The organism is Lactiplantibacillus xiangfangensis, from assembly GCF_001438845.1.
GTDB lineage: Bacteria > Bacillota > Bacilli > Lactobacillales > Lactobacillaceae > Lactiplantibacillus > Lactiplantibacillus xiangfangensis.
On the sequence record NZ_JQCL01000103.1, the window covers coordinates 115,343 to 165,741 of the forward strand.

53 protein-coding genes and 2 tRNA genes (1 of these 55 cut by a window edge) are annotated in these 50,399 nt (G+C 44.1%); 11 read left to right on the forward strand and 44 right to left on the reverse strand.

Translation table 11 applies throughout. The annotated features are described in order from the left end of the window. The 20 genes from IV64_RS13130 to IV64_RS13225 form a co-directional block, all read right to left on the reverse strand. Positions 1 to 36, reverse strand: partial view of a DUF2969 domain-containing protein gene (locus tag IV64_RS13130; protein ID WP_057707716.1) — the beginning only. It extends 192 nt beyond the left edge of the window; 36 of the gene's 228 nt are visible here — the first part of the coding sequence; it begins with the start codon at positions 34 to 36; its stop codon lies off the left edge, out of view. Further along, the gene (yidD, locus tag IV64_RS13135; RefSeq protein ID WP_057707718.1) at positions 20 to 292 is read right to left on the reverse strand and encodes a membrane protein insertion efficiency factor YidD; all 273 of its coding nucleotides are present in this window, start codon (positions 290 to 292) and stop codon (positions 20 to 22) included. The genes IV64_RS13130 and yidD overlap by 17 nt, the downstream gene beginning before the upstream one ends. Positions 293 to 297: 5 nt before the next feature. Beyond that, entirely contained in the window at positions 298 to 1,299 is a 1,002-nt protein-coding gene (gene mreB, locus IV64_RS13140) for a rod shape-determining protein (protein ID WP_057707720.1), read from the reverse strand. Positions 1,300 to 1,372: 73 nt separating this feature from the next. Then, on the reverse strand, positions 1,373 to 1,927 hold the full coding sequence (locus IV64_RS13145) for a GNAT family N-acetyltransferase (RefSeq protein ID WP_057707722.1): 555 nt from the start codon (positions 1,925 to 1,927) through the stop codon (positions 1,373 to 1,375). A 111-nt stretch (positions 1,928 to 2,038) separates the two neighbouring features. Continuing rightward, complete coding sequence (gene murA, locus IV64_RS13150; protein WP_057707724.1) at positions 2,039 to 3,355, reverse strand: UDP-N-acetylglucosamine 1-carboxyvinyltransferase; 1,317 nt, start codon at positions 3,353 to 3,355, stop codon at positions 2,039 to 2,041. 660 nt (positions 3,356 to 4,015) lie between these two features. Further along, entirely contained in the window at positions 4,016 to 4,444 is a 429-nt protein-coding gene (locus IV64_RS13155) for a F0F1 ATP synthase subunit epsilon (protein ID WP_057707727.1), read from the reverse strand. An 11-nt stretch (positions 4,445 to 4,455) separates the two neighbouring features. After that, the gene (atpD, locus tag IV64_RS13160) at positions 4,456 to 5,859 is read right to left on the reverse strand and encodes a F0F1 ATP synthase subunit beta (RefSeq protein WP_057707729.1); all 1,404 of its coding nucleotides are present in this window, start codon (positions 5,857 to 5,859) and stop codon (positions 4,456 to 4,458) included. A 19-nt stretch (positions 5,860 to 5,878) separates the two neighbouring features. Continuing rightward, positions 5,879 to 6,823 carry a F0F1 ATP synthase subunit gamma gene (locus IV64_RS13165; protein ID WP_057707732.1) on the reverse strand — a complete coding sequence of 315 codons (945 nt, stop codon included), beginning with the start codon at positions 6,821 to 6,823 and terminating at the stop codon, positions 5,879 to 5,881. Between the two features lie 30 nt (positions 6,824 to 6,853). Further along, the gene (atpA, locus tag IV64_RS13170) at positions 6,854 to 8,374 is read right to left on the reverse strand and encodes a F0F1 ATP synthase subunit alpha (protein WP_057707734.1); all 1,521 of its coding nucleotides are present in this window, start codon (positions 8,372 to 8,374) and stop codon (positions 6,854 to 6,856) included. 22 nt (positions 8,375 to 8,396) lie between these two features. After that, complete coding sequence (atpH, locus tag IV64_RS13175) at positions 8,397 to 8,942, reverse strand: ATP synthase F1 subunit delta (protein WP_057707736.1); 546 nt, start codon at positions 8,940 to 8,942, stop codon at positions 8,397 to 8,399. Next, entirely contained in the window at positions 8,932 to 9,450 is a 519-nt protein-coding gene (gene atpF / locus IV64_RS13180; RefSeq protein WP_057707738.1) for a F0F1 ATP synthase subunit B, read from the reverse strand. The genes atpH and atpF overlap by 11 nt, the downstream gene beginning before the upstream one ends. A gap of 53 nt (positions 9,451 to 9,503) precedes the next feature. Continuing rightward, positions 9,504 to 9,716, reverse strand: a complete 213-nt coding sequence (atpE, locus tag IV64_RS13185; RefSeq protein WP_003639224.1) for a F0F1 ATP synthase subunit C — start codon at positions 9,714 to 9,716, stop codon at positions 9,504 to 9,506. Positions 9,717 to 9,757: 41 nt separating this feature from the next. Beyond that, a complete protein-coding gene (gene atpB / locus IV64_RS13190; RefSeq protein WP_057707739.1) occupies positions 9,758 to 10,474 on the reverse strand; it encodes a F0F1 ATP synthase subunit A in 717 nt (238 codons plus the stop codon). A gap of 277 nt (positions 10,475 to 10,751) precedes the next feature. Further along, complete coding sequence (locus IV64_RS13195) at positions 10,752 to 12,032, reverse strand: uracil-xanthine permease family protein (protein ID WP_057708056.1); 1,281 nt, start codon at positions 12,030 to 12,032, stop codon at positions 10,752 to 10,754. Between the two features lie 814 nt (positions 12,033 to 12,846). Beyond that, a complete protein-coding gene (upp, locus tag IV64_RS13200) occupies positions 12,847 to 13,476 on the reverse strand; it encodes a uracil phosphoribosyltransferase (RefSeq protein ID WP_057707741.1) in 630 nt (209 codons plus the stop codon). A gap of 80 nt (positions 13,477 to 13,556) precedes the next feature. Further along, positions 13,557 to 14,795 (reverse strand): serine hydroxymethyltransferase, encoded by a 1,239-nt coding sequence (gene glyA, locus IV64_RS13205; RefSeq protein ID WP_057707743.1) that lies wholly within the window; start codon positions 14,793 to 14,795, stop codon positions 13,557 to 13,559. A 58-nt stretch (positions 14,796 to 14,853) separates the two neighbouring features. Then, a complete protein-coding gene (locus IV64_RS13210) occupies positions 14,854 to 15,873 on the reverse strand; it encodes an L-threonylcarbamoyladenylate synthase (RefSeq protein ID WP_057707745.1) in 1,020 nt (339 codons plus the stop codon). 14 nt (positions 15,874 to 15,887) lie between these two features. Then, positions 15,888 to 16,742: a peptide chain release factor N(5)-glutamine methyltransferase gene (gene prmC / locus IV64_RS13215; RefSeq protein WP_057707747.1), complete on the reverse strand. Its 855-nt coding sequence runs from the start codon at positions 16,740 to 16,742 to the stop codon at positions 15,888 to 15,890. Next, on the reverse strand, positions 16,735 to 17,817 hold the full coding sequence (gene prfA / locus IV64_RS13220) for a peptide chain release factor 1 (protein WP_057707749.1): 1,083 nt from the start codon (positions 17,815 to 17,817) through the stop codon (positions 16,735 to 16,737). Before prfA ends, prmC begins: the two co-directional genes overlap by 8 nt. A 14-nt stretch (positions 17,818 to 17,831) precedes the next feature. Next, complete coding sequence (locus IV64_RS13225; RefSeq protein ID WP_057707750.1) at positions 17,832 to 18,410, reverse strand: thymidine kinase; 579 nt, start codon at positions 18,408 to 18,410, stop codon at positions 17,832 to 17,834. 247 nt (positions 18,411 to 18,657) lie between these two features. Here IV64_RS13225 and IV64_RS13230 point away from each other — a divergent pair, with 247 nt between their 5' ends. Continuing rightward, a complete protein-coding gene (locus IV64_RS13230; RefSeq protein WP_057707752.1) occupies positions 18,658 to 20,004 on the forward strand; it encodes a Mur ligase family protein in 1,347 nt (448 codons plus the stop codon). After that, positions 20,004 to 20,726, forward strand: a complete 723-nt coding sequence (locus tag IV64_RS13235) for a type 1 glutamine amidotransferase (protein WP_057707754.1) — start codon at positions 20,004 to 20,006, stop codon at positions 20,724 to 20,726. The genes IV64_RS13230 and IV64_RS13235 overlap by 1 nt, the downstream gene beginning before the upstream one ends. Before the next feature lie 261 nt (positions 20,727 to 20,987). Here the strand turns inward: IV64_RS13235 and manA are convergent, their stop codons facing one another. The 4 genes from manA to IV64_RS13255 all read right to left on the reverse strand — a co-directional run bounded on the left by manA (position 20,988) and on the right by IV64_RS13255 (position 24,573). Next, on the reverse strand, positions 20,988 to 21,953 hold the full coding sequence (gene manA, locus IV64_RS13240; RefSeq protein ID WP_057707755.1) for a mannose-6-phosphate isomerase, class I: 966 nt from the start codon (positions 21,951 to 21,953) through the stop codon (positions 20,988 to 20,990). Positions 21,954 to 22,056: 103 nt separating this feature from the next. Further along, positions 22,057 to 23,076, reverse strand: coding sequence for a serine hydrolase domain-containing protein (locus IV64_RS13245; protein ID WP_057707757.1), 1,020 nt, complete (start codon positions 23,074 to 23,076; stop codon positions 22,057 to 22,059). 82 nt (positions 23,077 to 23,158) lie between these two features. Beyond that, on the reverse strand, positions 23,159 to 23,344 hold the full coding sequence (locus IV64_RS13250; RefSeq protein WP_057707759.1) for a hypothetical protein: 186 nt from the start codon (positions 23,342 to 23,344) through the stop codon (positions 23,159 to 23,161). Between the two features lie 200 nt (positions 23,345 to 23,544). Further along, positions 23,545 to 24,573, reverse strand: a complete 1,029-nt coding sequence (locus tag IV64_RS13255; RefSeq protein ID WP_057707761.1) for a branched-chain amino acid aminotransferase — start codon at positions 24,571 to 24,573, stop codon at positions 23,545 to 23,547. Positions 24,574 to 24,708: 135 nt separating this feature from the next. Between IV64_RS13255 and IV64_RS13260 the strand changes: the two genes are divergently transcribed. Continuing rightward, on the forward strand, positions 24,709 to 25,071 hold the full coding sequence (locus IV64_RS13260) for a hypothetical protein (protein WP_057707763.1): 363 nt from the start codon (positions 24,709 to 24,711) through the stop codon (positions 25,069 to 25,071). 603 nt (positions 25,072 to 25,674) lie between these two features. On the opposite strand, the gene IV64_RS13265 is transcribed toward IV64_RS13260, so the two are convergent. The 4 genes from IV64_RS13265 to IV64_RS13280 all read right to left on the reverse strand — a co-directional run bounded on the left by IV64_RS13265 (position 25,675) and on the right by IV64_RS13280 (position 30,950). Continuing rightward, the gene (locus tag IV64_RS13265; RefSeq protein ID WP_057707765.1) at positions 25,675 to 26,646 is read right to left on the reverse strand and encodes a hypothetical protein; all 972 of its coding nucleotides are present in this window, start codon (positions 26,644 to 26,646) and stop codon (positions 25,675 to 25,677) included. 14 nt (positions 26,647 to 26,660) lie between these two features. After that, on the reverse strand, positions 26,661 to 28,550 hold the full coding sequence (locus IV64_RS13270) for an ABC transporter ATP-binding protein (RefSeq protein ID WP_057707767.1): 1,890 nt from the start codon (positions 28,548 to 28,550) through the stop codon (positions 26,661 to 26,663). Then, positions 28,550 to 30,280 carry an ABC transporter ATP-binding protein gene (locus IV64_RS13275; RefSeq protein WP_057707769.1) on the reverse strand — a complete coding sequence of 577 codons (1,731 nt, stop codon included), beginning with the start codon at positions 30,278 to 30,280 and terminating at the stop codon, positions 28,550 to 28,552. The genes IV64_RS13270 and IV64_RS13275 overlap by 1 nt, the downstream gene beginning before the upstream one ends. Before the next feature lie 277 nt (positions 30,281 to 30,557). Then, positions 30,558 to 30,950: a YxeA family protein gene (locus IV64_RS13280; protein WP_057707771.1), complete on the reverse strand. Its 393-nt coding sequence runs from the start codon at positions 30,948 to 30,950 to the stop codon at positions 30,558 to 30,560. A 239-nt stretch (positions 30,951 to 31,189) separates the two neighbouring features. Here IV64_RS13280 and IV64_RS13285 point away from each other — a divergent pair, with 239 nt between their 5' ends. Next, on the forward strand, positions 31,190 to 32,029 hold the full coding sequence (locus IV64_RS13285) for a polysaccharide deacetylase family protein (protein WP_057707773.1): 840 nt from the start codon (positions 31,190 to 31,192) through the stop codon (positions 32,027 to 32,029). Positions 32,030 to 32,487: 458 nt separating this feature from the next. After that, complete coding sequence (locus IV64_RS13295; RefSeq protein ID WP_057707775.1) at positions 32,488 to 33,192, forward strand: class I SAM-dependent methyltransferase; 705 nt, start codon at positions 32,488 to 32,490, stop codon at positions 33,190 to 33,192. Positions 33,193 to 34,105: 913 nt separating this feature from the next. On the opposite strand, the gene IV64_RS13300 is transcribed toward IV64_RS13295, so the two are convergent. From IV64_RS13300 to IV64_RS13350, 11 genes are all read right to left on the reverse strand, one after another. Further along, positions 34,106 to 34,435 (reverse strand): hypothetical protein, encoded by a 330-nt coding sequence (locus IV64_RS13300; RefSeq protein WP_057707778.1) that lies wholly within the window; start codon positions 34,433 to 34,435, stop codon positions 34,106 to 34,108. Positions 34,436 to 35,074: 639 nt separating this feature from the next. After that, positions 35,075 to 35,389, reverse strand: a complete 315-nt coding sequence (locus tag IV64_RS13305) for a hypothetical protein (RefSeq protein ID WP_057707780.1) — start codon at positions 35,387 to 35,389, stop codon at positions 35,075 to 35,077. A gap of 23 nt (positions 35,390 to 35,412) precedes the next feature. Continuing rightward, positions 35,413 to 35,811 (reverse strand): hypothetical protein, encoded by a 399-nt coding sequence (locus IV64_RS13310; RefSeq protein WP_057707782.1) that lies wholly within the window; start codon positions 35,809 to 35,811, stop codon positions 35,413 to 35,415. A 498-nt stretch (positions 35,812 to 36,309) separates the two neighbouring features. Continuing rightward, a complete protein-coding gene (locus tag IV64_RS13315; RefSeq protein ID WP_157061182.1) occupies positions 36,310 to 37,809 on the reverse strand; it encodes a DNA primase family protein in 1,500 nt (499 codons plus the stop codon). A 15-nt stretch (positions 37,810 to 37,824) separates the two neighbouring features. Beyond that, on the reverse strand, positions 37,825 to 38,598 hold the full coding sequence (locus tag IV64_RS13320; protein ID WP_057707784.1) for a bifunctional DNA primase/polymerase: 774 nt from the start codon (positions 38,596 to 38,598) through the stop codon (positions 37,825 to 37,827). Between the two features lie 12 nt (positions 38,599 to 38,610). Beyond that, positions 38,611 to 38,832, reverse strand: coding sequence for a hypothetical protein (locus tag IV64_RS13325; protein WP_057707786.1), 222 nt, complete (start codon positions 38,830 to 38,832; stop codon positions 38,611 to 38,613). Further along, positions 38,825 to 39,268, reverse strand: coding sequence for a hypothetical protein (locus IV64_RS13330; RefSeq protein ID WP_057707788.1), 444 nt, complete (start codon positions 39,266 to 39,268; stop codon positions 38,825 to 38,827). The genes IV64_RS13325 and IV64_RS13330 overlap by 8 nt, the downstream gene beginning before the upstream one ends. 139 nt (positions 39,269 to 39,407) lie before the next feature. Further along, on the reverse strand, positions 39,408 to 39,758 hold the full coding sequence (locus tag IV64_RS13335; RefSeq protein WP_057707790.1) for a hypothetical protein: 351 nt from the start codon (positions 39,756 to 39,758) through the stop codon (positions 39,408 to 39,410). An 85-nt stretch (positions 39,759 to 39,843) separates the two neighbouring features. Continuing rightward, a complete protein-coding gene (locus IV64_RS13340; RefSeq protein ID WP_237757351.1) occupies positions 39,844 to 40,128 on the reverse strand; it encodes a MerR family transcriptional regulator in 285 nt (94 codons plus the stop codon). Positions 40,129 to 40,168: 40 nt separating this feature from the next. Then, entirely contained in the window at positions 40,169 to 40,846 is a 678-nt protein-coding gene (locus IV64_RS13345; protein ID WP_057707796.1) for a Rha family transcriptional regulator, read from the reverse strand. A gap of 13 nt (positions 40,847 to 40,859) precedes the next feature. Continuing rightward, positions 40,860 to 41,066, reverse strand: a complete 207-nt coding sequence (locus IV64_RS13350) for a helix-turn-helix domain-containing protein (RefSeq protein ID WP_057707798.1) — start codon at positions 41,064 to 41,066, stop codon at positions 40,860 to 40,862. A 137-nt stretch (positions 41,067 to 41,203) separates the two neighbouring features. On the opposite strand from IV64_RS13350, the gene IV64_RS13355 reads away from it, so the two are divergent. Together IV64_RS13355 and IV64_RS13360 are read left to right on the forward strand one after the other, a co-directional pair. Next, positions 41,204 to 41,941, forward strand: a complete 738-nt coding sequence (locus IV64_RS13355; RefSeq protein WP_057707800.1) for a helix-turn-helix domain-containing protein — start codon at positions 41,204 to 41,206, stop codon at positions 41,939 to 41,941. 52 nt (positions 41,942 to 41,993) lie between these two features. Then, positions 41,994 to 43,139: a site-specific integrase gene (locus tag IV64_RS13360; protein WP_057707802.1), complete on the forward strand. Its 1,146-nt coding sequence runs from the start codon at positions 41,994 to 41,996 to the stop codon at positions 43,137 to 43,139. A 165-nt stretch (positions 43,140 to 43,304) separates the two neighbouring features. On the opposite strand, the gene IV64_RS13365 is transcribed toward IV64_RS13360, so the two are convergent. Then, positions 43,305 to 43,377: transfer RNA gene (locus IV64_RS13365), tRNA-Gln, on the reverse strand. A gap of 140 nt (positions 43,378 to 43,517) precedes the next feature. On the opposite strand from IV64_RS13365, the gene IV64_RS13370 reads away from it, so the two are divergent. The 4 genes from IV64_RS13370 (at position 43,518) to IV64_RS13385 (ending at position 44,602) form a co-directional block, all read left to right on the forward strand. Next, positions 43,518 to 43,721, forward strand: a complete 204-nt coding sequence (locus tag IV64_RS13370) for a hypothetical protein (protein ID WP_057707803.1) — start codon at positions 43,518 to 43,520, stop codon at positions 43,719 to 43,721. 50 nt (positions 43,722 to 43,771) lie between these two features. Next, positions 43,772 to 43,844, forward strand: a tRNA-Glu gene (locus tag IV64_RS13375). Between the two features lie 228 nt (positions 43,845 to 44,072). Beyond that, positions 44,073 to 44,306 (forward strand): hypothetical protein, encoded by a 234-nt coding sequence (locus tag IV64_RS13380; protein WP_057707805.1) that lies wholly within the window; start codon positions 44,073 to 44,075, stop codon positions 44,304 to 44,306. Between the two features lie 23 nt (positions 44,307 to 44,329). After that, entirely contained in the window at positions 44,330 to 44,602 is a 273-nt protein-coding gene (locus tag IV64_RS13385; protein ID WP_057707808.1) for a hypothetical protein, read from the forward strand. 44 nt (positions 44,603 to 44,646) lie between these two features. Here the strand turns inward: IV64_RS13385 and IV64_RS13390 are convergent, their stop codons facing one another. The 4 genes from IV64_RS13390 to IV64_RS14575 form a co-directional block, all read right to left on the reverse strand. Beyond that, positions 44,647 to 45,135, reverse strand: coding sequence for a MarR family winged helix-turn-helix transcriptional regulator (locus IV64_RS13390; protein ID WP_237757352.1), 489 nt, complete (start codon positions 45,133 to 45,135; stop codon positions 44,647 to 44,649). A gap of 57 nt (positions 45,136 to 45,192) precedes the next feature. Continuing rightward, the gene (locus tag IV64_RS13395; protein ID WP_057707812.1) at positions 45,193 to 47,160 is read right to left on the reverse strand and encodes a coiled-coil domain-containing protein; all 1,968 of its coding nucleotides are present in this window, start codon (positions 47,158 to 47,160) and stop codon (positions 45,193 to 45,195) included. Between the two features lie 102 nt (positions 47,161 to 47,262). Next, the gene (locus IV64_RS13400) at positions 47,263 to 49,449 is read right to left on the reverse strand and encodes a MucBP domain-containing protein (RefSeq protein WP_057707814.1); all 2,187 of its coding nucleotides are present in this window, start codon (positions 49,447 to 49,449) and stop codon (positions 47,263 to 47,265) included. Positions 49,450 to 49,933: 484 nt separating this feature from the next. Next, positions 49,934 to 50,071 (reverse strand): hypothetical protein, encoded by a 138-nt coding sequence (locus IV64_RS14575; protein ID WP_157061184.1) that lies wholly within the window; start codon positions 50,069 to 50,071, stop codon positions 49,934 to 49,936. Positions 50,072 to 50,399: the final 328 nt, after the last annotated feature.

The following is a 50,399-nucleotide window of genomic DNA, read 5'->3' on the forward strand; positions in this document are numbered from 1 at the left end:
TAAAGTCACAGAAATTGATTTATCTTTTTTTGACACTCGTTTTATCCTCCCTAAATAGCGGGTTACGGCGCAACGTGAAATTGTCCGGAACCGGGTCTAATCCACCCTTAACTAACGGCTGACACCGTAAAACCCGGGCAATTCCCATGAGACTACCCTTGAACCAGCCAAACTTTTCAACTGCCCCTAACGCGTAGTTAGAACAAGTTGGCTGGTACCGGCAGTGGGCCGGTGAAAACGCAGAAAAGGCCCGTTGATAAAAACGAATGCCTTTCATTAATAGCCGCTTCATGGGTGTTACTTCTTGTTTTTAGCCGTTTTTTGCATGTGCTCGAGTAAAATCCCAGCACCTTGCGCAACGTTGTTGAGTGGGTGTTCCGCAACCACAACCGGCACCTTCAAGTTTTCACTAATAAGCTGGTCTAAGCCGCTGAGTAACGCGCCACCACCAGTTAAGGTGATCCCACGATCAATGATGTCCGCTGCGATTTCTGGTGGCAACGTCTCCATGACGTGGTGCGCGGTACTGACGATTTGCATCAAAGTCTCGTGAATGGCTTCTTCGACCTGATTTGAATCGATATCAAGTGACCGTGGCATTCCAGTAACCGTGTCCCGGCCCCGAACTTGCATGACCTTATCGTCTTCATCGTCTTGTTTGAAGACTTGGGCGATTTGAATCTTAACTTGTTCAGCACTACGTTCACCAATCAACAAGTGATGGTTATCCTTCACATAGTTAACGATATCTTGGTTCATGCGGTCTCCAGCCATCCGTAATGAGCTGCTGGCAACGATATCGCCCAATGATAAGACGGCGATATCACTCGTCCCACCACCAATATCAATAACCATGTTACCGCGTGGTTGGAAGATATCCATGCCGGCACCAATGGCCGCCACTTTTGGTTCCACTTCCAAATAGACCTTGCTACCACCGGATTTTTCGGCAGCTTGCAAAATGGCCTTCCGTTCAATTTCAGTTGTGTTCGTTGGGGTACAGATCATGATGCTAGGACGCGACATGATTCCCCGAACGTTTAATTTTTTAATGAAATACGACAGCATTTCTTCCGTGACGTCAAAATCTGAGATCACACCGTCTTTTAACGGACGAATTGCGCGAATGTTGCTCGGTGTCTTCCCTACCATTTGATAGGCTTCGGACCCTACCGCTAAAACTTGATTCGTGTTGGTATCAATGGCAACTACGGACGGTTCGTTCAATACGATGCCCTTACCCGATACATAAATCAAAACATTGGCAGTACCCAAATCAATACCAATATCTAAAGCCATGTTTTTGCTCCTCTCAAACATCCAATATACAACTTGTCATTATACCATACTCAATAGTTCATGAGAACACGCGCTAGTCGTCACGCCGTTTTGACCATTCATCGACCGTTAACGAATAGATCACTTCATCGTGATACTGTTCATTGACCAAAATGTTTTCGGGCAAGGTTGCATCTAAATGATACTGACGCCGTTCAGCGACCGCACGACTGGCCTTATTGGCTACCATGGCGCCCAATTGAATCTTATGAAGATCTAATTCGGTAAATGCAATTTCTTCTAGGCGTTCGAGTGATTTAGTCATGACACCGCGGCCCGTAAAGGCTTGGCCTAACCAGTACCCGATTTCGCCACGGTGGTTCAGCGCGCTGATATTATGGATGTCAATGACCCCGGCAACTTCACCGTCCACGATAATGGTTGCTAAAAAGACGTCACCTTGCGCTTGTTTAGTTAGCATGCCTTCGATGAATTGACGTTCGTCACTTGCCGTCGCCATTGCATCGACCCATGGTAGCCACGTCTTTAAGTACGCGCGGTTCTGCGCAACTAAGTCAAATAATGGTTCGGCATCGGCAACTTCGGTTGGTTTCAAAGAAATGTGTTTGTCAATAATGTTAATGAACATTGGAGTCCTCCTGAATGAATTAACTGGTTTACGTAGCTTCGTGTCACAAAAAAAGCCCTCAAAAACGAGTTTATCGCATTTTGAAGGTTTTGTAAGCAATTATTATCTTTTTTATTCGGCCGCTTCGTTAGCAAAGTCGGGATTCAACGCGTAAACGGTCTCATCCGGAACGTTGATCCGTTCGATCTCCGCCCCTAGCTTTTCCAACTTACCGTGGAAATTAAAGTAGCCACGGTCAAGGTATTTCAAATTAGTAATCTCGGTGTACCCATGGGCAACCAAGCCGGCAATTACTAAGGCTGCCGCTGCTCGTAAATCACTAGCAGCCACTTGCGCCCCGTTGAAGTCCGTTGGGCCGTATAAAATGACCGAACGTCCGTCAATCTTAAAGTCCGCGTTCATCCGGCGTAATTCCTCAAGGTGCATAAACCGGTTTTCAAAGACCGTTTCCGTCAACAAACTCGTCCCCTGCGCACAGAGCTGCAAGATCGTCATTTGAGGCTGCATATCGGTTGGAAAACCGGGGTGCGGTAACGTTTTAACTGAAGTTGGCTTCAACTTTTTCGGCCCAATGACCCGAATGCCAGCGTCTTCTTCAGTGACTTGAACACCCATTTCACGCATTTTGGAAATCAACGGCTTATTATGCTCAGCAATCGCATCTTCAACTAAGACGTTCCCTTGAGTAACCGCCGCCGCAACCATGAACGTCCCGGCTTCAATTCGGTCTTGCACGACGCTGTGTTCACAGCCATGCATGGCCTTAACCCCTTCGATCCGCAACGTTTCCGTTCCGGCGCCGGTGATCTTGGCACCCATCTGGTTCAAGATATTCGCTAAGTCCACAATTTCTGGTTCACGAGCCACGTTTTCCATCGTCGTGGTCCCGTCAGCTAAAGTCGCTGCCATCATAATATTTTGCGTGGCCCCAACACTTGGAAAGTCTAAGTAAATTTGGGCACCATGTAAATGGTCTGCCTGAGCTTCAACGTAGCCATCATGGCGTTCGATTTTAGCCCCTAAAGCACTTAAACCTTTCAAGTGAAGGTCAATTGGACGTGAACCAATTGCACAACCACCGGGCATCGCCACTTTAGCCCGCCCTAAGCGTGCCAAGAGTGGTCCCATCACAACGATGGAAGCCCGCATCTTTGAAACGTATTGAAACGGTGCTTCAGAAGATAATTTCTGACTGGCATCGATATCAACCGTTTTATTAATTTCATCAAAATCAACTCTGGTATTTAAGAACCGTAAGACGTTATTCATTGTAAAGACATCCGATAAAACGGGGACATTCGTTAAGTGAGTCTGACCGCTACTTGCAAGCAAACCCGCTGCCAAAATTGGTAATACCGCGTTTTTAGCCCCTTCAATATGAACATTTCCTGTCAAACGTTGACCGCCATGAACAACAATTTCTTCCATGGATAACCCTCCATCATCAAGCGATTATAAACAAACAAGTTACGTGAGATTTCGGATTGCGTCAAAAAGAAGTTCGAAGAGCAACCTCATTGAATCGTTACTAAAACAAGTTACGATCATGGTACCGAAACAGTGCTAACACTGTCCAATAAGCAATCCAAATTTAAAGCAACAACCATGGGTGATGACTAACGTTCCTTTACACTAACCGAACGCTAGTCCCCAGCCGGTTCTTAATCATCATAACATAGAACCCTTCTGAATAAATATTACATTTTACATTTCTGTTACAATTTCATCACAAATATTGAAGGCTTATGATTGGTTAATTAATTACGTATCGTTACTCGTTTTTTCGCTTATTTTTACTCATTTCAGGGTGAAATCTTTGCATATCTATCACAATTGTAGCTTTGTCAAATTTAGGCCGCAAAAAAAGAGTTTGGGATAAAGCCCAAACTCTTTTTGTATCTCCGAATGCTAATAGTCGAAACGTGTGATAAAAGACTGCTCCCTCCGCTTAGCTACGAAATACGAACGATTGAAAATGCACAATCATTCGTATTCCTAGGCTATGCTCGGTAGCAAACCGTCTTTTGTCCCACTCTCACAAAAAAAGCATCTGCACGAATGGCAGATGCTTTTGCAGGATATTCACGATTACCGGTGCGCAACGTGGAGTCGGTTCATCGCCCGCCGTAATGCGACTTGCGCCCGCGCTAACTCAGCATCATCATGCTTTTGTTGCGCTTCTTGAATCCGGCTTTCCGCCCGCTTCCGCGCGTTTTCGGCCCGAGCAACGTCAATGTCATTTTGACGTTCAGCACTGTCCGCTACAATGGTTGCAACGTTCTCGCTGAACTCAACAAAACCACCGTTAACGGCAATTTCATCGTCTTCTTGATCACTTTCGATTTGCTTGATTCGGACTTCATCGATTGCTAATGACGCAATCACGGGAATATGGTTCGGTAAAATCCCGAGTTCCCCGTTGATCGTACGTACAATCAACATCGGGGTTTTGTTCTCATAGACCTGACCGTCTGGAGTTACGATGCTAACGGTTAATGATTTTCCATTGTCAGCCATAGAAACCCCTCCTAATCAGTGACCATCGATTTCGCTTTTTCGACGACGTCTTCAATCTTACCAACTTGACGGAATGCGTCTTCTGGTAGGTCATCGTATTTACCTTCAAGGATTTCTTTGAAGCCCTTTACAGTGTCTTTAATTGGTACGTAAGCACCAGGTTGACCCGTAAAGTTTTCGGCAACGAAGAAGTTTTGTGACAAGAAGAATTGAATCCGCCGTGCACGTGCAACGGTCGTCTTTTCTTCGTCAGATAATTCATCCATCCCTAAAATTGAGATGATATCTTGCAATTCACGGTACCGTTGCAAGACCCGTTGAACTTCGGTAGCAACTTCATAATGTTCTTGGCCCACAATTGATGGATCCAAGGCGATTGATGAAGAAGCCAGCGGATCAACGGCTGGATAAATTCCTTGTTCGGTCAAAGAACGTTCCAAGTTGGTCGTTGCATCCAAATGGGCGAACGTCGTTGCAGGTGCCGGGTCGGTATAGTCATCGGCAGGCACATAAACGGCTTGAATTGAAGTAACGGAACCCTTCTTAGTCGAAGTAATCCGTTCCTGCAATTGACCCATTTCAGTTGCTAACGTTGGTTGATACCCAACGGCTGAAGGAATCCGGCCAAGTAAGGCGGAAACTTCAGAACCGGCTTGGGTAAACCGGAAGATATTATCAATAAATAACAACACGTCTTGGCCAGCAACATCACGGAAGTATTCCGCAATCGTTAAACCAGTCAAGGCAACCCGCATACGGGCACCCGGTGGTTCGTTCATTTGTCCATAAACCATGGCGGTGTTCTTAAGAACCCCAGACCCCTTCATTTCGAAGTAAAGGTCATTACCTTCACGAGTCCGTTCACCAACACCGGTGAAGACGGAAATCCCGTTATGTTCTTGGGCAATGTTATGAATTAATTCCTGAATTAAAACGGTTTTACCAACACCGGCACCACCGAACAACCCAATCTTACCACCACGAACATATGGCGCTAAGAGGTCGATAACTTTAATCCCAGTTTCCAGAACTTCCGTACTGGTCGTTAATTCATCATACTTAGGCGCATCCCGATGGATTGGGTTACGTTCAGCATCTGGACCGAATTCTGGACCACCATCAATGGTTTCCCCTAAAACGTTAAATACCCGGCCTAACGTCTCTTTACCAACGGGAACGGTGATTGAAGAACCAGTGTCTTCAACAACCATCCCGCGACGTAAACCGTCCGTACCATCCATTGCGACGGTCCGAACAACCCCGTCACCTAATTCCAACGATACTTCAACCGTTAAGGTTTCGTCGTTGTCTTTTTGGATGATCAAGGCGTTATTAATATCCGGTAACTTGTCGTTTAGAGAGAATTCAACGTCGACAACGGGTCCAATAACTTGTACAACTTTACCTGTACTCATTAGTCGTTAATTCCTCCCACTATTCTTGCGCAACCAAGCCACCAGTGATTTCAGTAATTTCAGTGGTAATAGCAGCTTGACGCGCACGGTTATATTTCAGATTTAAGCGATCGATTAAATCGCCAGCGTTATCTGATGCGGCCTTCATCGCCGTTGACGATGAAGCGTGTTCAGCAGTCTTGGCATCCAAGATTGCCCCATAAACCAGGCTTTCGGCGTATTGTGGCAACACGGCCGACAATATGGCTTCTTCCGATGGTTCCATCTCGTATTCAGGACCAACGTCTACCCGGCTGTCTTTGGCTTTACGGTTATCTTTTTCACTTTGTGCGAAGGTTTCTTCGGAAATCGGCAGCATTTTAACTGACCGGAACCCGGAAGAAAGCCGGTTGATAAAGTGGTTGTAGAAGACGTAAAGTTCATCGAACACTTCGTTATGGTACATCGAGGTGACTGTTTTAACGATTTCCCGCACTTCTTTAAAAGTTGGCACATCGGAGACGCCGCGGTATTCGTACGCCACGTTTAAGCCGTTCTTTTTAAAGAAGTCCGCACCAGTACCACCTACCGCCAAAACAACGGTATTATCAGCATTTAAGTCGTGGTTTTGCATAAAGTCATTCGTCTGTCGTAAGACGTTACTATTATAGCTTCCCACAAGCCCCCGGTCAGAGGTAATCACTAATAACCCGGTCTTTTTAACGGGACGTTGTGCCAACAATTCACTAACCGAAATGGTGTTGGAATTGCTGTTAGGCACACCGGCACTGGATGTCATCAGATGAGCTTTGGCAAGATGTGACACAATGCTTTCAACCTTTGAAGCGTACACTTGATACGTCGACGTATGCTTTTGAATCTGGTTCAACTTTGCAGTTGAGACCATCTGCATCGCGGACGTAATTTGGTGGGTCTTCTTGGTTGAGTCAATGCGGCGCTTAACATCCATTAATGATTCTGCCATGCACTACTCACCATCCTTTTCAGCCATTAATTACTTTGCAGTAGCAGCGGTTGGCTGGAACTGCGCCGCAAATTCATCCAAAGCACTGTTTAACTTGTCAGTGTCTGGTAATTTACCAGTTGAAGTGACAGCGTCAAAGAGTTCTTGGTGATTTGCGTGAAGAGATTCAAATAATTCTGCTTGGTAACGCGCAATGTCTGAAACTGCGACTTTGTCCACGTAACCATTCGTCAATGCGTACAGAATCATGACTTGTTCTTCAACCTTTAATGGTGAATGGACAGGTTGCTTCAATACTTCCACGATCCGTTGCCCACGGTTCAACTTAGCTTGCGTTGCCGCATCCAAGTCAGAACCAAATTGTGAGAAGGATTCGAGTTCATGGTATGATGCCAAGTCCAAACGTAAAGTCCCAGCAACGGACTTCATAGCTTTGATTTGAGCATCCCCACCAACCCGAGAAACTGAAGCCCCAGCATCGATGGCTGGACGAACCCCAGAATAGAAGGAATCGCTATCCAAGAAGATTTGCCCATCGGTGATGGAAATAACGTTAGTTGGAATATAAGCGGAAATATCGCCCGCTTGGGTTTCAATGATTGGTAAGGCCGTCATTGAACCGCCACCCAATTCGTCATTCAACTTTGCAGCCCGTTCAAGTAAACGTGAATGCAAGTAGAAAACATCACCAGGGTAAGCTTCACGACCTGGAGGACGACGTAAGATCAATGAAAGTTCACGATAAGCCGTTGCTTGTTTTGAAAGATCATCGTACACGATCAAAACGTGCTTGCCATTAAACATGAACTCTTCACCGATCGCTGCGCCGGCGTATGGTGCCAAGTAAAGTAACGGTGCTGGTTCAGAAGGACCGGCCGTTACGACGATGGTGTAATCCATCGCGCCTAACTTCTTAAGCGTTTCAACTTGGGCCCGCACCGTTGAGTCTTTTTGACCAATGGCGACGTAGACACAAATCATATCTTGATCTTTTTGATTTAAAATTGCATCGATGGCAACTGATGTTTTACCAGTCTTACGGTCACCGATAATCAATTCACGTTGGCCACGACCGATTGGAACTAAGGCATCAATGGCCTTGATCCCAGTCTGTAATGGTTCGCTAACGGATTGCCGTTGCATGATCCCAGGCGCTTTATGTTCAATTGGCCGCGTATTCGTGGTCTTAATTTCACCTAAACCGTCAATGGGTTGACCTAACGGGTTAACAACCCGACCAATCATGGCGTCCCCAACGGGAACTTCCATGATACGACCTGTCCGTTTGACCGTATCGCCTTCACGAATACCATCAAAATCCCCTAAAACAACGATACCAACATCGTTGCTTTCGAGGTTTTGGACCATTCCATAAACCCCATTACTGAATTCGAGCAATTCGCCTTGTAAGGCGTTGTCGAGTCCATGTGCTCGGGCGATCCCATCACCAACGTAGGTGACAGTACCGGTTTCAGCAACTGAGAGCTCAGTCTGGTAACTTTCTAATTGTTGTTTGATTAGAGCACTGATTTCTTCAGATTTAATGCTCATAAAAGTTTCACCTCTTCGTAAACTAATTGTTGATGAGTGCTCGTCTTAAATTCGTTAATTGTAACGCAACGCTACCATCAAACGTTTGATTATTTGATTTCACAATTACGCCACCAATGATTGCTTCGTCCACTTTACGGGTCAAAACAACCTTTTGTGCGCCAACGCGTTGGGCAAACGCCGCTGCAATGGCATCAGCTTGCTCATCTGACAACTTGACCGCAGACGTCACTTCGGCATGCACTATCTTATGACTTTCATCGAAACGTGCTTCAAACGCGTCGACAATGTCAACTAAGTTCGACATGCGGCCGTAATCATACAACATTTGAATAAAGTTTTTAATGTATTCAGAAGCATGGTCAGTCAAAGTTGACAACGTGGCCTGTTTTTGATCAACCGGAAGCAATGATCCTGAAAGGACCTCTGCCAATTGCGGATTGTCGACAAAGACTTGCCGTAATTGCTTTAACTCAGTCAGGAATGCTTCGGTCTGATCCTTTTCAATTGCAAGCTCAAAAAGTGCCTTTGAGTATCGGTTTGCAACTGTAAGTTTATCAAGACTCATGCTTTCCCAACCCTTCAATATACGAATTAATTAATGCCTGTTGGCCTTCCGGATCCAACTGCTTCTTGATAATCTTCGAAGCAATTTCAACCGAAATATCTGCCACGTCAGATTGGACGTTCTTTAAGGCATCTTGACGCTCCTGTTCAATATCCTTGCGCGCGTTTTGCTTATACTGCGTTGCTTCGTTTTGAGCGTCAGCAACGATGGTTGCACGTTGCTTTTCACCACTCTGCTTTGCGTCAGCCACAATTCCACTGGCCTCAGTTCGTGAGTGTGATAAAGCGTCGCGCCGTTGATCTGCTAAGTCATTGGCCTCTTGCCGTGACTTTTGTGCAGAGTCAATATCGTTTGCAATCTTGTCCGCCCGTTCGCCCATCATTTTCGTGATTGGGTTCCAAGCAACGACTGCAATTAACGCCATCAAAATAATGAAACTAATCGCAATAAATAGCATATCGCCAAGGTATAAACCGGATGATGCACCGAGAATTAAATGCGAGAGCATCTAATGACACCTCCTTCTTTCATTTTCATTAAAATGAACTCGTTGACCAATGATTACTTGTTCATAACCATCAAGGCAACAACGAAGGAAATGATTGGCATTGATTCAATTAACCCAACACCGATGAACATGTTAGTCCGTAATTGACCAGATAATTCTGGCTGACGGGCCATACCTTCAAGCATCTTTGAAATAACCAAACCGTTACCAATACCGGCACCTAAAGCGGCACCAAACATAGCAATACCTGCAGCAATTGCTCCCATAATTTGTGTATCCTCCTTAAAATTAAAAAACAAGAAATTCTTTATTCCTCAGATGAAACCTTTTGAGAAATATAAACTGAAGTCAAGGTGACAAACACGAATGCTTGAACACTCCCGATAAATACTGAGAACCCTTGCCAAAGAAATTCAATTGGGAAGGAGTAGACGTAACTGAACCAGCTACCACTCCCGGTTGCTAAAGTTGCAACCTTACTCAATAACATTTCACCAGCAAAGATATTCCCGAACAACCGGAGTCCTAAGGTTAGGAAGTCGGTAAACTGTTCGAAAATGTTGATCGGCAAGAATACAAGGAACGGTGAAGTGTACTCTTTAAGATAACCCTTCATACCCTTCTTTTGTACTCCAGCAGCATGCGCTATTGCCACTGTCATAAATGACAACGTCAACGTCACAATCGGATCTGCGGTTGGACTTTTAACGTACGTATACTGGCCGACTTGGACGTGTAAGAACAACCCAAGTTGGTTAGCGACGAAGATGAATAGGAACAGCGTGAACGCGTACAAACCGAAATGTCCCGCGTCATTACCCTTGATCGAACCCTTGACAATGCCATTCGTGAACTCGATGAGCCACTCCAGCACATTTTGGCCACCCTTAGGCTTAAGCGTTATATGTCGCGACAACAAGAAAACAAATAAGAAGACTATCAAACACGTCAACAGAATCGAAATGTCATTCGCAATATTAAACGTTAACCCTAGAAAGTGAACCGTAGGAACTGCCTCATCCACTGAATTTCACCTCTTTCCTTTAATTTCAGGTGCACGATAACCTTAACCTGTAACGAACACAACGTCAATTTTATCGGAATCTGAAATGGTAGACTAGGGTCACCCCTAATCAAAATACAATGGTAATAATACCACCACCGTCGAAAAATTTCAAAACAATTTCACCTTTTCTTCACAACGTAAAAATCCCACGATATCAAGCTTTCAATCAACTTTCACACCGTGAGATTTTCATAAAGTCATCCTGATTTTCAATTCTTACAAGCGTTGGTTGCGCTTACTCTTCATTAACCGCCGTCTTTGGCAAAATTAAGTTCATCAAAATTCCTAACACCGTTGCGACTGCTAAACCGCTGAATTGGAAAGAATTAATTTGTAAATAAGCATTCCCAATCCCAATAACTAAAACTGCGGATGCAATCATTAAATTTCGTTTCTTATTAAAATCAATTTTATTATCAATCAGAATGCGCATCCCGCTGGAAGCAATCACCCCAAATAAGAGGAAGCTGACCCCACCAATTACTGGTGACGGAATACTTTCAATCAAAGCGGATAATTTACCAACGAAACTAAAGACGATGGCGAAGAACGCTGCCCCGCCTAAAACGTAGATACTATGTACCCGCGTAATCGCTAGAACACCGATGTTTTCACCGTAAGACGTTACGGGTGGGCCACCAAAGAAAGCCGCCACAATTGAGGCTGTCCCATCACCGGCTAAAGTGTGATTTAAGCCGGGATCTTTGAAGAAGTTCCGTTTAGTCAGTTTATTTAATACCATAATGTGGCCCATATGTTCAGACATCGTCACAAACGCAATCGGTGCCATACTCAATATGGCGCCCCAGTACATGCCGGGATGGTACGTCACAAATGGAATTTGGAACTTCGGTAACGAGAACCACGGTGCGTCCATGACCGGCTGAAAGTTTACGATTCCAGCAGCCACAGCAATTAAGTACCCGCACACGATTCCTAGTAAAATGGGGACCAAACTCATGAACCCGCGCAGATACATGTTAAAGACAATCGTCAAAAGCATTGTCAGCATGGCAACAATGAAGTAGCGCAAGCTATACGCACTACCATTCATCGTCGCATCCTTAGCAGCCGTACCCGCTAAGGACAACCCGATCACCATGACAATGGGGCCAACGACAATTGGTGGTAAAGCTTTATCAATCCAGCCGGAACCAACTAAGGTCACTAGTAGGCTCACTAACAAATAAACACACCCAACGGCAACGGTCCCTTGTGCAATTGCTGGGTACCCCGCCGTCTTCATCAATGATTGCATCACCACAATAAACGAAAAACTAGATCCCATGTAAGCCGGAATTTTATGCCGGGTAATTAAAATATACATTAAGGTCCCGACCCCGGAACTGAATAACGCAATCCCTGGATCCAGGCCTACCAAGATTGGCACTAACACGGTCGAACCAAACATAGAGAACAAGTGTTGAATCGACAGTCCCAACCAACTACCGAATTTCGGTCGGTCATGAATATCTAAGACAACATCATCATTGTGAAACGCTGGCTTCTTTGTCATAACGCACCCCTTTTTACAAAAATTGCCATGAAAAAACAGCCCACCACTCAAAGTGGCCGGGCTGTCAGAAAATTCACGCAAATCCAGTAAGGGTTCACACATCCGTCATCCTTATCAGCCTCTCTGAGCTAATTTAAAGGAACTGTTCAATTGCAAGTAATTTTACTCGTGAACGTTGCGCTTGTCAACTAACAAAAGCAAATCTCAATCATAACCATGACCTAATTCAATCAGATCAACTGACCTAGTGTCAACAACCAAATATATTTCACATTGTACACACGCGTAATATATTTGGTCAGGTTCCAACCGCTTTATTGATTACTTACTTATATAATAGGAAATAATTATTGAGTAGGTCACCTCGTCGAACAGAATCGGGTGCTATAAAGTATGGCCCCACCTATAATTCATTTTGGAACATCACTTCAAACTCGATAACCAGCGACTTTAAAATGCCCTACGAGATTGGCGTAAAAATCACCTACCAATCATCCCCACCCGACTACACTAAAACAGCTGTACTATTATTATTGTTGTCAGCTAATCTGAGGTTGCCACTGATGGCATCGGTCGTGATGGTGGCGTTGGAGCGGCGCTTTTTTGCCGCTTCTTACACCACGGACGGTCCAGAACAGTTGCGTCCTTTGCAACTGTTCTGGACGAGGGGTTAGACCGCTCTCCAGGCTAACCCCGGTCCCACGACCGCATGTCATCAGTGGCAACCGGAATAACTGACAAGTGGCCGTTTTATTTTTAAAAAGACAAAAAATAGCGCAGGACCATAAAGTCCGTACGCTATTTTGAAAGCTATTTACTTCGTACCAAACAAGCGGTCACCGGCATCGCCCAAACCTGGGACAATGTAGCCATCTTCATTCAGATGGTCATCTAATGCGGCCGTGTAGATATCAATATCTGGGTGAGCTTCTTGAAGGGCTTTAACCCCTTCTGGAGCAGCAACTAAACACATAAACTTGATATTGCTTGCGCCCCGCTTCTTCAACATGTCCATGGCCATGATGGCAGAACCACCAGTAGCTAACATTGGATCAACCACGAATAGTTGGCGTTGTGAAATATCACTTGGCAATTTAACAAAGTATTCAACTGGCTTTAAAGTCTTTTCGTCGCGATACATCCCGACGTGACCAACTTTAGCAGCGGGAATCATGTTTAAGACCCCGTCAACCATACCTAAGCCTGCCCGTAAGATTGGCACAATGGCGACTTTCTTACCAGCTAGTGTCTTCTGGGTCGTCTTGCAAATTGGCGTTTCAATTTCAATATCTTCCAAAGGCATGTCCCGTGAGACTTCGTATGCCATCAAAGTTGAAATTTCATTGACCATTTCACGGAAAACCTTTGTTCCACATTGCTTTTCCCGAATAATCGTTAACTTATGTTGAATGAGCGGATGATTCAAAACCTCAAACTTACCCATGTTGCTACGCACGCTCCTTAGTGATTTCTTTCTATTGTAGCTAATTTAGAGAGAAAAAACCAGACCCCAATATAAATTCCTTAATCTACATCGATTGGGTGTTTTGATGTTAACGCCATTGCTTGCTGTTTGACATCGTCCAAGTTTGCTTGATCTTGAGGTGCTTTTAGAGCTTGTAAAATCAATTTAGCGACTTGGGCTGCTTCAGGCGCATCAAAACCACGCGTTGTGATGGCGGGTGTCCCTAGCCGAATTCCAGACGTCTTGAAGGCACCTAACGTTTCGTTTGGAATGGCTTCCTTATTAACGGTAATGTACACCGTATCCAATAAGTCTTGGACTTGACGACCATTTAAACCGGACTTCGTAATGTCCAAAGTCATCAAATGATTATCCGTTCCGCCAGAGATGACCCGAACGAGGTCGGATTGATTGAAGACTTCCGCCATCGCTTGGGCGTTATCAATAATTTGTTGCGCGTAAACTTTGAACTCTGGTTGTAAGTCTTCGCCTAAAGCAATCGCCTTACCAGCAATCACATGGTCTAATGGGCCACCTTGGTTGCCTGGGAAGACCGCGGAGTTGATCTTCTTGCCATATTTTTCTTTTGCAAGAATCATCCCACCACGTGGGCCACGTAACGTTTTATGCGTTGTCGTCGTTACCACGTCGGCGTAAGGCACTGGACTTGGATGTAACCCAGCCGCAACTAACCCGGCAATGTGAGCCATGTCGACCATCAATAGGGCACCGACTTCATCCGCGATTTCACGGAACTTAGCAAAATCAATGATGCGGCTGTAGGCTGAAGCCCCGGCCACGATCAACTTAGGCTTGAACGCTTTAGCTTGTTCTAAAATAGCATCGTAATTTAATTCTTCAGTTTCAGGATCTAACCCATAATCGTTAAAATCATAAAGTTTTCCTGAGAAGTTGACGCTGGAACCGTGGGTCAAATGACCACCCGCATCCAGTGACATCCCCATAACCCGATCACCTGGTTGGATCAAGGCCATGTAGGCAGCGGCGTTTGCCTGTGAACCAGAATGTGGTTGCACGTTGGCATATTCGGCGCCAAATAATTTCTTTGCGCGTTCAATGGCCAACGTTTCAACTTGGTCAATGAACTCGTTGCCACCGTAAAAACGGTGACCAGGATAACCTTCGGAGTACTTGTTAGTGAGGACACTACCCTGAGCGGCTCGTACGCCTTTTGAGACGATGTTTTCGGAAGCAATCAATTCAATGTTATGTTGTTGACGCGCCTGTTCCTTACTAATAGCAGTCCATACTTCTGGATCTTGTTCTTGGTAATTCATGAATAATTCTCCTCCATTTCGCAAGTGACAACTTTCGGGTTTTCCCGACTTTCAATCATTATACACTAAAATGAGTTTGACCGGCAGATTTATTTAGCCGGTTCATATAGGCAGCTCCTAGTCCCTTATTATCAAAGGATTGGCAGAGGATATCCTTGATATTAGTTTCGGTATCGAAATGTCTCAGTCCCGCAAACAGTTCCTGGGTTGCCGATTGAATTCCCGTTCCTAACGAAAATTGTTCGCAATTTGCTGGTAAGGCATTATTCGTTAAAACGCTATCCGTTGCCATCACGCCCATTGGAACTTTTTGTTGGGCTGCCCACGTTAATGCGGCTGGCCAATCTTCCGTACGATCAACAATGTAAACCTGAGCATCGGGTGCATAGTGCTTATACTTCATCCCGGGCGCTTTTGGCACTTCCGTCGCCCCAACGTGGTGTTGTTCAGTCTGAACGGGCATCCCAATCACTTCTTCAATCGCGCTGGCTGTCACGGCACCGGGCCGTAAAATAGCGGGCGTATCCGTCGAAAGGTCGAGAACGGTCGATTCAACGCCGACCTTCGTTGCACCGTCATCCAAAATACCGGCAATCTTCCCGTCTAAGTCATGCAAGACGTGTTGTGCGGTGGTTGGACTAGGCTTTCCCGACGTATTGGCAGACGGGCCAACAATTGGCGTCTGGGCTTGCTTGATCAACGCCAACGTCGCAGCGTTATCCGGATTCCGGAATGCCGCCGTGTTCAAGCCACCCGTGACTTCAGGTGCTAAGGCGCCCGGCTTCAGCTTAAAAATCATCGTCAGCGGTCCAGGCCAAAATGCCTTAACCAACTTCTTAGCCGCTTCTGGTAACGGTTGGGCAAAGCGCTCCACCGTTTCAAGATCAGCAACGTGGACAATCAGCGGGTTATCACTGGGACGACCCTTTGCAACGTAAACTTGCTTGACCGCGGCTACGTTCGTCGCGTCAGCACCTAAACCATAAACGGTCTCAGTTGGAAATGCGACTAATTGCCCTTCATTAATTAATTGAGCAGCCGCACCGACTTCACTCGGCTTAAATATTTTTGTTTTCATTATTATTAGCTTCCTCACTTATGATTGATAACCCGTAACATCCGGTCATGGCCCGCCATGTCTTGGCGAATCGTGACGGTTGCTTTCGGCATTGCATGTTGGAATAATTCTTGGATTGCCGCACCTTGATGGTAACCAAATTCTAAGTACAGCCGACCACTTTCTGTTAAATGCGTTGCAACCGTTGTTGCTAGCTGTTCATAGATTGCCAGCCCCTGATGATCAGCAAACAACGCTTGTTGGGGTTCGTAGTTCAAAACACTGGCATCCATGACCGCTTCTTCATCATGTGCAATGTAGGGTGGGTTGCTGACGATGACATCAAACGCCGTCTGTGGCACCGTTTGTAGCAGGTTGCTTTCATAAAACGACACCTTCAACCCTAAGCGTGCCGCGTTCGCCTCGGCAACGGCCAACGCCGCCGCTGAAATGTCACTCGCACAGACTTGCCACGTGGCCTGTTCGTGCTTCAATGCTAACGCAATGGCGCCGGAACCCGTTCCAACATCTAATAAATTCAGCGTTCGCGCATCCGCGTAGTCGGTCAAAATCCAATCGACCAGTTCTTCCGTCTCCACCCGCGGAATCAGGACGGCGGGATTGACCGTTAGTTCTAAGCCGTAAAATGGCGCCCAACCTAAGACGTATTGTGCGGGTTCGCCCGCTACGACTCGGTCAACGGCGGCACGGTACGTTTGATAAACATCACTGGGCATCGCGTCACGGTACCGAATTAATAATTGCGTCTGATTTAAATGCGTTAACCCGAGCATTAAAAACCGTGCACTGTCCGTTGGTAACCCCGCCGTTTTAAGACAAAAAGAAGCCCATTTCTGGGCTTCAAAGTAAGTTGGGGCAGAATTAGTCATTGGCTAACCGCTCCATCTTCTTGGCTTGATCTGCTAAGACCAACGCGTCGATGACTTCATCCAATTCACCGTTCATTACCCGGTCTAATTTATTTAACGTTAAACCAATCCGGTGATCCGTCACCCGGTTTTGTGGGTAGTTGTACGTCCGAATCCGTTCGGAACGATCCCCACTCCCAACGGCTGATTTCCGTTCGGCGTCGTATTGGTTTTGTTCCCGCGACTGGTAATAGTCGTAGACCCGTGCACGTAAGATTTCCATCGCTTTCGCCCGGTTTTGTTGTTGTGACCGTTGATCTTGCATCGAAACAACGATCCCCGTAGGCAAGTGGGTCATCCGAACGGCAGAAGACGTCTTGTTAATATGCTGACCACCGGCACCGGAAGAACGGAACACGTCGGTCCGGATATCCTTTTGTTCCAGCTTAATATCAACGTCTTTAGCTTCAGGCATTACCCCGACCGTTGCGGTTGACGTGTGAACCCGGCCAGCTGATTCAGTAACGGGCACCCGTTGAACCCGGTGCGCGCCACTCTCGTACTTCAGCTTCGAGTAAACTTTTTTACCAGAAATAATTAGCACAATTTCCTTAAACCCGCCGACTTCCGTTTCATTACGGTCAGCAACCTCAACGTTCCAGCCTTGGCGTTCTGCGTATTTTGAGTACATGTTGAAGAGGTCCGCCGCAAACAAACTGGCTTCATCCCCACCGGCAGCCCCATGGATTTCCATAATGATGTTCTTATCATCATTCGGATCTTGTGGCAACATTAATAAGGTAATTTCATGTTCCAACTGTTCTTTTTCGGCGTTCAAGTTCTTCAAGTCTTCTTTGACCATTGAACTCATTTCGTCATCTAATTTTTCCCGTAATAATTCGTTATTTTCTTCGATTTGGCTCTGAACTTCCTTGTAATGGTTATACTTTTCAACCGTTTCGCGGATGTTCCCCATTTCTTTCGACAACTTCATAAAACGTTGCGAATCTGCAATCACTTCAGGATCACTTAACAGTTCACCCAGTTCTTCATAACGGTCCGCAACCGCCTGTAATTTATCAAAAAACTTATCCATACTTAGTTAATTCCTCACTTTGTTAATTTCGGCGGGTAAAAGTAGTGTCGTCGACAAACCGGGTAGTACGCCTCGTTGCCCCCGATTTGAACTTGTTCACCCTCGTAAACGGGTAGGCCATCATGGAAACGTAAGTTCATAATGGCTTTTTTGCGACAGAACCAGCAGATGGTCTTCATTTCTTCGATCTTATCCGCATACAATAGTAGGTACTTACTGCCTTCAAACAATTCATTGCGAAAATCGTTTTTTAACCCAAACGTCATCACTGGGATATGCAAATCGTCAACAATGTGGGCCAACTCTAAAACGTGGTGCTTCTTCAAGAACTGCGCCTCATCAATTAAGATGCAGGCCGCATCAAGGTTCGTCTTTTTGACCACGTCCAACACGTTAGTATCATCAAAAACAGGAATTGCTTCACGCTTTAAGCCAATCCGACTTGCCACGTAGCCAACTCCATCGCGATTATCTAAGCCGCTTGTCATAATAATGACCGACTTATTTTGCTCCTCATAGTTGTGGGCCACTTTCAAAATTTCAATGGTCTTCCCACTATTCATCGCACCATATCGAAAGAATAACTGTGCCAAGCGACTCATTCCCCTTTTTTACACATTTCTAATCAATTATAGCGGATTTTCCCGCGAATTTCAGCACTCAGCTGTGAAAAGCTATTAACGAATTCATAAGTTGGACTTAAACGGCGGGAGTATCGCTTTTCTTTTAGGAGCGTTCAGTATAAAATACTTGAGAGTAGGACGTTTGTCCGAGCTTTGGTTTTCACTGCGCACCGATTTTTACTAGGCGCAAATTAATATATAGGGGTACGGATAACTTATGTCAATTAATAGTACATTAGCCACTTGGACCGGCAAATCCGCGTATTGGTTTTTACACACCTTTCGCGGCGGCGGTAGTTCCTTGCCTGGTAAGCTGGCGTTAAAACTCGATCCAGCCATTTTAAAACATCTCGCGAAAAACTATGACGTCATCGTCATTACTGGGACCAATGGTAAAACACTTACGACCGCACTGACGGTCAAAGTTTTACGCGAACAGTACCCTGACATTTTGACTAACCCCAGTGGGTCTAATATGAAACAAGGTATCGTAACGACCTTTTTAACGGCCCCTAAAGCGCATCAAAAACCGCTGGCCGTCTTAGAAGTCGACGAAGCTAACGTTATCATGGTCACGAAGTACATTACGCCCAAAGCGTTTGTCTTCACTAACATCTTCCGTGACCAAATGGACCGCTACGGCGAAATTTATACTACTTACAAAAAAATCTTAGACGGGGTCGCCCTGGCACCCGAAGCGACGATCATCGCTAACGGCGACTTGCCCCTCTTCCACTCAAAAAAATTACCGAACCCCATTTTGTACTACGGATTCGATTATCAAGCTGACCGCGATCAACAGGCACCGGCTAATACGGACGGCCTGTTATGTCCTAACTGTCAGCATATCTTGCGCTACCATAGCCGCACCTATAGTAATATGGGAAAGTATTACTGCCCGCACTGCGGCTTTGAACGCCCACAGCTGACTTGGAAGCTCAACGCCTTAACCACGATGACACCGACAAGTTCTGATTTTGAAATCAACGGTCAGCCCATGCACCTAAATATCGGTGGCCAATATAATATTTATAATGCACTAGCGGCGTTTGCCGTTGGCCGTTTCATGGACGTTCCCGCTAAAAAGATCGCCCACGCACTCAGCGAAAATGACGAACAAGTCTTTGGCCGCCAAGAAATTTTCCACGTTGGGGACAAGGACGTCACGTTAGTCTTGGTCAAAAACCCGGTTGGCTTAAACCAAGTGATTCAAATGATCAGTACCGACGACCGGCCCTTCTCGTTTGCGGCATTGTTGAACGCTAACTACGCTGACGGAATTGACACTAGTTGGATCTGGGACGGCGACTTTGAGCAGTTGTTACAACTGGACATCCCCGCTTTCATTAGTGGTGGTGAACGTTACCGCGACATCACGTTCCGTTTGAAGGTCGCCGGGGTCGCACCCGATGATTTAACGATCATCCCCGACCTAACGGAAATGACTGCTGCCATTCAAAAATTACCAACTAAACAGGTCTACGTCGTCGCGACTTACACGGCGATGCTCCAATTACGGAAACAACTAGCCAGTCAAGGCATTATTGATGGGGGGATGGCTTAATGACTTACACACTACACACCGCCCATTTATACGGCGACTTAATGAATACTTACGGCGACATTGGCAATATTTTAGCCATGCGCTACTACGCTAAAGCGGTCGACGCCACCATTGACGTTGACTTAGTCAGCTTGGACGACGCCTTTGATGCCGACCAGTACGACTTCGTTTTATTTGGCGGTGGTCAAGACTACGAACAGACCATCGTTTCGAAAGATCTCCAAACGAAAAAGGCCGCGTTAACGGCCTACATCGAAAATGGCGGACCCTTCTTGGCCATCTGTGGTGGGTTTCAAATGTTAGGCCACTACTACATCGGTGCTCAGGGTGAAAAGATTCCCGGTATCGGTGCACTCGACCACTACACGCTAAGCCAAGACAATAACCGGTTTATCGGTAACATCACGATTAAAAACGCCGAGACCGACCAAACCTACTACGGTTTTGAAAACCACAACGGGATGACTTTTCTCGGTGAAGGCGAACGCCCACTCGGTAAAGTCTTACAGGGTAATGGTAATAACGGTAAGGACGCAACCGAAGGCGTTATTTATAAAAACACCTTTGGGTCATATTTCCACGGCCCCATCTTAGCCCGCAACGAAGCACTCGCTAAGCGGATTCTGAAATTATCCTTACAACGGAAGTACCCGGATGCCGATTTCAGCGCACTTGATCAACTAAACGAAGACCTGACTAAAAACGTCGTGGTCAAACCTTAACATTAAACAAAAAAGCGTTTGCCCCACTCCCCAGCTCAATCCGCTAACGCGGTGGTGCCCAGGAAGTGGACAAACGCTTTTTTGTTTCGACGTCAATGTAAGCCCTACCATTAGTTAACCCCTCAAAGTTATAAAAAATATTTATAGACTTTAAGGAAGTATTTTCCAATAACCTGATAGTATCAGTTAATTAAGCAAAAAAAGATTGATTCGCTAAACTGCGCGTATCAATCTTTTTTATCATGTCAGGGGTTTAACTAATTACGCTTTTTCACCAGGTTCGGAAGCAATAATTTGGAGATCACCCTTTAACGTCCATTGTTTAACATCAAACGGTAAAATGAAGTGCACGCCCTTAGCAAGTGGATAATCCTTGCCGTCGACGCTGATGCTCCCCTTACCAGCTAGTACGGAAACCAAGGTATATGGGGCTTTACCACGATTGAAGGTCGCCTGACCATCAGTCAAACGCCATTGCCAGACACCAAAGAATGGTGACTGGACATACTTCGTGACGGTCGCATCCCCAACCTTCGTCGTCGTAATGTCTAAGTCGGGATCATGGTGTGGCACGTTCGTCGTATCAATTGACTGTTGCAAGTGTAATTCACGCTTTTGGCCAGTCGTCTTATCAACGCGGTCCCAATCGTAAAGCCGGTAAGTGGTGTCAGAACTTTGTTGCGTTTCAAGCACCATAATGCCCTTACCAACCGCGTGAATGGTCCCTGATGGCACGTAGAGGAAGTCACCCGGTTTAACGGGGACCCGCCGCAAAAGCTTATCCCATTCGCCATTATTGATCCATTCGGCAAGTTGTTCACGCGTCTTGGCGTGGTGACCATAAATCATTGTCGCCCCGGGTTCAGCCGCAATCACGTACCAGCATTCAGTCTTACCAAGTTCGTGCTCATGCTCAGCGGCGTAAGCATCGTCGGGATGGACTTGCACGGATAGGTCTTCACTAGCATCCAAAATCTTAGTTAACAGTGGGAAAACGTCGCCCTTAGCATTGCCAAAGACATCGCGGTGTTCGGCCCAGACCCGGTCCAAAGTCATCCCTGCGTACGGCCCATTTTCAACGGTTGCTGGACCATGGGGATGCGCTGAGATTGCCCAGCATTCACCAGTATGATCACTTGGAATATCGTAACCAAAGTCAGTATGTAACTTCGTACCGCCCCAAATTTTTTCGTGAAAAACGGGCTCTAAGAAATAAGGTTCGCTCATAAATTCGACACACTCCATTGTTTGATTTGTTAATTAAATTCTATCATAAATGAAAGCGGTTGTGAAATGATGACTACTCTTTTGTTTAAAATTGTCTATTCTTTTATTCGTTATTAGCAATGTCTGCTAGCCAAGCTGCAATCAAGTGCCGCCGAGCTGGCAAGAAACTGCTGTTTCGCACCGTCGGATGAACCCGATTAGATAGAAAAATTAGGCCGACCTGGCGCTGTCGATCTAGCATCAGTAACGTTCCGGTATAGCCAGTGTGAAAGATCACCGGTGGCTGTTGTGCGGCCGGGTGCCATAAGTTCCAACCAAAGCTACGCCGTAACTGGTGGTTCGGTGTCCAATCACGATAAAGTTGTTGAATCGTCGGCTGATCAAGGACACCGGGAACATCCAACTGGCCTAGCATGAACCGGGAAAAGCGCGTTAAGTCGGCAACACTAGCAAACAAGCCGGCCGAACCGCAGTGTTGTTGAAGCACCTGGCCCTTAGGATCGTGCACGATGCCCCGTAAGAGCCCCGTTGTTTGTGAGTAGACCGTTGGTACGGCCTGCGCTGGGTCCGGTGTAAACGTCGCGTCCGGTAACCCTAATGGTTGTAATACGCGGTGAGTCACCGCATCCTGAACCGCTTCGCCCGTTAATTTTTCAATAATCAGACCCATTAAAATCAGCTCCAGGTCCGTGTAGACTACCCGGTGATTTAAGTTTGTCACGCTGACAGGCAACGCTTGGATTGCCGCTAGCAGGTCGTTAGCGGGCAACGCATTCCGGTTCGGAATATAGCCACTCAACCCACTCGTATGCGTCATTAAATTTAAAACGGTCACCGCTGGTGCTTGAAAAGCTGGTAAATAATCGTGCACCGGCCGATTGATGTCCAAAGCGCCACTTTTCATCAACTGTAAGGCAACTGTCGTCGTTCCGACCACTTTAGTGACCGATGCCAAATCATACAACGCATGGGGCCACAAAGCTTCTCGTTGCGGCTTAATCGCCGCCACGCCGACTTGATGCTGAACAAGGTCGGTCCCATTAATCAGACCATAACTGGCCCCCGGAATAATTTCTTGATCAACCATTGCTTGAATGACGCGCTGTGTTCGTTCAAATTCCATCTATTGATCCATTCTCTCTTCTAAAATAATTACTCTCAGTGTAAGGCAACTTACGGTTAATCACTAGTCGTTTTAACAAAACTTAGTGATTCTGTTCGTGGAGTAACCGGGGTAATACGGCCGCCCAATACGCGATAAATCCAATGACGACAACACTACCTGCAACGTGCATCCCAATTAATTGCAATTGCCACAAGATCATCGCAATGACGATCACAATGGCACTTCCCCACTCAACGTACTTGCCATAACGATATAAAAAAGCCATGGGATCACCTCTATTTAATTTACATTTTAACGAACAGCTGGCTATCCAGTCAAAATAAAGCGACGGGAGTGGGTCAAAAGACGGTTAATTTGTGAGCATTAACGTGAAACCGTCACAATAGAAAAAGTCGTTCAGAAATATCAAAAGTATTTCTGAACGACTTTTTGAGTCTTGTTCCGGACTCGTCTAAATCACTTATTTTAATCTAAATCTACTTTTTGTACCCAGCCTTCAGGAGCTTCGCGGTCCCCAAATTGAATACCCGTTAATTCGTCATATAACTTCTTCGTGACGGGACCAACTTCAGTTTCACTATAGAAGACGTGGAGGTTACCATTATGTTCCAACCCACCGATTGGTGAAATAACGGCGGCCGTCCCACAAGCACCGGCTTCTGTAAACCGATCCAAATCATCGATGTAGACGTCGCCTTGTTCGGTCTTCATCCCAAATTTATGTTCTGCTAAGTAAAGTAATGAGTACTTAGTGACGGAAGGCAAGATTGATGGTGACTTTGGTGTCACAAACGTACCATCCTTGGTAATTCCAAAGAAGTTAGCTGAGCCGACTTCTTCAATCTTTTTGTGGTCCACTGGATCCAAGTAAACACAATCCGAGTAACCATGTTGATGCGCTTCTTGTCCTGGGAATAAACTAGCAGCGTAGTTCCCACCAACTTTGTAAGCACCGGTCCCTTTATGCGCAGCCCGGTCGTAGTTCGACGTTGTGAAGTTAGTTGGGGTCATGCCACCCTTGAAGTAACTCCCAACGGGCATTGCAAAGACTGTGAAAATGTATTCTTGGGCAGGATGGACACCGATGTTACCACCGACCCCAATCATTAAAGGCCGTAAGTACAAGGTCGCACCCGTCCCATATGGTGGCACGTAGTCTTGGTTCGCCTTAACAACTTGCTTGACCGCGTCAACGAACATGTCCGTTGGTACTTGGGGCATTAACAAGCGTTCACAGCTGGTCTGCATCCGCGCTGCGTTCCGGTCTGGCCGGAATAATTGAACACTGCCGTCCTTAGTCCGATAAGCTTTTAAGCCTTCAAAATCTTGTTGCCCATAGTGTAAAGCTGTCGAACCTTCACTAATATGTAAAGTTGCATCACCAGTAAGTTCTTTCTTATACCACTCGCCATCTTTATAATACGCACGATAACGATATGGGAGATTGCGGTATTCAAACCCTAAGTTATTCCAGTCCAATTGTACATCTGCCATGTAATTCAACTTCCTTTATATGTAATTTACTCAAATTAATTAATTTGAATTTAATTAAAAGATTAATAGTTTATGAGAACTTTGTCAAGCTGTTTCAGAAAACATTTTCCATCAAATTAATTAATCTTTGTTATAATGGACTTAAATTTAACAAAGGACTGGTTCGTCGTGGCAAGTAATTCTGATTCAATCTATAATGTCATGTTCTACATCGCTCATCACCCGGCAGAAATCACCTTCACGACACCGGGCTACACCAACGTGGTGCGGATGAGTATTCCCGACCAGATTAAAGTCGCCAACCCGGAAATCTATTTTCCCAATAATAAACTGCTCGTCAACCGTTTTCAGGACGACTTTGTGGCCAAAAACGGTAACTTACTTGACTTTTTCTTCGATTATACCGAAAAGAAAGTCCCCAATTATCACGAAGTCTGGGTCTCCACTGCCCACTTATCTGACAAACACATCTACTTTTTGGAATTGTCATTCGAATAAATTCATTGGAGCTGCGGCAAACGTCGTGGCTCTTTTTTTAGACCGCCCCCGCCGAAAAGATTATTTGTCTAACGTTGGTCGCTCCACCGGACAGAATCAGTGGGCTGTGAGGTCGGCTACAGCCAGGGTACGGGCTTCCGCCTCGCTTGTAAGCCTAAAGCCCAAGTCTTCCAAGACGCCATGCACTGTAACCTGGCAAAAAACGTCAGCTAACAGTGCCGACACGGCCCACTGATTCTGCCGGCTACACTAGGATTGGTTAAAAACAAGCCAAATCAATTTTCATCGAAAGATCACCCTAGCTGGAGGTCGACCATGATGAATCTGCCGCGAAAGTGGCGTTGACCGGTGGATTTCCGGTTTACGCCACCGACGTCTTGCGAGACGTGGGGTTGCGGCTTGCAAGCGAGGACTAAGACCGTTTCTCAGGCTTAGTCCGGTCGCCGCGGCGGGTGAAATCATGGGCGGCCGGAAGCGACAAGTTTACCGAATTTGTTGGTGTATTGTTGGTATCAGTTTTTATGACTTTCACCCTTCAATCCATTATAAAAAAACGGGCGACCATTGGCATTACTGCCAGTTGGTCGCCCGTTTGAGGTTAGATTACTTATTCATGAAAATATAAAGGTCAGCGGCTGAGACACCAATCGTAAAGCGAACCCCTTTTGATGTAATGGGATCGATCGTGGTCGTACTGCTGTTATTACTCTTAGTTTCTTTTTGGAATTTCTTCATCACGGTCTTAGCATCGGCGCCCGTCGTAGTACTCAACAGCGCAAAGGCCGTCCCGAAATTCTTTTGCCGGGTTTTATTTTTAAACGCCTTGGTTGGGACGATCATCGCCGCACCTAAAACGTCACCTTTTTGAACGTTAAGGCGGACCGTATAGTCCTTGGTCTTAAGCGCATTGGTTAGACCGTCACTAGGTGTCTTCGTTGGCAATAGATCATCTTTGACCTTGGCCTTCGCAGTCTTCATAGCTGCAGCGACTTGCTTCTGGCTGGTTTGTAAGCTAGCCGCCTCAGTCTTCAACTTTGCCCCAGCAACTTGTTGGGCCTGCAGTGTTTGAGCGCCCGTTGCAGCGGCAGCCCCACCAGCTTTAAGTTGGGCTTGCGCCTTTTTAACTTTAGCTTGAATTGCCGTCTGTTGCTTCTTCAAGGCCGCACCCTGCGTCTGAAGCTTTTTCGCAGCCGCTTGGTCGGACTTGCTGAGCTTGGAGCCAATCAAAGCATTATTATAAGTCGTTGCCATCTTTTGATAGCCAACAAGTTTCTTACTACCTTGAACGTGAACCGTCTTTGAGCGGCTACCAGATTTAATCTTGACCGTCTGGCGGGTCGTCTTCGTTGGAACTTGAATCACAAACGTATGGTTACGAACGCGCGCGTGTTTCGTCTTGGCACCGTCAATTTGGTAACTGACCCGACTCGTCTTCGCATTACCCTTAACGGCAGCGACTAACCCGTTTTGTTTGTAAGTGGTTTTAGTGGTTGATAAAGTGGACTGCCCACAGCCTGCTAGTACTAAACTAAGCAGACCTGCGCCGGCAACCACCATTACTGTTTTCCGAAACAAATGACACCCCTCCTTTAATCAATATCGATATTTCCAGTAAACTGACTGTTATATAAGTCAGCGTAGAACCCGTTTTGAGCCATTAACTCTTCATGAGTCCCCGTTTCAACAACGGAACCATGGTTCATCACGATAATATTATCGGCACCTTGAATCGTTGATAACCGGTGCGCGACCACGAAACTAGTCCGGTCCTTCAATAACCGTTCCATGGCATGTTGAATGTGTACTTCAGTCCGAGTGTCCACTGAACTCGTCGCTTCATCCAAAATCAGGATTTCTGGATCGGCGACAAAGGCTCTGGCAATGGTCAAAAGTTGACGTTGCCCTTGTGAAATATTAGAAGCTTCTTCGTTTAAGACGGTATCGTAGCCATCTGGCAATTTCCGTACAAAACTGTCCACGTGGGCCGCTTTAGCCGCAGCCATGATTTCGTCCTTAGTGGCGTCTTCACGTCCGTACTTCAAGTTGTCATAGATTGTCCCGGTAAATAGCCAAGTATCTTGTAACACCATTGCGAAGTGCGACCGTAAGTCTTCCCGTTTCAAATCACGGGTATCAGTCCCATTCAACCGAATCGAACCACCCTTGATGTCGTAGAAACGTTCCAGCAAGTTGATAATGGTCGTCTTACCGGCACCAGTAGGCCCAACAATGGCGACTTGTTGCCCACGTTTAACGTCTAAGTTGTAGTCCTTCATCAGCAAGGCGTCGTCGGTGTAACCAAATTGGACGTGTTCCAAACTGATCAAGTTATCCGTATCCGTCTTAGCTGGTAAGTTGGAGTGTGTCTGTTTCATTTCTTCTTCGTCTAAGACTTCGAAAACCCGTTCCGCAGACGCAACCGTCGATTGAATCGTGTTCATTAAGTTCGCCATTTGCGAGATTGGTTGTGAGAACTGTTGGGTATATTGTAAGAACGCTTGGATATTCCCTAAAGAAACGTGACCGTTAGCAACGTCAATCCCACCAATAATGGCGACAAACACGTAACCGATGTTATTCAAAAACATCATTAGCGGCATGATAATCCCAGAAATGAACTGTGCTTTCCAGGCAGATTGATAGTAATTATCATTTTGTTCTTCGAAGTCATCAATGGTGTCTTGTTCCTTATTGAAACTCTTGATAACAACGTGCCCAGCATAATTTTCTTCAACCTGGTTGTTTAATAACCCCAGGGACTTTTGTTGCGTGCCAAAGAACTTTTGTGATTTTGGTGCGATTACGCCAACAACGACCACGCTCAATGGAATCGTCACTAAGGCAATCAGCGTCAACTTCCAGCTAATTGTTAGCATCATCCAAATCGTCCCAACGAACGTGACAACACTCGTCACGGCTTGCGTTAAGTTTTGTTGCAAGGTGTTCGCAATGTTATCCATATCGTTGACGGCCCGACTCATAATGTCCCCGTTAGAATGGGTATCATAGTACGAAATCGGGACATTTTGCATTTTACCCTTAAATGACCGCCGTAATTTATAAACGGTGCGTTGTGAGATGCGCGTCATGATAAATTGTTGGATAAAGTTGAACAATGCGGATGCAACGTACATCAGCAAAACAATCAGAATGATCTGCCCAATTTTTTCAAAGTTGATGGGAAAACCATTTTGACTAATTCCGGCCTTTTGTTGTGCGGTCCCCTTCATGATGCCCTTATAAATTTCGGTCGTCGCTTTCCCTAAAATCTTAGGGGTTCGGATTTGAAAAATAACCGAAGCGATGGCAAAAATCATTACGATGGCAAGACCAACCCAACGGTCCGACATGTAGCGCATCAAACGCATCGCTGTTTTCCAAAAACTCTTAGGCTTTTCAACGACTCCCTGCGAGCCAGGTCCATGCCGTGGCCCACTAGGACGTGGTGCGTCGGCTGAATTTGATTTCTTTTCGCTCATTAAAGTTGATCCTCCTCTCGTAATTGTGACTTCATAATTTCTTGATAAACTTCATTATTCGCTTTTAGTTCAGCGTGGGTCCCCTTACCAACTAACTTCCCGTTATCTAAAACAAGAATCAAGTCGGCGTCGGCCACGGTCGCAATCCGTTGGGCCACAATGACCACAACACTTTGCTGAATCAATTTGTCTTGGCGTAACTCTGCCCGTAATTCAGCGTCGGTCTTGAAGTCCAAGGCTGAAAACGAGTCATCAAAAACGTATGCGGAAGCGTGCTTAACTAGTGCTCTAGCAATGGCTAAGCGTTGCCGTTGTCCACCAGAGAAGTTACCCCCACCCTGTTCAACGTGCGCATCCAGTCCGCCTTCTTCTTTAACGAAGTCGGTTGACCGGGCAATTTCGAGGGCGTGCCAAATTTCATCATCCGTGGCATTTTCATTCCCAAACCGCATGTTATCCCGGATCGTCCCGGTAAATAACGTCGCCGTTTGTGGGACAAAGGAAACCGCCTTGTGTAAGTCAGTCAGTTTCAAGTTGCGGACGTCCACGCCATCTAACTTAACGGCACCACTTTCAATATCATAGAACCGCGGAATCAAGTTAACTAAGGTCGTCTTACCGGAACCAGTCCCACCAATGATGGCAACCGTTTGTCCGGAATGAGCCTTAAAGTCAATGTCTGATAAAGCCAACTGTTCAGCGCTTTGATAACGGTAATCAACGTGATCAAAGGCTAAGCTGTGGGCGGTCGTTGCTGGTAACGCTTCTGGCTTGTCTGGGTTCGTAATCTTGGTCTTAATATCCAAGACTTCTTGAATCCGTGAAGCTGAAGCTGCGGCCCGTGGAATGAAGGCAAAAACCATGGCAAGTAACATGAAACTCATCAAGACTTGCATCGCGTAAGTCATAAACGCAATCATGTTCCCAACTTGCATCGTTTGGCTACCAATCAATTGGCCACCAAACCAAACAATCGCCACGTTCGTTCCACTCATGATCAACGTCATGACGGGGTATGCTAAAGCCACAATCGTATTAACTTTAATGGCATTAGCCGTGTAATCTTGGTTAGCGTCTTCAAAACGGTTTTGTTCGAATTTGTCTTGTCGGAATGCCCGGATAACCCGAACACCGGTCAAGCCTTCACGAAAGACCAAGTTAATACGGTCGGTCTTCGTTTGCATTGCCCGGAACAGTGGAATGGCGCCCCACATGATCAAGCCGATAAAGATTAACAGTACCGGAATGGAGACCACGAAAATCCAAGTCAATTCATGACTCTTCGTGTACGCCAGGAAACTTGCCCCGACTAACATAATTGGCGCCATAATCATCATCCGTAACGCCATCATTGCAACGTTTTGAATCTGAACAACGTCGTTAGTCGTCCGGGTAATCAATGAAGAAGTTTCCACTTTATCAAATTCATCATTTGAAAAGTTGATGACCTTCTTATAAATATCCGAACGCAAATTTTTCCCTAATTGTTGGGATGACCGCGCTGCGAGAAATACGTTCCCGAAAGCGGCAACTACGGATAACAGTGAAAAACCGACCATTTCAAACCCGATTTTCCAAATGTAATCGATGTCACCAGTGGCGACCCCGTTATTCACAATGTTCGACGTCAAACTAGGCAAATTCAAGTTAGCAATCACTTGGACGACCATAAATAAGATCGCCCCAATGACTGCGCCATATGAAATACGCCCCTTCGCTATTTTAAGCATCTACACGCTCCCCTTCATTCATTATCAAAATAATAATGCAGTATTCTAATCTAACGAAAAATTACTTCCTTGTCAACTATCCTGACAAGACTCACGGAAATAATTGTAACTCACTCTAGCAATTTTGACATCTAAAATGTTTTAATTTTTTATAAAGCCTTTAATAGTTAGTTAACAATGTTCTTTACTTAATTTCAAGCAAAGTAAAACGCAGCCGCTTCATTTACGAAACGACTGCGCCTACTTATAGGAAGTTTTAATTTTGATGAGGCCTTTTTTAGCTACCGGCTAAGTTGGTGCGAATATTATTAGGAACGGTCGCTTCATCGACCGCTTCCCACGTATTGACATTTTGTCCCTTAGTTTCAATTTTGAGATAGTGTTGACGCTTCAAACGGTGATCAGCGTTAAAAGTCAGTGTTCGGGGCTGACCCGCAGCATCGACCGTCTTCATCTTATAGGTGAAGATATCTTCATTCATCTCACCCTTCGTATGGCTGATAGCTTGATTCGTCAGGCCGTATACCGTCGTCACTTTCACCATGGGATTGACGTTATCCAGCGCCATCGCCAGCTCGTCGCCCCGATTCTTAGTCAAATGACTTGAAAACAATAACGTGCCCACCCCTATGACGATAATCGTCACCAATCCGAGTAAAACTTTTTTCATACTTGTCGCCCCCTGCGAGTATTTTGTATTACAAATTTTATATTATCCAATCGTTAACCAGTCGTCTAGACCACCCAAGTAATTTTTAAGTAACTTAGTAAAGCCCTAAGCAATGCTAGCTTTTCTTAAGATGTGTACCTAACTATATATTAAAAAAATGCTATTTTAACAAAATAATTACTGCGTTCCATTACTAAATCTATTAAGATAGGAAGAAGGTATAATCAGGGGGGATTATCATGTTATCAAAAAAATGGGGACGACCTTGGCTACTCACACTGCTAGGGTTATTACTACTAGGGGGCTGTAGCGCTGGTTCTACGGCCAGCAAATCAGCACATCATTCCAGTGCACAGGCGGCGACTAAAAGCCAGCAGACGCGCACTCAGCGTCAAAAACGACACTACGCTAATTGGCACCACGTTAAAGAAGTTAAGCTGCCAATTTTAATGTATCACAGTATTTCTAGTGGCAACGCGCTACGGGTACCAACTAAGGAATTTCGCAAGCAAATGGCCTATCTAAAGTGCCAGCACTATCGGACCTTGACTGCGGACGAGGCGGTTTACGCACTTAAACACAAAGCGTTACCTCAAGGGAAAGTTGTCTGGATCACTTTAGATGACAGTTATAAGGATAATATGACGCAAGCTTGGCCAATTTTGAAGAAGAATCATCAGCACGCGACCATTAACTTCATTACCGGCTTCACGGGCAAGAAGAATCATCTGAACTTGGCTGAAGCCCAAAAGATGAAAGCGTCGGGCAATATCGACTTTGAAAGTCACACGGTTCGCCATTTGGACCTCAACGACTTAACTTACCAAGTTCAACTAACAGAACTAACCAGTTCCAAGAAATGGTTGGATCAACACTTAAAACAAAAGACGCAGGTCATCTGTTACCCCGCCGGACGAGCCGACGGGGCCACGATTAGGGCGGACAAGGCTGCGGGCTACACTTACGCCTTGTCAACGGCTGAAGGTATCGCGACGAGCCACCAGAGTCCGTATAATCTAACACGTCAGCGGGTCACCCCAGGAATGAGCATGGGTACCTTTGCCGCACTACTAAAGTAATACTGTCATCAAAATTAGTTTAGCCAAGACGGGGTGTAATAGCCCCGTTTTTTAATACATATATCCGGAATTAGAAAGTGTAATTCCAATGCGCCAAGATGTTAAGAAAATTCGTAATTTATTAAAGCAAGATGCCAAACTAAAACGTGATTTGACGTCTTTTAATCAGGTTTCTAGTCCCTCATTCGATGGAGTAGCCGAAACGGTGCTGAAAGCCGCTTGATAAACCATGTTGACCTGTCTTACCAGCTAAAAAAAGTCGAAGTCGTTCTTAACGCAATTGATGACCCACAATATCAATTTATATTATTGAGAAACATTTCAGCCAAAATTAAACTTGCGAACAATTGTCAGTTAGTGTTAGCAAGTTTAATTATTTAAAAAATCGAGCATTGTTAAGCTTTTCGAAATATTATGATATACTTTGAAAGAAAAAATATTGTTAATAGGAGAACTTAATGAAAAGTATTAGAGAAATGGACGCTCCCATGGGACTAGCATTTTTCTTTGGGCCAGCATTTATTATAGTGATTGTTCTATTAGTAGGTGGGTTTAACACAGTTTCAGCCATTATGGTATTAATATTAGTTCTATGTGGTCTCAAATACATGCATACTTCAATAATCGGTAAGTATAAGACAATGCAATCCACTGTTAATAATATTCATTTAAAAAACAATAGTAAGATATTAGACGCCGGTTGTGGCCATGGAGCCTTTACGTTGCAATTTAGCAAAAAAGCAGCGAGCATAAGTGAAATAGTAGGAATTGATATTTGGAGTAATAAAGATCAAGGAAATAATTCAATCGAAGCTACTCAAAAAATAATGGATAGTAGTAGTTTGGCCGGCAAGGTGAAATTAAAAACTGCTAACATTCTAAATATGCCATTTAACAATAATGAATTTGATCTGATTATATCTAGTCTGGTACTGCATAATATTAAGCCATTTACAAAAAGAAAAGCGGCACTTTCAGAAATATCAAGGGTTCAAAAGGAAAAAGGCCAATTGATAATCATGGACATAGGATTTGAAACTAAAAAATATGTTCCTGTTCTTGAAAGTTTAGGATATTGCAATATTGATATTGTGAATACAAGTTATAATGGCTGGTGGGGTACTCCGATGGTACCAACCTTCCTTATAACTGCTTCGAAATAAAAACTGTTAACCAGATTTGGTTAACAGTCACTGCCCCGCGCAAGTATTAAGTCACTGGAAAAGTGGCTTTTTTGTTATATTTTTGACTGACTTTTAGTGAAAAGAAATGACAACCAATGACAAACTAGAGTAATAAAAAAGCTGTAATCACGGTGTTCTTGACAACCAATGATAACAGCTAATAACGAATATTGGGTATACTGGGTTCAAACCAAGCCCGGAAAGGAATGCTGTTATATCAGCGCTGACAGCCTATATCAGCACTCAAAACACGCTCGTGGTTCCCAAAATGGTTCCATTTAGTTCTAAAAACACGTTTTTACACATAATTTGATACCAATAAATCATGCTGGCGGGCACTACATAAAACCATCTTAACGGATGGCTTTTTATTTACAGTCCTTTTTTAGGGTGTCAGAAATGTCAGCATGATTTCTCTTTTTAGGGCCTCCACAATCTCCACATATTCGCTATATATTCCCTTTAGGGTGTCGCATTTGTCACCATACACAAGCTAAAGCAAACAGCTTATCTCAACTTATTATTAAGCTGGAATAAGCTTTATAGTCCTGCTTGAATCAGAGTGCTCCCTTTCGTGTATGGCAACGCTCCGATTAATAAAGTAACGTTTCATCACTGCAAAATCAGGCGCTAAATACTGACGTATCAGCATTTATAATGCTTATTTCGTGTTATGTTGTTTCAAAATGTACTGTGTTTGTTTCGTAACGCTCCGATTAAACAAATAGCCTACTATAGCAATGCCATCGCCTGAACATGGCTATGCTACAGCATTGCTACGCTTAATCCTGTGTTGTTTGTTTCCTAATTTCGTCTGTGTTGTTTTGAAATTGTATAGCTTAACACACCATTGCAGAGTAACTCACCAACAACCGTACTTAGAATACACTTGTTAATTGCCTTCCCTATTAACTAATTCCCACCACTCAAGCACCGCCCGTTTACGTACCTTGTAATACTGTGACTTTTTTAACCCTAATTGTGCTTGTGCCAGGGTACGACTACCTCCCGGAACTATAAACTCATCCCGAATTAACTTAGCTTGTCCCGGATCAGTAATAGCACTTACCGCCCCATTAACCTGATCACACCACACTTCTATTTGTTTCCACCGTCTAGGCTTCCCTAATCCCATTGCGTCAATAAATGGCTGCTCAATGATACTTTTATAAAACCGGTACCGTTTTAAATAAGAACAGGCTTCTTGGTACTTTTTATCCAACTATGATCATCCCCAATGTATGTAAAAAGGGATGCTAGCCACCCCGTTAGCATCCCTTTTATAATGCGCCGCTAAAGGCTGCGCTATGATTAATCCCGATATAGTTATTATATCATTACACCTAGTTATTTACATCAGAGTAGCTCAACTAGCACCCCAACAGTAACCCAACTGGTAACCCAATAACTTCTAAGCTAGTTGCCCTACTATCACGTATAACACTGATCTTGTTTTTTACAGCCCGACAAATCTGCCAATGAGTAACATATACATAGTAGGTTTTAAGCCTACTCACTCATTACAGCATGCACCCTTTATGGTTATTAGGGTGCACCCTAATCTGCACCCCTTGCAAGCGATAAACGTTAATGTATCAACGTTCTAGCTCTGTTCCTTATAGTGTTTGTTTCGTAAATCATCAATTACTATCACGAGCACCGTAGTTCTAACTACACACCGAACAGGCAAGTGCTAGCATCCGCTTTACAAGTGTAGTTAGAGTTACGGCTGTTATATATCAGGTTAATAAAAACCATCACCTAAATTATTACGGATGATGGTATCGGATAACTCACTATTCAATTACGCGCCTTGAATATGCCTTTCTGCATCACTTAGACGCTTGATATCAGGTTGTAACTATCTTTCCCATCCCTTTAAGTCAGCTTGCTCTATGGCACTGATACGGGCGTTCATGGTAGTTACTTGGCTCTTAAAGCTAGCAATCCCAATATTAAGTTCATCCTGATCCGTAGCAATAAACAAACCACTACTACGGCCGTTACGGTTTGCCACAATTGGGACGCCGTGCAATCCAATCAGGTTACTAACTGCCGCCCTGACATCCCGCACACTCAATTGAGTAGCCTTGCAGATATTGCGGGTCGTGATTGGATAACCAGCCCCACGCGGTAAGATACTTAACACTTTAAACTCGATCATTGATAACGGCATTCTGTTGCCCCCTAGTTTTATAATTAACGACTAGCAATATTAAAATCTTGCTTGATAATGGCTTGCACTGAACTCTCACGAACGTTAAACCACCAGTTAGTGTATTCCATCCCATCAGCTCTAAAGCCAGCTAGCAGCATGGCACCTTTAAAAGCACCGTTGTAAACATAGAAACCACTATGACCAAAGATGTGTTTCAGTCCGTAACTCGTTCGCCCTCTGTAAATCCGTTGCCGCTTAACTAACCGGTGGCACCAATCTAATAAGAATGCCTGCTGTTCATCCGTTAGCTGCCAGAAAGCGTTAGGCGAATCATATTTATTGAATTCGGGGCGGCTCTTTTCAGTATTCCCATAGAGCGAATCAATCGGCATAGGTAACTTTTTACCGTAGCACTTAACTTCTAAATCAATTTGTTTCATAGTTATCACCTTTTAAATGTATATGCTTATTACCCATTATTACTAATACCTGAAATGAAGTTGGGTCAAAAAGTGGTACTACTGGTACCAATCGTCTACTATCGTTGTTATATCAACGTTTCTAGCGGTACCACTTTGAAAACTAAAATGGTACCGTATTTTTATTAATGGGGTTCAATCCCTTGTCGCTCAACAGTTTAGAGTGGTACCACTTTTTAAAATCAAAAGTGGTACCGTTTCGGAAATTGCTTATCCCCCGGTAATGTCATTTTGTTCAAATCCGGATTCGGTACCAGTTGGTACCAGTTTTGACTTTTAAAAGTGGTACCGCCTTAAAGCCAGTAATATCAACGGGTACAGCGTTATTTGAAAATATTGGTACCATTTACGTTTTAAAAGTGGTACCGTCACTGGGCTTGATACACCGGCGTTTATAGACATTCGGTACCACTAGTACCACTTTTACACCCATGTTCAGTTCAGGTATTATGTTTTTTACTACTTTTTAACGATGCAATTATATTTCAATCCGTGTTGCGGTACCCTTGGGTAAGCTACTAACTCATCTTGTTTGCGAATATTTTCAACGCTTTCTATTTCAGCATTAGTTAACTTGGCCTGCTTTTTAGTATAATCGGGTATCAGTGGCATAAAGCGTCTAACAAACTTTGATTGTCCGTATGCTCTTAGACCGTTAATGCTGCAATATTTCTTGTAATAATCGTATAGATAATAGGTTGGCACCTTTTCAATGCCGGCTTTATCGAAGAAACTAAGCTTAAAACCAATTAGCGGATCGTTGTCAGCTTCAAACTCTGATAGGGCTTGTTGTGACACCTTAGGGATGTCGAAACGCTCAAAATCTAATTGTAAGGCCTGATATAGTACGTACTCTAAGACACTATCACGGGCTATATAATCGTTGCGAACGCTCCAATTATCGCCCTCACCCTGAAAATGATTGTTAAAAGGAACTATGACAATCCGCCGCATAGTGCCGCCCTTGTTGTGAAAGTTCGGTAAGCCGTTGCATGATTGAATGATAGTAGGCATTAACTTGGCTGTATAGCCGTCCTGTCCTTTGCTCTCAACATTTACCAGATCACCAGTAACCACACTATTAAAGTTGCTGCTATCTTTGATATAAATATCTGGTGCCACATCATCACCAATGCAAACCGTTTTACCAACCAAGCCAGCAAGCCTAAACCTCATATCAAACTCATTTACTTTCAAGGTGGCTACGTTGTCGTTACCTACCAAGTTATTAATCAATTCTTGAAACGTTCCCTTGCCACTGTTCCCCAACTCACTAAATAAGAAAATAGCTTTTTTTCGTGTGTAGTTACCGTTAAGGCTGTCGGCAATCACTTCCCAAAATAGCTTAACGATCTCATCATCATTGCAAGCAAGCTCTTTTAACCATCCGTCAACCGTCCATCCCTTAATGCTAGGTGGTACCGGGTTAGCGTGATAATTCGTAGCTATTTTAGTAGTGAAAACATACTTAGGATTGAACGGCACTAACTGGTGGCTATGCAAATTCCAAATACCATTATTTACTGGGACTAGATAACGATCATTGGTTAACTGCTGCACTCTGGCCGCCGTTTTGAGATGATAAATAACGTCCTCTGCCTGTCGTTCATTAAATGGCCGGTACATGGTTGCAATTAGTTGTTTCAAAAACAAATAGTTTTGCGTATATATGCCTTGGTCTGGTAGATACACCGCCATTCGCTCGCTTTCGTTATTCGTAAACAAGCAGAAATGAAAGTGGCGTTGCATAATCTCGGCACCGGCAAGGGTCGTCAACGGTGGCACCTTTCCTTGTTTAGCTTGCCGCTCGGTCTGATGTTTCAACTGCCATAACTCAACATCATTGTGTAGTACCTCTGCCATTTCCCGGCGGTTTTTAAAAGCCTTTTGGGTAGTAACAGCGTGCTTATGTTCTCGCTTGGAATAAGCATCAATTGACCGTTTAATATCATCTTCCAATATCTAAGCCCCCTTTCAAACACGCTTAATGATCGACTTAAAAATAGAATTGACCTCTTTTTCTGGTAATGGTGGCTGTAGTTGGTCGTTAGCATACTGTAATAGTTCGTAGGCCGTTACACCCTCACAACCAGTATTGAGAATCTTTCCCAATAACGAAGCTAGAAAACTATTGCGGTTGCCCTCACTCGTACCAGCTACTAAATCATCTAGAACCCGTCCCGTCCAAGTCTTGCGGATGTTAGAGGCGTGTTCTGTTGCCTTGTTCGTCCCTTGGCTGGGTAACAGGTCACGAAGTAGCCACTGTGGCGCGGGCTTAATTAAATTAATTGGCTCAATAGCTGTATAACGACGGTCGTCTATCTGGCTCGGTGCAATCATCACAAAATCATGTAACACGTCAATGGCCGGATATAGATTAGTTCGGCGCCGGATGCTTAACGGATCCGCCAACTTAAAAAAGTAATGTAGTCCATCGTTGGGCGTCCTTTCAATATAGGTATCCCCCGGCAATTGCTTGCCTTCTTGATTGAGCCTTCTAAGCGTAGCCACACCGTCAGTTTTCCCATGCCTATCTACATCAACTACTAATAAGCCAGCCGTATCTAATCGCATCCCTAGGTTTAGCCTCGGAACGTGTTCAAACCAACCTGCAATGGTCTGCTTGTCCGTAGTCGCATCCAGATAACCGCTAGAGCCCTTTAAAGGTACCTTGCTGTTACTTGATAACGGAAATACTGGTAAGCCTGACCTGGCTAGTCTTAGCGCTACCGTTTGAATTTCATTCATAATTACACCGCCTTAGACTGCCTGACCAACCAACGGAACCACGTTAGCAGTATCAAGGTCTGTCACGGCATCAGCAGTGTTTACCTTAATGTTGTGAATCTGCTGACTGATGGCATCCCGTTGTTTAGGTGTCATCGTTACCCGATTAGTAAGCTCTTGTAAGTAATCTAACTGAACTAATGTGGCGTTGATCGTGGTCTTAGCATGGTTTAAACGTGACTGGCTTTTATTCATGATCTGCAGCCCCCTTTGAGTTTTCATCATTGGAAACCGGGTTAATGCTGTCAGAAACCCCGTTATTTCTGTTTAAAACCTGGTTAATGCCTGCATTAACCCCCGTTGCAATATCATTAATTTCACCAATAGTCCCTTCAACGTCGGCTGTATCCTGATCAATATTCATTGCCAACTCACCCAGCTCGCGAAGTATGCAGATTGTGCTATATAACGTAGTCTCACGTTCATCAATTGCTTGTCTTAGTTCTTTGTGAGACATCTTAAAATAGTTGTCATGGCTATTTACAGCTTGTTTCAACGTCGGAGTTACTAAATCGCTAATAGCCAAAATGCTACTGTATGATTTTCTTATAAGGCTTATCCCCTTAGTGGCATAACTGCACGCCTCGTTAATATCTTTTAATTTTGCTAATTCTGTAATTGGTTTTTGCATTACTATCGCCTTTCATCACGTCGCAATTTTCGATATAATGAGAGTGTAAAAAGGTTATCTAATACGCTTTAGCAACCTTGAACCGTGCTTACTCGCCAAAGTAAAAGCATGGTTCTTTTTTATACTCTCAATCATTAAACTAGCTCCTAACCTTGCTAGGGTCTTTAAACGCATTGTTTAGGGTCTCGGCACCACCACTAAATAGTTTTATTTCATCCTTAACAAACTGCTGCCGTTTAGTAATATAGCGATCAACACGCCATAAAATCTGTTGATACTCCATCAGCATCCCTCTAACCTCGTACCCCTGTAAATCATCAATTGACTGGTAACCTGGTCGCTGTTTTATATCATCAGCAATCATATTGACCATATCCGTCTCAGCTTCAAGCTGACAACCTCCAGTTAACAGGTCAATTTGTAAACTAGTTAACTTTTTTAAGTCACTGCCACTCATATCAAGCCGCCAATGTTCATCATCTTTTATCAAATTACACACCTCTCCTACAACTGATCAATGTTCTAAATAAGCCAATATCTCAAATCATAACCGCACCCGCTCGCCAGCATGGATTTTAAATTGAATTGCCGTTGTGATTAATAAACTTATCTATCTCTGTCTTGTTAAACAGTGTCACGCCATTAATAATCTGACAGCTTAGACCACTCTTAACCCAGTTTCCAAACGTTACCGGGCTAACGCCTGCATAGTCAGCAGCGGCACTCTTGCGCAACCACTTTTGACTAACACCAGCATCCCGCTTAGCAGCGTCCACAGAATCCGCAACTAATTGATAAACGTAGTCCCGCAATGCTTGGGCTTGTTCAGCCCCTAAGATAACTCGCATCGGTTCACTCATTACTTCTCACCACCTTTCAAAGCTCGTATAGGATCAACAATTAACGGTTAGCCTGCTTAGTAGGTAGTGTTAGCCTGATCTGATAAATAATGCCTTGTACCTGTAGCGCCGCCTTAATCTGTTGGTAATCAAATTTCATTCCCAGCAAGGTCTTAATCTGCTGCTTAACTCGTTTGACCGCATCCGCCTCGCTGGCACTTAGATAGTGGGTAATAGCCTCCGTCGTAGGGATGCTGCGGGCTTTGCGCAATTCATTCACGCTAACCCCTAACGCCTGTTTATATACCAGCTTGTTGATATTAATATACAAATGGCCGTGTTCACCCAGTGCAGGGCTCTCACTGATAGCGTCGTGCAGACTTTTTGAGAACTCTTTTCCCAATTCAAACTTAGATTGCCGCAAAATCAATTCACGCTTCATAGAAGCAAATTGACTAACAAGCCGTTCCTGAAACTCCTCTACTTGCGGTGTGTTGCTCAAATAGAAAAATAGTAACATCGCTTGTCGTTCGTTCAATTGATAAGAAATGGACGTTTGTCCGCTTGATAAAGGTGTGAATGTCGTTCGCATCTTTCCAAAGTGTTCAAGCCTATCTTTATGATTAGTGATTGTTCGTTTTAATGAGCGATGGCTTAACCCTACATTTTCAGCAATCACATCCGAAGTCGTAAAAGGCTCGGCATCTAGTCTCTTACTGGTCAACTCAACTAGGTTCATTGCTCGCCCTCCTCTACTTGGTTTGTGGTGTGTACTCAATCAACTCACTTAACGGAATTTGTAAAAAGTCACATATTTTCCGCAAAGTTTTCAATTCAATATTTTCAGATTTCCGATAATAAATATTAGTCAATGTAGTTCTGCTGATACCGGTACCCTTTGTAACATCATCAATCTTTAACAACCGTGCACCTAAAATCATGGATAAATTATTTCTCATATTTAACACCTCCATCAAGTTGAATACATATCATCAATGCAACGTATTCAATATATCTTCATGATGTCCATTTGTCAAATACCTATCGCTAATGTATAGTATTCAATGACTAATATACTGATAGAGAGGTGGAAAATATGCTAGAAATAAAATTGCGTGAATTGCTTTCAAGGGAAAATATGACTATTGCCGAATTATCTGAAAAGACAAAAACCAATAGAGCATCTTTAACTCAACTTGCTAACAATAATTCTAAGATGGTCAAGTTTGAAACGTTGGATAAAATTGTTAACGCCTTGAATGTAAATGACGTTTCCGACTTGTTTAAGCTAACGAACGCCGGTAAAGTCCAATTAATTTTGAAATCAAAAAAGAGTAGTACTCATTTTGTTGCCACTATGAAGATTGTTTTTGAGCCCGTTAGAGGTGAACGAATTGAGGAAAAATTTGATATAGATTATGTGCTTTCTAAGCTGGATAGCGATACGTATGTACTTAATGGTCAACCTTTACAAAACATTACTCAAGATATTGAAAATGTGTTTCATTGGGCTAGTGATAAGTCATTGGCACTGTTTATACAAGAATTTTGGAAAGAACTTTTAAATCCACCTTCAAAGTACGAACCCGTACTACAGCCAGATTTTCTAAAACATCTATCTAAGGACGAAGAACATCCCAAGCATATTCAAGTGTTCTCTGTCGTCCGTGAACTACCTTGGCTAACAAAAGTTATCGACGTTTACGCTGTTAAAAATATTGTTGTAACTAAACTCTTCCCAGAAGGATTTCAAGTTAGCGAGGGATATAGCAATACACCTAAAAATGAAATTGTTTTTATTCCAGATCTATACGGAATATTCGAAAATATTTAGTATTTCCCTACATACCCCGCTCGCCAGCATGGTATGAAAGGAATAATCAATCATGGCAACATTCAAGCAGTACAAAACTAAGTCCGGCCTAGTTCGCTGGGAAGCTCTCACTGATCTAGATACTGGAACTATGGGAAAACGTACCCGGAAACATAAACGGGGCTTTAAAACAAAAAAGGAAGCCCAATTATGGACTTCCAACGTTCAAGTAGACTATGAAAAACAGGGTTATATTTCTAACGATGATATTACCTTTGAACAATTATATGATAAATGGTTTCTTGATTATAAACAAAGCGTCAAGGAATCAACTTGGGCTAAAACTGCTGATATATTCAGGCTCCATATTATCCCCGTACTAGGTTCTACTAAGATAAAAGGCCTAACTGTACCCCAATGCCAGAAAGTCGTTCAGGATTGGTTTAACGCTGGTTTTAAGCACTATCGCCGTTTTCGTAGTTCAGCCGTTGCCATCCTAAACTATGGCGTTCGTATGGAATTAATTACCCGGAACCCGATGGCTAAAACCAGCATCCCCAAACGTAAAGACGTCTTAGAAACACCTACCTTTGATTTTTACGAGAAAACGGAACTAATCAAGTATTTGAACGCCGCCTATCAGTATGATGAGATGGCACCCTTTACGTTCTTCCGGCTGTTAGCGTTCACTGGGATGCGTAAAGGCGAAGCACTTGCCCTACAATGGTCGGATATTGATTTTAAAACCAATGAGATCAGTATTAGTAAAACAGAATCAAAAGGGAATGGCGGCCGCCTGCTTGTTCAGACACCTAAGACAAAGACTAGCCTTAGGACTATCAAGGTAGACGCCAAAACGATGCACTGGCTCCATAAGTGGCACTTAAACCAGGCTAGTCTTTACTTGGAATTAGGTTACAACACACACGGCACCAGTCAACTCGTTTTCTCTAACCAATATAATGAGCTGCTACAACCTAGCGTCCCAGAACACTGGAATCAAAGTATCTGCAAAAAGTATGATCTACGACATATTAAGATACACGCATTCCGTCACACGTTCTGTACCCTTGCTTTTGCTGCTGGCGTTAGCCTAATGGAAGTATCCAAGACATTGGGACACGCTAACTTAAACATTACCCAGCAGGTCTATTTACACGTTACAGAGCAACAGAAAGCGGATGTAGCCGCTAAACTAGACCAATTCATGAGTATTTAGCAACTTTTGTAATACTCTGGTACGAGCCACTAAATGGTTCCTTAGTGGTTCCCAAAATGGTTCCATTTATTTATCAGTTATTAACCCTCATTGAAATTTACGGCAAACAAAAAGCCGTCAACCAAGGTGTTTTAAACCTCATTGACGGCTATCGTATTGAACCAATTGGGTATACTGGGCTCGAACCAGTAAATTACGGATTCAGAGTCCGCTGCCTTACCAATTTGGCGAATACCCAATAACAACTATTTAATAGTAACTTTTCGCGCAATTACTGTCAAGACTTCTTAGCCATCTTTATGCAATAAAAGTGAATTTTCTCTTATGACTTGCATTTCCCGCCAACTTTCGACACACTGGGCTGTAGAGGTGGTTATTATGTCAACTGGTGAGCTGACCCGGCTGTTCAACCACTTACGCCAACAACTGATCGTGTGGGCGGTGACCGCGGTTGGTCTAGCCGTGATGCGGACCTTTCTACTCCCCACCCTACTGACATTTGTTTTCTGGTGTAGTGTGGCTTACTGTTTATTATTATTCATTGGTTTAGTTATTGTGACGATATTCCGTTTAAAACGGTAAAATCCGTTTGACAAGGCCCTTATGTTTCGGTAAGATAGTAACTGAATTTGTGCCCGCTGGTCAAATTGGTTAAGACGTCGCCCTCTCAAGGCGGAATTATGGGTTCGATCCCCATGCGGGTGATTTCATTAAAAATACGGAAAAACGAAAAGCAAGCAAAGCGTTGTTATATCAGCGTTCTGCTTGCTTTTTCATTGTCGTTTTCTTTCAATTTGACCACAATGAACCCGTGAATTCATGCAAAACGTTTTACGGTTGGCTTTCAGGGTTTATAATGGAAGAGTAACGGAATACCCGTTAGTAATTATTCAGTGTTAAATTAACCGTTTTAGTGTCAATACAAAGGAGATAATGTTTTTGGTATACAAAGATGTTTTTGGAATCGATCATGACGATTGTCACATTGTTCAAACACGTCACGAATTCAATCGTATTTTTATCATTGAAAACTCAGTTGGGTCACGCTTCACCTGTATCAAGGACGGCGCCCCACTTGAAAAGAAAATGTCCGGTCACTGGAAGTACGCTAAGGCCAGTGATGCACCCAAGAACTATGCTGTCCCTTATAAAGCCCAAAAGCGTTAATACCTGGCGAAAAGAGGATTCAGATGCGACTATACAAACCGTTAACTAAACCCGATGGTCGGGTCCAACACACCGGCGCACGTCACACCAATCCCTACTACGGTAAACGTGGTGCCGAATGGGTCAAAGATACCAACGCGTCTTTATATAATGCCCAACATGAACATTCACAATCAAGAAACGACATAGAACGTCGCGTTAGCCGAATGACCCGCTACACTGTTTTTACAGTTCTGATCGTTCTGGCAATGATTATCGTCGGGTTTATTATCTATTCAATCGCACTTAGCTTATAACGCAAAAATCCCCACACATTCAAACGATGTGTGGGGATTTTTAGTTAACCTTTAATTTCTTTGGTATCAACGAGTACTTTGCTAACCATTCGTAGCTCATCGGTCAATTCGGAAGTCCGAATCCGACCGAACTCGTCTAAGAACTTGCCAAGGCGTTCTTCATTTACTTTTTCAATTAACTTAGCTACTGACTCACCCTTCGGAGTAAGGGTTAAATACCGGTAACGTCGATCGTATGGATCGATGTTCAACACAATCAAGTCATTATTAATCAGGTAGGTTAGTTTTCTTGAAATGGCAGACGAAGAAACGTGCCGATCAGCTGCTAGTTCCTTTACCGTAATCCGATGTTCACTGCTATGATCCAAGTAATAAAGGATTAGAAATTGTTCAAACGAAATATCGGCGTCTTCCACCATCGTTTGGATGATTTCTCGTAAGTGACTTTCCAGCCAGGACATCCCTACTAAAACTTTCTCAAACAGTTCTGTATCATCATACTTTGCCTTTTTTTCCATGGTATCAGTCTTCAATTCTTCCAACCCCATTTGAGCGTCGTGTTCAGGCGGAGATTATTCACGACTCCGTGACTAAGCACGGTCACTAACTGCTGGCATAATTGTAATTTCAAGGTCACGAGTCATCTTCTTTTCGATGGCATCTTGAACGGCGCGATCCGTTACAACTAAGCTCGATAACTTACTCTTCCCATCCATAATGTCCTTGACGTGTTGGTTATCCAAGTTGTCTGCAGACACGATTGGTAAGACGTGGAAGTGTTCGTTGGTTGCCTTTAAGCATTGATCAAACAATGGTGTATCGACACCCATAACTAGGACACTGTCTTGTTTTTGTAAGACAGATGATAACCACCAAGTTAATAATTGCGCTTCAGAATGGAATACGTTAGTGATGGCTTCATCCTTGTTAACTAATTGGATCGATAATTCATGGTTGCTACCATATTGCTTGATCATTGCAATCGAGCGATCTGGCCGGTAGAAGTTTTCTAATGTAACTTGTGAATTGTTCGTCCGGTCGAGGTATTGCGTTACTGACATGAAGCCAGCTGCGTCATAAACATCACGCCGCGTTGCAATTGAACCGTTGAAGTACGTGATATACCAAATAGCACCGTTCTTACGGTACTTCAGATCCATAATCAAGTTGCCGCCGTCATCAGCGATAGCCGTAATTTGTTGATCTGAATTCCGCTTGTACTGCCATGCTGGGTTGTCAGGCAATTCTGGCTTTGATTTGGCCACTTGACCTGGAACCTTCGACTGGATAGCGTAATACATGTTAAATAGGCCAGTATGCTTTTCAACTAAGCCGTTATTTTGATAGCTCTTCCAAATATCAGGTAAGCTGTCATTGTAGTTAACCGTGACAACGTTAGCGTCGCCCTTAACTTCATTCTTCAAGAGTCCCATGATCATAGCCATTGAAGTCTTTTCTTCATCAGATAATGACTGAATTAAATCATTGCTGAAAAGGAAATACTTCGATGATTGGTCAAACTCAACAGGTGAGACCAAGTGGGTCGTGCCGTAATCCGATTTTAACTTAGCGTCAATGCTTTCAATCTTTTGTTGTAAGCCTTTAACGGAAGTTTCGTTTTGATCATAGTCATGTTGTAGCCGGTTAATCTTTTGATTAACTAAATTCAACTGACGTGATTGTTCATCCTGCGCGTTCTTGGTCTTACGATCATAAGCCACTAAGGCATCTTGAGCGGTATGTAACGATTTTTCCGCAGTCGTGATGGCGTGTTCTTTGCTTGACCGGTCACGAGTTTCAGATTGTTCACGTTTTTGAAGTTTAACGAGTTCACTGTTGATTGCGTCACTCTTTGAATACAGATCTTGCGCTTGCTTTTCTTGTTGCTTCATTAAAACAAACAACTTCTTCAAGTCTTGTTCGCCTTGAATAGCTTTACGCATATCCGCTTCATTTTGACGCAAATCAGCTAATGACCGTTCGGATTGGCTAATCTTTTGTTGCAATGAGTTTAACGTTTGGTCGCTCTTAGCTAAGGAATGTTTAGCATCATCGTACTGTTTTTGTGCAGTATTGATTTTAGCAACCATCGTTTTGCGTTCGTCGCCATTGTTCGTGACAACTTTATCCTGTTTCTGTAAAGAAACTTTAGCATCAGCTAACTGTTGACCCAGGTTCTTTTGTTCCGCAACTAAACTCTCGTAACGTTGCTTTTCGTGCTTGCGATCCTGAACCAGTTGAACCTTGAGTTCCCCACGTAAAACTTGGTACTGACTGTTCAAATCAGACATTTCACGTTCAATCATTGAGCTGGTCTTTGCGGACTTTTGTCCTGCACGACGCTGATTGACGCGGTTCTGCCCTTTAATCGGTGTAACGTTGGATGCAGTCGCACTACTGCTACCTGCTGGTGAAGCACCCGCGGCTTTTTGATCATTGCCAGGTGTTACTTTTGGCTTTGGCTTCTGAGCAGCGACAGTTGAGGTCGCCGTTGCGCGCTCAGAATGACCCGCAAAATCCTCATTCTTATCTTTGCGCTTTAAACTGAACATCTTCATAATGCAACTCCTCCATAAACTTGATTGTTTGCTCAAAGAGTAGAAAGGTCGGAAAAGCGACCTTTCCATCCGTTCAGCAAATAATCAAGTTGTAATTAATTATTATGCTTCATGCTTGCGACGTGATACACCGAAGTACAATGCTGAACCCATTAACATCGTCCCAAGACCCAAGATTGCTAAAGCAGTCCCGTTTTCGTCTTCGTCAGTTTGCGGCAATGCCTTTGCATCGGAAGTCTTAGTCTTAGGTGTTTCAACAGGTTTCAAAGCAGCGGCTGCAGGAAGAACACCGGCAGTCCCAGCTTCAACGGGTTGTTGTGCAACCGGTTTAGCAACTGGTGCAGTGCTACCTTGAGCCTTGTCGCCATCGGCAGGAGCCGTGGTTGGTGCGGTGCTACCTTGAACCTTGTCACCATCAGCAGGAGCCGTTGTTGGGGCCGTTGTTGGTGCTGTTGTTGGTGCGGTCGTTGGAGCCGTTGTTGGTGCGGTTGTTGGTGCAGTCGTAGGCGCTGTTGTTGGTGCGGTCGTAGGCGCTGTTGTTGGTGCGGTCGTTGGCGCCGTTGTTGGTGCGGTCGTTGGGGCCGTTGTTGGTGCGGTCGTTGGGGCCGTTGTTGGTTGCGACGTCTTAGCGTAAACCAACGTTACAACACTGTCAGCATCACCAATCGTACCCATAGCGTTATCTGACTTGAGCTCGTAACCATCGATATCCTTAGTTGCATCGTAAGCCGTGCCAGTTTCACCAGTAAAGGCCTGATCATCTGCAAGTGCGTTGCCATCTTCGTCAACGTACTTAGCAGTTACGGTGTATTGAGCAGCAGCATCCTTGTTGTAAACAAAGGCTAACTTGTTGCCACCGGCAGTTAATGCAACCGCATTAGCATCACCAGTTTGAAGGGCACCGTTATCACCGAGTTTGTAGCCGACGTAAGTGTAGCCAGCAATTTCAGGATGAGCAACGGAATAAGTCCCACCATTTTGGGTGAAGGTCCCGTCAGCACCTTGTTGAATTGGATCACTCGTTTTAGCAACAAGATTACCATCTTCGTCTTGGTACTGAATTTGTAATGCAGTCGTTTCAACGTAGGCTAACATAACCTTAAGACCATCTGCACTAAGTGTTCCAGTTAATGGTTCACTAGCTTGAGCAAGCGTGTAACCATTCAATACAGCTGGTGTAATGGTGTAAGTACCACCAACATCGCCGGCCTTAGTGACAGTAACAGGGTTGTCATCAGCACCAAGCACTGGAACAGCCTCAGTACCATCTGCACCACTCTTGTTGATAATGTAGTAAGTTACATCAACATTGGCTTGTTCAACTGGTTCAGTTGAAGTGTTTTCAGTTGAATAATTCCAGCCGGGTACAGTTTGCAGACTTACAAAATCATTGGAATTTGGAACATCTGTAAATTGTAGGCTCCCTGAAGGACTGCTAGTAAGTGCGTTGTAAACAAAATTGAAGGTGATGTCATCACCAATTTTGTTGTAAGAAACTGGTGTGAATGACGTTGCATCAGCGTCACTCAACGTGGTCTTCTCACCATTGGTAACGTAAGATGCTAACTTCCAAGTCCCATTTGCAGGCAATGAGTTAACTGGTTTGATTGTAAATTGGCCGTTTGATTGTGACGTCCAGTTAACGCCAGTCGTATTCTTAGTCAACGTAATGTCAACGTTATATGACTTGCCGGCTTCTGGATTATTGATCTGCGTGTTATTAACCGTTTGGCTAACTTGACCAGTATTTTGTTTAGCAACGTCACCAGTTTTTTCAACCGTAGTCGTGCCTTCACTAGGTGCTACGGAAGTAACGTCAACTTGGGCGTCTTGTGAGACACTAACCGTAGCTTGTGAAGCTGGCTTCGTAACTGTTGGTGTAGCTTGTGAAACTGCCGTATCAGCAGCTTTAGGTGCAACAGCATCTTTGGTTGCATCATCAGCAGCTGGCTTTGCAGCAGTGTTAGTATCAACCTTGCCAGATGTTTCTTGAATCCCTTGGGTAGCAGGTGCAGCAGCAGTTTTATCGTTAGTCTTAGTTTGTACGTTAGCATCGGTCTTTGCAGCCGTTTCAGGTGCAGAACTGGCACCCTGCTTTTCACCTTGAACTTCTTCAACTTGTGACCCACCATTATTGGTAGTATCAGCAGAAGCGTTTACATTTGCAAGAGAGAGTCCGGCAAGTAAAGCTAAGGTCGTTGCACCAGCAGCAACCCACTTTTTGCCGTCCTTATACATCTTTACCCGGTATACTGAATCGCCGGTAATTTTTTGATTATCTTTTGACATGTGGTTTTTCCTCCCCAAACATCAACCAAATACACCGCTTAATCAAAACGGTGGGTGACAAATCGCTTGCCAACCCACCATCTTAGTCACGCGTATTTGTGTTGTGTCTATTACACCATTAATGATTCCATTGGCATTCGATCACACTGTAATGACTCAAACTTGAATCAAAGCCGTATAATTCGCCAAAGAACATCATTAGTAACACTTAATGTGTACGATGATGTGCATCCCTGGTAAAATATTAAATCACTGAATCTCATAGTATGTGCGTTGCTATTATAATTACGAGCTCAATCATTTAACGGGGTAACCTGTTAACTCTATAATCTCTCATAATTATAATAATATAAAGGGATAAATTAGTACAATAATTAATTTATGTCCTAAAATCAACCTTTTGGTAAAAGCAGCTACCACACATACTAGGAAGTTAGGCGTTTGATAAGAAACCTGCTTAACTCCACTGAATCATGACTTTACTTTAGAACAAGCCTTTAAGTGCTGAAACTAAGTTCAAGATGAATGAATGGAATCCACCGAATGGATCGTTTGAAACACTTGATGAATATGATGAAGTATGTGTACCTGGTAATACGTGTAAGTCAGTAAAGAAACTCATATTGTTTGCCTCCTAATGGCATTAAAATTTTAGCTTTAGAATAAACCCTTAAGTGCTGAAACTAAGTTCAAGATGAATGAATGGAATCCACCGAATGGATCATTTGAAACACTTGAAGAGTATGATGATGTATGCGTACCTGGAAGTACGTGAAAATCGTTAAAGAAACTCATGTTGTTTGCCTCCCCTATTTATGAATTAGCTGAAATTCAGCTTATTTGTTGAATAAACCCTTTAATGCTGAAACTAAGTTCAAGATGAATGAGTGTAAACCACCGAATGGGTCGTTTGAAACACTTGATGAATATGATGAAGTATGGGTACCTGG

Excerpts from the sequence above, each read along its gene's own strand:
- IV64_RS13260 (WP_057707763.1), top strand. The coding sequence starts at position 24,709 with ATGGACTTAAATTTAACAAAGGACTGGTTCGTCGTGGCAAGTAATTCT.
- IV64_RS13380 (WP_057707805.1), top strand. The coding sequence starts at position 44,073 with ATGTTTTTGGTATACAAAGATGTTTTTGGAATCGATCATGACGATTGT.
- IV64_RS13210 (WP_057707745.1), bottom strand. The coding sequence starts at position 15,873 with ATGAAAACAAAAATATTTAAGCCGAGTGAAGTCGGTGCGGCTGCTCAA.
- IV64_RS13320 (WP_057707784.1), bottom strand. The coding sequence starts at position 38,598 with ATGAATGAAATTCAAACGGTAGCGCTAAGACTAGCCAGGTCAGGCTTA.
- upp (WP_057707741.1), bottom strand. The coding sequence starts at position 13,476 with ATGGGTAAGTTTGAGGTTTTGAATCATCCGCTCATTCAACATAAGTTA.
- atpH (WP_057707736.1), bottom strand. The coding sequence starts at position 8,942 with ATGAGTCTTGATAAACTTACAGTTGCAAACCGATACTCAAAGGCACTT.
- IV64_RS13270 (WP_057707767.1), bottom strand. The coding sequence starts at position 28,550 with ATGAGCGAAAAGAAATCAAATTCAGCCGACGCACCACGTCCTAGTGGG.
- IV64_RS13230 (WP_057707752.1), top strand. The coding sequence starts at position 18,658 with ATGTCAATTAATAGTACATTAGCCACTTGGACCGGCAAATCCGCGTAT.
- IV64_RS13330 (WP_057707788.1), bottom strand. The coding sequence starts at position 39,268 with ATGCAAAAACCAATTACAGAATTAGCAAAATTAAAAGATATTAACGAG.
- IV64_RS13165 (WP_057707732.1), bottom strand. The coding sequence starts at position 6,823 with ATGGCAGAATCATTAATGGATGTTAAGCGCCGCATTGACTCAACCAAG.
- IV64_RS13385 (WP_057707808.1), top strand. The coding sequence starts at position 44,330 with ATGCGACTATACAAACCGTTAACTAAACCCGATGGTCGGGTCCAACAC.
- IV64_RS13325 (WP_057707786.1), bottom strand. The coding sequence starts at position 38,832 with ATGAATAAAAGCCAGTCACGTTTAAACCATGCTAAGACCACGATCAAC.
- IV64_RS13275 (WP_057707769.1), bottom strand. The coding sequence starts at position 30,280 with ATGCTTAAAATAGCGAAGGGGCGTATTTCATATGGCGCAGTCATTGGG.
- IV64_RS13360 (WP_057707802.1), top strand. The coding sequence starts at position 41,994 with ATGGCAACATTCAAGCAGTACAAAACTAAGTCCGGCCTAGTTCGCTGG.
- atpA (WP_057707734.1), bottom strand. The coding sequence starts at position 8,374 with ATGAGCATTAAATCTGAAGAAATCAGTGCTCTAATCAAACAACAATTA.
- prfA (WP_057707749.1), bottom strand. The coding sequence starts at position 17,817 with ATGGATAAGTTTTTTGATAAATTACAGGCGGTTGCGGACCGTTATGAA.
- mreB (WP_057707720.1), bottom strand. The coding sequence starts at position 1,299 with ATGGCTTTAGATATTGGTATTGATTTGGGTACTGCCAATGTTTTGATT.
- IV64_RS13305 (WP_057707780.1), bottom strand. The coding sequence starts at position 35,389 with ATGCCGTTATCAATGATCGAGTTTAAAGTGTTAAGTATCTTACCGCGT.
- murA (WP_057707724.1), bottom strand. The coding sequence starts at position 3,355 with ATGGAAGAAATTGTTGTTCATGGCGGTCAACGTTTGACAGGAAATGTT.
- manA (WP_057707755.1), bottom strand. The coding sequence starts at position 21,953 with ATGAGCGAACCTTATTTCTTAGAGCCCGTTTTTCACGAAAAAATTTGG.
- IV64_RS13280 (WP_057707771.1), bottom strand. The coding sequence starts at position 30,950 with ATGAAAAAAGTTTTACTCGGATTGGTGACGATTATCGTCATAGGGGTG.
- IV64_RS13395 (WP_057707812.1), bottom strand. The coding sequence starts at position 47,160 with ATGAAGATGTTCAGTTTAAAGCGCAAAGATAAGAATGAGGATTTTGCG.
- IV64_RS13145 (WP_057707722.1), bottom strand. The coding sequence starts at position 1,927 with ATGTTCATTAACATTATTGACAAACACATTTCTTTGAAACCAACCGAA.
- IV64_RS13310 (WP_057707782.1), bottom strand. The coding sequence starts at position 35,811 with ATGAAACAAATTGATTTAGAAGTTAAGTGCTACGGTAAAAAGTTACCT.
- IV64_RS13285 (WP_057707773.1), top strand. The coding sequence starts at position 31,190 with ATGTTATCAAAAAAATGGGGACGACCTTGGCTACTCACACTGCTAGGG.
- IV64_RS13255 (WP_057707761.1), bottom strand. The coding sequence starts at position 24,573 with ATGGCAGATGTACAATTGGACTGGAATAACTTAGGGTTTGAATACCGC.
- IV64_RS13340 (WP_237757351.1), bottom strand. The coding sequence starts at position 40,128 with ATGAGTGAACCGATGCGAGTTATCTTAGGGGCTGAACAAGCCCAAGCA.
- IV64_RS13345 (WP_057707796.1), bottom strand. The coding sequence starts at position 40,846 with ATGAACCTAGTTGAGTTGACCAGTAAGAGACTAGATGCCGAGCCTTTT.
- IV64_RS13295 (WP_057707775.1), top strand. The coding sequence starts at position 32,488 with ATGAAAAGTATTAGAGAAATGGACGCTCCCATGGGACTAGCATTTTTC.
- atpD (WP_057707729.1), bottom strand. The coding sequence starts at position 5,859 with ATGAGTACAGGTAAAGTTGTACAAGTTATTGGACCCGTTGTCGACGTT.
- yidD (WP_057707718.1), bottom strand. The coding sequence starts at position 292 with ATGAAGCGGCTATTAATGAAAGGCATTCGTTTTTATCAACGGGCCTTT.
- IV64_RS13235 (WP_057707754.1), top strand. The coding sequence starts at position 20,004 with ATGACTTACACACTACACACCGCCCATTTATACGGCGACTTAATGAAT.
- IV64_RS13195 (WP_057708056.1), bottom strand. The coding sequence starts at position 12,032 with ATGACAAAGAAGCCAGCGTTTCACAATGATGATGTTGTCTTAGATATT.
- IV64_RS13355 (WP_057707800.1), top strand. The coding sequence starts at position 41,204 with ATGCTAGAAATAAAATTGCGTGAATTGCTTTCAAGGGAAAATATGACT.
- prmC (WP_057707747.1), bottom strand. The coding sequence starts at position 16,742 with ATGACTAATTCTGCCCCAACTTACTTTGAAGCCCAGAAATGGGCTTCT.
- IV64_RS13400 (WP_057707814.1), bottom strand. The coding sequence starts at position 49,449 with ATGTCAAAAGATAATCAAAAAATTACCGGCGATTCAGTATACCGGGTA.
- IV64_RS13155 (WP_057707727.1), bottom strand. The coding sequence starts at position 4,444 with ATGGCTGACAATGGAAAATCATTAACCGTTAGCATCGTAACTCCAGAC.
- IV64_RS13245 (WP_057707757.1), bottom strand. The coding sequence starts at position 23,076 with ATGGAATTTGAACGAACACAGCGCGTCATTCAAGCAATGGTTGATCAA.
- IV64_RS13350 (WP_057707798.1), bottom strand. The coding sequence starts at position 41,066 with ATGAGAAATAATTTATCCATGATTTTAGGTGCACGGTTGTTAAAGATT.
- IV64_RS14575 (WP_157061184.1), bottom strand. The coding sequence starts at position 50,071 with ATGAGTTTCTTTACTGACTTACACGTATTACCAGGTACACATACTTCA.
- IV64_RS13250 (WP_057707759.1), bottom strand. The coding sequence starts at position 23,344 with ATGGCTTTTTTATATCGTTATGGCAAGTACGTTGAGTGGGGAAGTGCC.
- glyA (WP_057707743.1), bottom strand. The coding sequence starts at position 14,795 with ATGAATTACCAAGAACAAGATCCAGAAGTATGGACTGCTATTAGTAAG.
- IV64_RS13370 (WP_057707803.1), top strand. The coding sequence starts at position 43,518 with ATGTCAACTGGTGAGCTGACCCGGCTGTTCAACCACTTACGCCAACAA.
- atpE (WP_003639224.1), bottom strand. The coding sequence starts at position 9,716 with ATGGGAGCAATTGCTGCAGGTATTGCTATGTTTGGTGCCGCTTTAGGT.
- atpF (WP_057707738.1), bottom strand. The coding sequence starts at position 9,450 with ATGCTCTCGCATTTAATTCTCGGTGCATCATCCGGTTTATACCTTGGC.